Annotated in this window: 51 protein-coding genes and 1 pseudogene (2 of these 52 running past the window's edge); 28 read left to right on the top strand and 24 right to left on the bottom strand. The window is 61.8% G+C overall.

What is annotated here, in order from left to right; genetic code table 11:
• The 8 genes from N2597_RS28435 to N2597_RS28400 all read left to right on the top strand — a co-directional run.
• Positions 1–158, top strand: partial view of an SMP-30/gluconolactonase/LRE family protein gene (locus N2597_RS28435; protein ID WP_183602090.1) — the 3' portion only. Its footprint begins 730 nt before the window's first position; 158 of the gene's 888 nt are visible here — the last part of the coding sequence; its start codon lies beyond the left edge, outside the window; the stop codon is at positions 156–158.
• 23 nt (positions 159–181) lie between these two features.
• Positions 182–1,132 carry a dihydrodipicolinate synthase family protein gene (locus N2597_RS28430; RefSeq protein WP_040141764.1) on the top strand — a complete coding sequence of 317 codons (951 nt, stop codon included), beginning with the start codon at positions 182–184 and terminating at the stop codon, positions 1,130–1,132.
• A gap of 62 nt (positions 1,133–1,194) precedes the next feature.
• Entirely contained in the window at positions 1,195–2,781 is a 1,587-nt protein-coding gene (locus tag N2597_RS28425) for an ABC transporter substrate-binding protein (protein WP_183602092.1), read from the top strand.
• A 5-nt stretch (positions 2,782–2,786) separates the two neighbouring features.
• Positions 2,787–3,881: an ABC transporter permease gene (locus tag N2597_RS28420; protein ID WP_183602094.1), complete on the top strand. Its 1,095-nt coding sequence runs from the start codon at positions 2,787–2,789 to the stop codon at positions 3,879–3,881.
• Positions 3,882–3,885: 4 nt separating this feature from the next.
• Positions 3,886–4,821 (top strand): ABC transporter permease, encoded by a 936-nt coding sequence (locus N2597_RS28415; RefSeq protein ID WP_183602096.1) that lies wholly within the window; start codon positions 3,886–3,888, stop codon positions 4,819–4,821.
• Positions 4,818–5,672, top strand: a complete 855-nt coding sequence (locus N2597_RS28410; protein ID WP_096770542.1) for an ABC transporter ATP-binding protein — start codon at positions 4,818–4,820, stop codon at positions 5,670–5,672. The genes N2597_RS28415 and N2597_RS28410 overlap by 4 nt, the downstream gene beginning before the upstream one ends.
• On the top strand, positions 5,669–6,412 hold the full coding sequence (locus tag N2597_RS28405) for an ABC transporter ATP-binding protein (protein ID WP_183602098.1): 744 nt from the start codon (positions 5,669–5,671) through the stop codon (positions 6,410–6,412). Before N2597_RS28410 ends, N2597_RS28405 begins: the two co-directional genes overlap by 4 nt.
• 202 nt (positions 6,413–6,614) lie before the next feature.
• Complete coding sequence (locus N2597_RS28400; RefSeq protein WP_009991732.1) at positions 6,615–7,532, top strand: DMT family transporter; 918 nt, start codon at positions 6,615–6,617, stop codon at positions 7,530–7,532.
• A 3-nt stretch (positions 7,533–7,535) separates the two neighbouring features.
• On the opposite strand, the gene N2597_RS28395 is transcribed toward N2597_RS28400, so the two are convergent.
• The gene (locus N2597_RS28395) at positions 7,536–8,786 is read right to left on the bottom strand and encodes a DUF763 domain-containing protein (protein WP_077989125.1); all 1,251 of its coding nucleotides are present in this window, start codon (positions 8,784–8,786) and stop codon (positions 7,536–7,538) included.
• Positions 8,787–8,876: 90 nt separating this feature from the next.
• On the opposite strand from N2597_RS28395, the gene N2597_RS28390 reads away from it, so the two are divergent.
• Positions 8,877–10,388, top strand: a complete 1,512-nt coding sequence (locus tag N2597_RS28390; RefSeq protein WP_077989124.1) for a phospholipase D-like domain-containing protein — start codon at positions 8,877–8,879, stop codon at positions 10,386–10,388.
• Here the strand turns inward: N2597_RS28390 and N2597_RS28385 are convergent.
• A complete protein-coding gene (locus N2597_RS28385; RefSeq protein ID WP_086156641.1) occupies positions 10,335–11,297 on the bottom strand; it encodes a lysylphosphatidylglycerol synthase domain-containing protein in 963 nt (320 codons plus the stop codon). The two genes, N2597_RS28390 and N2597_RS28385, sit on opposite strands and share 54 nt — an antisense overlap.
• A 123-nt stretch (positions 11,298–11,420) precedes the next feature.
• Here N2597_RS28385 and N2597_RS28380 point away from each other — a divergent pair, with 123 nt between their 5' ends.
• The gene (locus N2597_RS28380; protein ID WP_183602201.1) at positions 11,421–12,149 is read left to right on the top strand and encodes an endonuclease/exonuclease/phosphatase family protein; all 729 of its coding nucleotides are present in this window, start codon (positions 11,421–11,423) and stop codon (positions 12,147–12,149) included.
• Positions 12,150–12,226: 77 nt separating this feature from the next.
• Here N2597_RS28380 and N2597_RS28375 read toward each other — a convergent pair whose 3' ends face one another.
• The 12 genes from N2597_RS28375 to treZ all read right to left on the bottom strand — a co-directional run bounded on the left by N2597_RS28375 (position 12,227) and on the right by treZ (position 19,497).
• Positions 12,227–12,478, bottom strand: coding sequence for a hypothetical protein (locus N2597_RS28375; RefSeq protein ID WP_040141779.1), 252 nt, complete (start codon positions 12,476–12,478; stop codon positions 12,227–12,229).
• A gap of 130 nt (positions 12,479–12,608) precedes the next feature.
• A complete protein-coding gene (locus N2597_RS28370; RefSeq protein ID WP_040141781.1) occupies positions 12,609–13,112 on the bottom strand; it encodes a hypothetical protein in 504 nt (167 codons plus the stop codon).
• A gap of 128 nt (positions 13,113–13,240) precedes the next feature.
• Complete coding sequence (locus N2597_RS28365; RefSeq protein ID WP_009989019.1) at positions 13,241–13,504, bottom strand: hypothetical protein; 264 nt, start codon at positions 13,502–13,504, stop codon at positions 13,241–13,243.
• Positions 13,505–13,603: 99 nt separating this feature from the next.
• Positions 13,604–13,834, bottom strand: a complete 231-nt coding sequence (locus N2597_RS28360) for a hypothetical protein (protein ID WP_040112537.1) — start codon at positions 13,832–13,834, stop codon at positions 13,604–13,606.
• 255 nt (positions 13,835–14,089) lie between these two features.
• Entirely contained in the window at positions 14,090–14,497 is a 408-nt protein-coding gene (locus N2597_RS28355; protein WP_096763178.1) for a hypothetical protein, read from the bottom strand.
• A gap of 134 nt (positions 14,498–14,631) precedes the next feature.
• Entirely contained in the window at positions 14,632–14,793 is a 162-nt protein-coding gene (locus N2597_RS28350) for a hypothetical protein (RefSeq protein ID WP_167482290.1), read from the bottom strand.
• Between the two features lie 80 nt (positions 14,794–14,873).
• Positions 14,874–15,062, bottom strand: coding sequence for a hypothetical protein (locus tag N2597_RS28345; RefSeq protein ID WP_040112184.1), 189 nt, complete (start codon positions 15,060–15,062; stop codon positions 14,874–14,876).
• Between the two features lie 9 nt (positions 15,063–15,071).
• Positions 15,072–15,254, bottom strand: coding sequence for a hypothetical protein (locus N2597_RS28340; protein WP_040112185.1), 183 nt, complete (start codon positions 15,252–15,254; stop codon positions 15,072–15,074).
• An 11-nt stretch (positions 15,255–15,265) separates the two neighbouring features.
• Positions 15,266–15,481, bottom strand: a complete 216-nt coding sequence (locus tag N2597_RS28335; RefSeq protein ID WP_040141785.1) for a hypothetical protein — start codon at positions 15,479–15,481, stop codon at positions 15,266–15,268.
• Between the two features lie 98 nt (positions 15,482–15,579).
• Positions 15,580–15,780 carry a hypothetical protein gene (locus N2597_RS28330; RefSeq protein ID WP_096763177.1) on the bottom strand — a complete coding sequence of 67 codons (201 nt, stop codon included), beginning with the start codon at positions 15,778–15,780 and terminating at the stop codon, positions 15,580–15,582.
• A 17-nt stretch (positions 15,781–15,797) separates the two neighbouring features.
• Complete coding sequence (gene malQ / locus N2597_RS28325; protein ID WP_183602100.1) at positions 15,798–17,705, bottom strand: 4-alpha-glucanotransferase; 1,908 nt, start codon at positions 17,703–17,705, stop codon at positions 15,798–15,800.
• Positions 17,706–17,718: 13 nt separating this feature from the next.
• The gene (gene treZ, locus N2597_RS28320; protein ID WP_183602103.1) at positions 17,719–19,497 is read right to left on the bottom strand and encodes a malto-oligosyltrehalose trehalohydrolase; all 1,779 of its coding nucleotides are present in this window, start codon (positions 19,495–19,497) and stop codon (positions 17,719–17,721) included.
• 171 nt (positions 19,498–19,668) lie between these two features.
• Here treZ and N2597_RS28315 point away from each other — a divergent pair, with 171 nt between their 5' ends.
• Both N2597_RS28315 and N2597_RS28310 read left to right on the top strand, forming a co-directional pair.
• Entirely contained in the window at positions 19,669–19,950 is a 282-nt protein-coding gene (locus N2597_RS28315; RefSeq protein WP_183602105.1) for a type II toxin-antitoxin system ParD family antitoxin, read from the top strand.
• Positions 19,950–20,252, top strand: a complete 303-nt coding sequence (locus N2597_RS28310; RefSeq protein WP_183602107.1) for a type II toxin-antitoxin system RelE/ParE family toxin — start codon at positions 19,950–19,952, stop codon at positions 20,250–20,252. The genes N2597_RS28315 and N2597_RS28310 overlap by 1 nt, the downstream gene beginning before the upstream one ends.
• Before the next feature lie 76 nt (positions 20,253–20,328).
• Here the strand turns inward: N2597_RS28310 and N2597_RS28305 are convergent, their stop codons facing one another.
• Complete coding sequence (locus tag N2597_RS28305; protein WP_183602109.1) at positions 20,329–22,002, bottom strand: response regulator; 1,674 nt, start codon at positions 22,000–22,002, stop codon at positions 20,329–20,331.
• Between the two features lie 10 nt (positions 22,003–22,012).
• Positions 22,013–28,312 (bottom strand): HAMP domain-containing protein, encoded by a 6,300-nt coding sequence (locus N2597_RS28300; RefSeq protein WP_183602111.1) that lies wholly within the window; start codon positions 28,310–28,312, stop codon positions 22,013–22,015.
• Between the two features lie 203 nt (positions 28,313–28,515).
• On the opposite strand from N2597_RS28300, the gene N2597_RS28295 reads away from it, so the two are divergent.
• The 10 genes from N2597_RS28295 to N2597_RS28250 all read left to right on the top strand — a co-directional run bounded on the left by N2597_RS28295 (position 28,516) and on the right by N2597_RS28250 (position 36,910).
• Positions 28,516–28,980 (top strand): hypothetical protein, encoded by a 465-nt coding sequence (locus tag N2597_RS28295; protein WP_183602113.1) that lies wholly within the window; start codon positions 28,516–28,518, stop codon positions 28,978–28,980.
• 26 nt (positions 28,981–29,006) lie between these two features.
• A complete protein-coding gene (locus N2597_RS28290; protein ID WP_040112194.1) occupies positions 29,007–29,288 on the top strand; it encodes a hypothetical protein in 282 nt (93 codons plus the stop codon).
• Positions 29,289–29,290: 2 nt separating this feature from the next.
• Positions 29,291–30,154, top strand: coding sequence for an alpha/beta fold hydrolase (locus N2597_RS28285; protein WP_183602115.1), 864 nt, complete (start codon positions 29,291–29,293; stop codon positions 30,152–30,154).
• Between the two features lie 262 nt (positions 30,155–30,416).
• On the top strand, positions 30,417–31,334 hold the full coding sequence (locus N2597_RS28280) for a metal ABC transporter substrate-binding protein (protein ID WP_096763195.1): 918 nt from the start codon (positions 30,417–30,419) through the stop codon (positions 31,332–31,334).
• The gene (locus N2597_RS28275; RefSeq protein WP_096763170.1) at positions 31,331–32,230 is read left to right on the top strand and encodes a manganese/iron ABC transporter ATP-binding protein; all 900 of its coding nucleotides are present in this window, start codon (positions 31,331–31,333) and stop codon (positions 32,228–32,230) included. The genes N2597_RS28280 and N2597_RS28275 overlap by 4 nt, the downstream gene beginning before the upstream one ends.
• Entirely contained in the window at positions 32,230–33,087 is an 858-nt protein-coding gene (locus N2597_RS28270; protein ID WP_143539953.1) for a metal ABC transporter permease, read from the top strand. The genes N2597_RS28275 and N2597_RS28270 overlap by 1 nt, the downstream gene beginning before the upstream one ends.
• The gene (locus N2597_RS28265) at positions 33,084–33,929 is read left to right on the top strand and encodes a metal ABC transporter permease (protein WP_077989114.1); all 846 of its coding nucleotides are present in this window, start codon (positions 33,084–33,086) and stop codon (positions 33,927–33,929) included. Before N2597_RS28270 ends, N2597_RS28265 begins: the two co-directional genes overlap by 4 nt.
• Before the next feature lie 160 nt (positions 33,930–34,089).
• Positions 34,090–35,115: an ABC transporter substrate-binding protein gene (locus N2597_RS28260; protein WP_040112540.1), complete on the top strand. Its 1,026-nt coding sequence runs from the start codon at positions 34,090–34,092 to the stop codon at positions 35,113–35,115.
• Positions 35,112–36,152, top strand: a complete 1,041-nt coding sequence (locus N2597_RS28255; protein WP_040141803.1) for a FecCD family ABC transporter permease — start codon at positions 35,112–35,114, stop codon at positions 36,150–36,152. The genes N2597_RS28260 and N2597_RS28255 overlap by 4 nt, the downstream gene beginning before the upstream one ends.
• The gene (locus N2597_RS28250) at positions 36,149–36,910 is read left to right on the top strand and encodes an ABC transporter ATP-binding protein (RefSeq protein WP_183602117.1); all 762 of its coding nucleotides are present in this window, start codon (positions 36,149–36,151) and stop codon (positions 36,908–36,910) included. The genes N2597_RS28255 and N2597_RS28250 overlap by 4 nt, the downstream gene beginning before the upstream one ends.
• A gap of 24 nt (positions 36,911–36,934) precedes the next feature.
• On the opposite strand, the gene N2597_RS28245 is transcribed toward N2597_RS28250, so the two are convergent.
• Complete coding sequence (locus tag N2597_RS28245) at positions 36,935–37,402, bottom strand: Lrp/AsnC family transcriptional regulator (RefSeq protein WP_009995216.1); 468 nt, start codon at positions 37,400–37,402, stop codon at positions 36,935–36,937.
• A 150-nt stretch (positions 37,403–37,552) separates the two neighbouring features.
• Between N2597_RS28245 and N2597_RS28240 the strand changes: the two genes are divergently transcribed.
• Entirely contained in the window at positions 37,553–38,731 is a 1,179-nt protein-coding gene (locus N2597_RS28240; RefSeq protein WP_096770527.1) for an amino acid aminotransferase, read from the top strand.
• Between the two features lie 33 nt (positions 38,732–38,764).
• Positions 38,765–40,393 (top strand): thiamine pyrophosphate-dependent enzyme, encoded by a 1,629-nt coding sequence (locus tag N2597_RS28235; protein WP_183602119.1) that lies wholly within the window; start codon positions 38,765–38,767, stop codon positions 40,391–40,393.
• A 6-nt stretch (positions 40,394–40,399) separates the two neighbouring features.
• Here N2597_RS28235 and glgB read toward each other — a convergent pair whose 3' ends face one another.
• The 3 genes from glgB to N2597_RS28220 are packed head-to-tail and all read right to left on the bottom strand — an operon-like array spanning position 40,400 to position 49,116.
• Positions 40,400–42,610 (bottom strand): 1,4-alpha-glucan branching protein GlgB, encoded by a 2,211-nt coding sequence (gene glgB / locus N2597_RS28230; RefSeq protein ID WP_077989112.1) that lies wholly within the window; start codon positions 42,608–42,610, stop codon positions 40,400–40,402.
• The gene (gene treS / locus N2597_RS28225; protein ID WP_183602121.1) at positions 42,607–45,888 is read right to left on the bottom strand and encodes a maltose alpha-D-glucosyltransferase; all 3,282 of its coding nucleotides are present in this window, start codon (positions 45,886–45,888) and stop codon (positions 42,607–42,609) included. The genes glgB and treS overlap by 4 nt, the downstream gene beginning before the upstream one ends.
• On the bottom strand, positions 45,889–49,116 hold the full coding sequence (locus N2597_RS28220) for an alpha-1,4-glucan--maltose-1-phosphate maltosyltransferase (RefSeq protein WP_183602123.1): 3,228 nt from the start codon (positions 49,114–49,116) through the stop codon (positions 45,889–45,891).
• 77 nt (positions 49,117–49,193) lie between these two features.
• On the opposite strand from N2597_RS28220, the pseudogene N2597_RS28215 reads away from it, so the two are divergent.
• The 3 genes and pseudogenes from N2597_RS28215 to N2597_RS28205 all read left to right on the top strand — a co-directional run bounded on the left by N2597_RS28215 (position 49,194) and on the right by N2597_RS28205 (position 51,232).
• Positions 49,194–49,519 (top strand): annotated as a pseudogene (locus N2597_RS28215) (hypothetical protein).
• A gap of 62 nt (positions 49,520–49,581) precedes the next feature.
• On the top strand, positions 49,582–50,457 hold the full coding sequence (locus tag N2597_RS28210) for an MBL fold metallo-hydrolase (RefSeq protein ID WP_183602203.1): 876 nt from the start codon (positions 49,582–49,584) through the stop codon (positions 50,455–50,457).
• A 1-nt stretch (position 50,458) separates the two neighbouring features.
• On the top strand, positions 50,459–51,232 hold the full coding sequence (locus tag N2597_RS28205) for a phosphotransferase enzyme family protein (RefSeq protein WP_009994434.1): 774 nt from the start codon (positions 50,459–50,461) through the stop codon (positions 51,230–51,232).
• A 104-nt stretch (positions 51,233–51,336) separates the two neighbouring features.
• Here N2597_RS28205 and N2597_RS28200 read toward each other — a convergent pair whose 3' ends face one another.
• Both N2597_RS28200 and N2597_RS28195 read right to left on the bottom strand, forming a co-directional pair.
• On the bottom strand, positions 51,337–52,380 hold the full coding sequence (locus N2597_RS28200) for a magnesium and cobalt transport protein CorA (RefSeq protein WP_077989108.1): 1,044 nt from the start codon (positions 52,378–52,380) through the stop codon (positions 51,337–51,339).
• Between the two features lie 134 nt (positions 52,381–52,514).
• The gene (locus N2597_RS28195; RefSeq protein WP_183602125.1) at positions 52,515–53,225 is read right to left on the bottom strand and encodes a DUF4272 domain-containing protein; all 711 of its coding nucleotides are present in this window, start codon (positions 53,223–53,225) and stop codon (positions 52,515–52,517) included.
• 201 nt (positions 53,226–53,426) lie between these two features.
• Between N2597_RS28195 and N2597_RS28190 the strand changes: the two genes are divergently transcribed.
• Positions 53,427–55,310 (top strand): methyl-accepting chemotaxis protein, encoded by a 1,884-nt coding sequence (locus N2597_RS28190; protein WP_077989106.1) that lies wholly within the window; start codon positions 53,427–53,429, stop codon positions 55,308–55,310.
• Positions 55,311–55,375: 65 nt separating this feature from the next.
• On the opposite strand, the gene N2597_RS28185 is transcribed toward N2597_RS28190, so the two are convergent.
• Both N2597_RS28185 and N2597_RS28180 read right to left on the bottom strand, forming a co-directional pair.
• The gene (locus N2597_RS28185; RefSeq protein WP_040141824.1) at positions 55,376–56,827 is read right to left on the bottom strand and encodes an NCS1 family nucleobase:cation symporter-1; all 1,452 of its coding nucleotides are present in this window, start codon (positions 56,825–56,827) and stop codon (positions 55,376–55,378) included.
• 143 nt (positions 56,828–56,970) lie between these two features.
• Positions 56,971–57,671 carry the 3' portion of an alpha/beta hydrolase gene (locus N2597_RS28180; protein WP_086156608.1) on the bottom strand. The gene runs 499 nt beyond the window's last position, so the window shows 701 of its 1,200 coding nt (coding positions 500–1,200); its start codon lies off the right edge, out of view — the gene reads right to left on this strand; the stop codon is at positions 56,971–56,973.

Raw genomic sequence — 57,671 nt, 5'->3', positions numbered from 1 at the left:
CGACAATGCCGTGTTTCGGAGGGCCTGATTTCAGCACCGTCTACGTCACGAGCCTGTCGACCGACCGGACCGGCCGTTTCGAGACGGGCACGGTCATCGCCTTCGACGTGGATGCGGAGGGGCTGCCGCCTTTCCGCTTCGGCAAACAGTCATTTTGATGGAAAGCGAGCGGGGTAGAAAAATGAGCATCGCGATCATGCGCAAGGCGCTTACGGGCGTGTCGGGCGTGCCAGTCACGGCTTATGACGGTGGGGGCGAAGTTGAACCCCGAATTACGGCGAAGGTTTATGCGCGGGTGGCTGCGGCGGGCATTCACAACATCGTCGCAGCCGGCAATACCGGGGAATTCTATGCTCTGACGCCGCAGGAGATCCGGATCGTCCACGAAGCGGCGGTTGCAGGCGTCGACGGCCGCGCGCCGGTGACGGCGGCGGTTGGCCGCTCGCTGCGTGAAGCGATCGGCATGGCTAAGGATGCGGCGGCGATCGGCGCATCGGCCGTCATGTCGCATCAGCCCGTCGATCCTTTCGCGGCTCCTTCGGCTCAGATCGATTATTTCTGCAACCTCGCCGATGCGTCGGCCCTGCCGCTCGTCGCCTATGTCAGGGCCGAGGGATTCACCGTCGCCGAAATCGTCCGCCTTGCCAATCACGGTAATATTGCCGGCATAAAATTCGCCACGACCGATCTGATGCTGCTGTCGCGCGCGATTCCCGCCGCCGACCCGAACGGTGCGCTGTTCGTCTGCGGCCTGGCGGAAAGCTGGGCGCCGACCTTCACCGCAGCCGGCGCGCGCGGCTTCACGTCAGGCCTCGTCAACGTCGCACCGAAGCTTTCGCTCGCCGTCCACGACGCACTTGAGAGGGGCGATTTCGCCGCAGCAAGAGCAATCGTCGGCAAGCTCGAACCCTTCGAGCGGATGCGAACCAAATTTCGCAACGGCGCAAACGTGACGGTCGTCAAGGAAGCCGTCACCTATTCCGGCCTCGATGTAGGGCCGGTGCGTGTGCCGGGATTGCCGCAACTCGATCAGCATGATCGCCAGGAGCTGCATCGCCTGCTTCGAGGCTGGGAGGCCGAGGGCGACATTCAAACGCAACCGGACCGGCAGGCCGTGAAGGCTGCCGGCTGAGTTCGAAAATCTTCTGCAAGCAACAGGCGCGGGATGGCGCCATGAGATTGGGAGGTCTTGAGATGCTGAAACAGCTATTAACGACGATCGCAGTTACCGGCGCCCTGATGGCGGCGCAGTCGAGCCTGGCGGCATCGCCGCCCAACATGCTGGTCATCGGAACGAATCTGACCGGTATCCGGACGCTCGATCCGGCCCAGAACAACGCCCGCACGGTGTCCGAGCTGATCTCGAATCTTTACGACAACCTCGTGCAACTCTCGCCCGACGACCTCAAGACGCTGAGGCCGATGCTTGCGACGAAATGGGAGGTTTCGGCCGACGGCAAGATCATCACGCTGACCCTGCGCGACGATGCGGTCTTCCAGAGCGGCAACAAGGTGACCGCCGAGGATGCGGCCTGGTCGATCCAGCGCGTCATCAAGATGGGCCAGGTCGGCTCCACCGATATCGCTCCCTGGGGTTTTACTTCAGACAACGTCGAAAAGCTCGTTCGCGCCAAGGATGAGCATACGCTGGAGATCGAGTTGCCGCAGGCCGTCAACACCGACCTCGTGCTCTATTCGCTGGCCGGCTCGTCGATCGGCATCGTCGACAAGAAAACGGTCCTGTCGCATGAGGCGAACGGCGATTTCGGCGGCGCCTGGCTTTCGGCCAATTCCGCCGGCAGCGGCCCGTTCAGCCTGGCGCAATGGCGTCCGAACGATGTGGCGATTTTCAATGCGCAGCCGAAATATTGGGGCGGCAAGCCGGCCATGGCGCGCGTCGTCGCCCGCCACATCCCGGAGTCCGGCAATCTCCGGCTCCAGCTCGAAGCCGGCGACGTCGATGTCGGTCAGTATGTGGCAAGCGGCGACCTCGATGCGCTCGCCACCAACAAGGACGTGGTGATCGAAAACGTCCCGGGGCTCGGGTTCTACTATATCGCCCTCAACCAGAAAGACCCCGATCTGCAGAAGCCGAAGGTTCGCAAGGCATTCCAGCATGCCTTCGACTGGAAGGCGATCTCCGGCAACATCATGCGCTATACCGGCTTTCCCTGGCAGTCGATGGTCCCGCGCGGGATGATCGGCGCGCCCGAGGAGGCGGCCGTTCGTTATGATTACGACCCCGCCAAGGCCAAGGCGCTGCTGGCGGAGGCAGGGTATCCCAACGGCCTGAACAAGGTGCTCAATCCCTCGGGAGCCCCAACCCTGCCCTTCGCTGAAGCGCTGCAGGCGAGTGCGCGCGCCGCCGGTTTCGATCTCGATCTGGTGCCCGGCGAGTTCACGCCCGCCTTCCGCGAGCGCAAGTTCGAGGTGCTGCTCGGCAATTCCGGCGCCCGCCTGCCCGATCCCTTTGCCGTCGCCACGCAATATGCCTTCAACCCCGACAACAGCGACGAGGCGCGCCTCGGCAGCTATTATCTCTGGCGTACGGGCATGAAGGTGGACGAGCTCAACACGCTCATCGACCAGTCGATGCGGGAGCGCGACACCGAAAAGCGCACCGACATCTTCAAGAAGATGGACGGCATCTATGCCGGCATGGCTTCGCCGCTCGTCATCTTCTTCCAGCGAACCGACCCCTATGTCATGCGCGCCAACGTGAAGAATTATCACGGGCATACGACCTGGTCGACGCGCTGGCATGATGTGACCAAGGAGTAGAGCGCGTGGCGAGTGCCGATCTGACATCGAAGCGGGAGGGCCGCCAGCCGGGAGGGAGCGGGTTCGCCGAGGCGGCCCCGCACCCGCTGCTGAGCCTGCTGCGGCGGCTGGCGGGACGCGTGGTCGCCGTCGTCACGACGCTGCTCGGCCTGCTCTTCCTGACCTTCTCGATGGGCCGCCTGCTGCCTGCCGACCCGGTGCTTGCTATCACCGGAGCGGAGGTCAGCAAGGAGGTTTACGACCGCGTCTATAACGAGCTCGGCCTCGGGCAGCCGATCTGGATGCAGTTCCTCTCCTATGTCGGGAAGATCGCCACCGGCGACCTCGGCATGTCGGCGACGACAGGCCAGCCGATCCTGACCGATCTGATGACGATCTTTCCGGCTACCATCGAGCTTGCCATCATCGCCATGATCATCGGAGCGATCGTCGGCATTCCCTTGGGCATCACCGCTGCGGTCCGGCGTGGGACGAGCATCGACCATATCGCCCGCATCGTCGCCCTTGCCGGCCATTCCATTCCGATCTTCTGGACCGGCCTGATGGCGCTCTTCATCTTCTACGCCAAGCTGAAGCTGGTCGGCGCATCGGGCCGGGTCGACGTCTTCTACGAAGGCCTCGTCACGCCGATGACCGGTTTTCTCTTGATCGATGCGGCGATCGAGGGCCAATGGGAGGTGTTTCACAATGCGCTCGGCCATATCATCTTGCCGGCGGCAACCCTCGGCTATTACTCCGTCGCCTATATCAGCCGCATGTCGCGAAGCTTCATGCTGGAACAGCTCAGCCAGGAATATATCATCACCGCCCGGGCAAAGGGGCTCGGCACCCGCAAGGTCGTATGGCGCCATGCCTTCCGCAATATCCGCGTGCAGCTCCTGACGATCCTGGCGCTGACCTTCGGCGGCCTGCTCGAAGGCGCGGTGCTGATCGAGACGGTTTTCGGCTGGCCGGGGCTTGGCCAATACCTCACCCGCGGGCTGCAGATGAACGACATGAACGTCGTGATGGGCTCGGTGCTGACGATCGGCGCCGTCTTCCTGACCATCAACATCCTGTCTGACGTCCTCTATCGCATCCTTGATCCGAGAACACGGTGACGCCATGACGATCTCTACCGAAGACGCAGAGACCACCCATGCCGGCGGCTTTCGCAACTGGCTGCACGCGCCCGAGCCTCAGGGCTGGTTCCAGTCGTCGGCGCAGCAGATCCATCAGGGCTGGCAGAAATTCAGCCTGCATCCGCTCGGGCTCGCTGGCCTCGTCATCATCGTGCTGCTGATCGTCGTGGCGATAGCCGCTCCCCTGCTGACGAGCTACGATCCGATCGTTCAGGACATGGCAGGGCGGCTTGCGCCGCCTTCCGCCGAACATTGGCTCGGCACCGACAATTTCGGCCGCGACGTCTTTGCGCGGGTGATCTACGGCGCCCGCACGACGCTCTACATCATCATGCTGGTCACGATCATCGTCGCGCCGCTCGGCCTGCTGATCGGCACCTTTTCGGGCTATTTCGGCGGAATCGTCGACGAAATCCTGATGCGCATCACCGATATCTTCCTCTCCTTCCCCGGGCTGGTGCTGGCGCTCGGCTTTGCCGCCGCTCTCGGGCCCGGCATCACCAATGCGATCATCGCCATTTCGCTGACGGCCTGGCCGCCAATCGCGCGACTGGCGCGCGCCGAAACGCTCAGCCTGCGCAAGGCCGATTATATCGCCGCCGTGCGCCTGCAGGGCGCAACGTCGATCGCCATCATCACACGCCACATCCTGCCGATGTGCATTCCCTCGGTGATCGTGCGCGTCACGCTCAACATGGCCGGCATCATCATCACCGCTGCCGGTCTCGGCTTTCTCGGCCTCGGCGCACAGCCGCCATGGCCGGAATGGGGTTCGATGGCCGCCAGCGGCCGCGAATTCATGCTCGATAGCCCCTGGGTGATCGCCGCGCCCGGCATCGCCATCGCCCTCGTCAGCCTCGCCTTCAATCTCGTCGGCGATACGCTGCGCGACGTACTCGACCCGAGAGGTTCGGAATGACGCAGCCCCTGATCGACATCCGCAATCTCGAAATCGCCTATGGCGGCGGCCACATGCGCGCGGTGCGCGGCGTGAGCTTTGCGCTCGGCCAGGAAAAGCTCGGCATCGTCGGCGAATCCGGATCGGGCAAATCCACAGTCGGCCGGGCAATCATGAAACTGCTGCCGCCAACAGCACAGGTCAGCGCCGAGCGAATGCTCTTCCGAGATGTGGATCTCCTCAAGGCGAATGAGCGGACGATGATGACGATCCGCGGGCGGCGGATCGGCCTCATCCTGCAGGACCCGAAATATTCGCTCAATCCCGTTATGCGGATCGGCGAACAGATCGCCGAGACCTACCGCTTCCATCATCCCAAGGTGAGCGCGAAAAAGACCTACGCCCAGGCGCTCGACATGCTCGAAGCCGTGCAGATCCGCGATCCCGAGCGCGTTGCCCGCCTCTATCCGCACGAAATATCCGGCGGGATGGGCCAGCGCGTGATGATCGCCATGATGCTGATTGCCGAACCAGAGGTGCTGATCGCCGACGAGCCGACCTCCGCGCTTGACGTAACTGTAAGGCTCGAGATCCTGGCACTGCTCGACGAACTCGTTTCACGCCGCAATCTCGGCCTGATCTTCATCAGCCACGACCTCAACCTCATCCGCAATTTCTGCGACCGCGTCCTCATCATGTATGCCGGCCGCGTCGTGGAAGTGCTGGAGGCGCGCGATCTCGACAAGGCGAGGCACCCGTATACGCAGGGCCTGCTCGCCTCGCTGCCGACGATCGAGGATCCGCCCGCCCGGCTGCCGATCCTGAAGCGCGATCCCGCGTGGCTGAATGACTTCGCGGAGGCGCCACGATGATCCGGATCGACAATCTCACCATCCGCTTCGGGCACGGCCAGCGGCCTGTCGTCAAGGATGTGAACCTCGCCATCGAGAACGGCACGGCCTTCGGTTTGGTCGGCGAATCCGGCTGCGGCAAGTCCACGGTTCTCCGGGCGCTTTCCGGCCTCAACGCCAATTATGACGGTCGCATCGTCCTCAACGGCGAGGCGCTGGAGCGCCAGCGCAGCCGGCCGTTCTATCGGCGGGTGCAGATGGTGTTCCAGGACCCTTATGGCTCGCTTCACCCGCGCAAGACCATCCGCTCGCAACTGCAGGAGCCGCTGCGCAACCAGGGCTTGGACCGAAACTCCGTCGATGCGAACGCCGTGCTGCGATCGGTCGGCCTCGACCCGGCGCTCAGCTACCGGTTTCCGCATCAGCTCTCCGGCGGGCAGCGGCAGCGCGTGGCGATCGCCCGTGCCCTGATGCTGAACCCTGATGTCCTGCTTCTTGACGAGCCGACGTCGGCGCTCGATGTGTCGGTCCAGGCCGAGATCCTCAATCTGCTGCAGGACCTGCGCAGGGAGCGCGGCCTCACCTATCTCCTCGTCAGCCACGATCTTGCCGTCGTCTCCCACATGTGCAGCCGCGTCGCCATCATGGAAGCGGGCGAGATCGTCGAACAGGTCGATATAGGGGCCTTGCGAAGAGGCGCGGTCGAACATCCCTATTCGCAACGCCTGCTGCGGGCGAGCCGGATGTATGGCAGGGGTTAGCTCCCCTCCAGACAAGAGACGGCTTGCAATCCTAGTAACGACCGCTTCGCTCGGCGATGACCGCCAGCGGTTCAGCCTTGGCATGCTCTTTCCACGCCGGCCGACCGCCGTCTGTACACAAGTGAACACTTGACATCGGCCTTGTTAAGGCCGAAGCCGCATTCGGCCGCGCATGCGCGGCCATTTTTGTGAGGATCCGGGAATGAAGACCAAGACGGCCGTCGCCAATACAGGAAACCTGATCATGACGGGCGTCGTACTGATGCTGCTCGGCGATTTGCTGTTTGCGCTGAACGATGCAATGGGCAAGTGGTTGATGTCCAGCTTTGCCGTCGGCCAGGTGCTGGTGATCCGCTCGCTCGGCGCTTTCATCGTGCTCGGACCGATGATCGCACGGCAAGGGCCGAGGGCCTTGTTCCGCGTCGAGCAGAAGGGCCTGCAGTTCATGCGGGTGGCCATGGCGACCGGCGATGTCGCCCTGTTCTATGCCGCCGTCGCCTATTTGCCGCTCGCAGACGTCATGACCTTCTATATGGCGGGGCCGATCTACATAGCGGCACTCTCGCATTTCTTTCTCGGAGAAAAGATCGGCTGGCGCCGGTGGCTCGCCGTTCTGATCGGCTTCGCAGGCGTCGTCATTGCGCTGCGCCCGTCGACGGCGATGCTATCGCTTCCGTCCTTCTTCGGCCTTGCGGGCAGCTTCTGCTTTGCCCTGTCGCTGGTCATGAGCCGCTATCTGCGCTCGACCAGCGACACGACGCTGGTAACCTGGCAGACGGTCGCCGCCCTTGTCACCGGCATCGGCCTAAGCATCGGCCACTGGCAGCCGGCAACACCGGTCGATTGGTCGGGCATGCTGCTGCTTGGGATCGTCGCCACCTGCGCGCATCTGCTCATCACCCGCTCGCTGAAGCTCGCACCGGCATCGCTGCTGGCGCCGTTGCAATATACGCTGCTGCTCTGGGCGATCGTGCTCGGCTACATCTTCTTCAACGATATTCCCGACATGCAGATCGTCATCGGCGCCGCCATCATCGTCTTTGCCGGGCTCTTCATCTTCCACCGGAAGAATTTGAAAGAGACGGTGCCGGCCGAAGCCGTCCCGCCGGATGGGCACTAACCGTCAGTCTTTACCCGCCAGCGGGGCTTCCCAGCCGAAGACGCTGCGCCCGCCGAAATCGGCGGATTGACGGAACTCGCCTGCGATGATTTCCTTGAGGTCGGGGCCGGTCACATAACGTTCCATCTGCCGGGATTGCTCATCCAGGCGCTTCAGCGCCTGCAACTCCTCCTCCCGTCCAAGCTTGCCCTTCAGCACCGCCGATTTCATCACGCCGATCGTCTCGTCGTAAACCTTGAGCGGGACCGGGAACGGGTGGCGGTCCTTGCCGCCATGGGCGATCGAGAAGCGCGCCGGGTCGGAGAAACGACAGGGCGCACCGTGGACGACTTCCGCCACCATCGCCAGCGCCTTCACCGTGCGTGCGCCGACACCGGGAACGAGCAGCAGTTCCTGAAAATCAGCTGGCCCGCGATCGGCCGCCGCGGCGAGATTGCCATGCAGACGACGCATATTGACATCGCTCTCGCGGACATCGTGATGGGCGGGCATGATCAGGTGCGGCAGCATCGGCTGTTCGTCGACCGCGGGCTCAGGTTGCTCGGCGCGTTGCAGCGCGGCCGCCTCGCGGACGATCCTGTCGGGACCGAGGGTCGCCAGCAGATCGAGCTGCCCTTGCCGCGAGCGCTCGGCGCGCCTGTCGGCGAGATTGACGATCTCGCCCTGGCTCCGTCCCTCGATCGCCGCATGCGGTGAGTCGAGGAAACTCTCCAAGCCTTCGGATAGCCAATGATAGCGCCGGGCCTGCCGCCGGTCGCCATTCATGCCCTGCTGTACGACCACCCAATGACCATCGTCGGCGACGATGAAGCCGTGGAGATAAAGGTCGAACCCATCCTGAAGGGCGGCACTGTCGACCTTGGCGATCAGACGGCTGGTCGTCGCCAGCCCCTCCCCGTTAAGGCCGACGCGCTCGCCGATCGACACGAGCTCCTGCGGCGTCTTACGCGAGTGCTGGCCGCGTCCGCCGCAAACATGCAGGCCGAGTTCGCCGGCGCGCGGTTTCAGCCCGCGCTTCAAGGCGCCGAGAACGCTTGTGGTGATGCCGGACGAATGCCAGTCCATGCCCATGACCGCACCGAAGGACTGGAACCAGAAAGGGTGAGCGAGCCGGCGCAGAAACTCATCGCGGCCGTAGTGATGAACGATCGCCTCGGCGATCAGCGTGCCGAGCCGTGTCATCCGTTCGCCGAGCCAATGCGGCACACGTCCCCCGTGGAGGGGAAGATCAGCGCTGCCTGCTCGCTTTGACATTTCTTTTCCTTACATTTTCCATCGCCGGCTACGATCGGGAACTCGGGAAAGTCCCGGGCGTTTGCTTTCAGTCGAAAAGCCGAGGCAACCATGACCGCGTTAGAAACCATGCTCAATCAACCCTACCTGCTTAGAACAAAAGCGCAACAGCCAGGCGGCGGTGAAAAACAGGAACTCGAAGGCTACGCCGAAAAAGCGGCCTTCCTGATCAATGGCAACCAGTATTTCGCCGAGCTGGCGCGCACGCTGCGGCAGGCGCGGCGCAGTGTCTGGATCGTCGGGTGGGATTTCAATCCGGACATCCGGATGGAGCCCGAAAAATCCGACGAAACATTGGCAGACCTACTGCATGCCCTGGCGGCGGCAAATCCGGCACTTGAAATACGCATCCTCATCTGGGCGCTCGGGCCGATCTATTCGGACAAATCTCTGCAGGTGCTTCGCAAGAAAAACTTCCCGAGGAATGCCGGGATCGATCTGCGCTTCGATCTTCAAAACACGGTGCGCGGCTGCCACCATCAGAAACTCGTCTGTATCGACGACGCCGTCGCCTTCATCGGCGGCATGGACCTGACATCGCGGCGGTGGGATACGAGACGCCACCGGGCAAGGGAGGCATTGCGACGCGACCCCGAAGGCGTGTCCTACGATCCGCTGCATGACGTTCAGGCGATGGTCACCGGCGACGCGGCCAGGCTGATCGGCGATATCGCACGGCGGCGCTGGGAAAGGGCCACCGGCGAAAAGCATGGACCGCTTGCCGAGAGCTTCCCTTTCACATGGCCGCGCGATGTTGCCGTTTCGCTGAAGCAGATCCCCGTGAGCTTCGTGCTGACGGAGCCGGCGACCACTTTCCGCGCCGGAATCAGCGATGGCATCGCCTCGACTCTCGATATCATCGCCCGGGCACGGCGGCAGCTTTACATCGAAGCGCAATATCTTGCCTCCTTCCGCGTCGCTGACGCCCTCGCCGCGCGGCTGCAGGAGGAAGATGGCCCCGAGATCGTCGTCATCTGCACACGTCTTTCCCATGGCCTGATCGAAAAGCTCTTCATGGGCGGCAATCGCGACCGCGTCATCCGCCGCCTCAAGCGCGCCGATCGTGCCGACCGGTTCAGGGTCTATTTCCCCGTCGTGCCCGGGCCGCCAGTGCCCGGGGCGTCAGAGCCGAGGAAGGCCGACGGGGTGGAGGTGCTCATCCATTCCAAGCTGATCATTGCCGACGACGAACTGATCCGCATCGGCTCCTCCAATCTCAATAACCGTTCGGAGGGATTGGATTCGGAATGCGACATGCTTCTCGAGGCCGGCAATGACGAGCATCGCGGCGCAATCGCGGAACTGCGCCACCATCTGCTGGCCGAATATCTCGGAACGACCACGGAGACCTTTGCCGCAGCCTATGCGCAGAGCGGCTCGATCATCCAAGCAGTCGACAAGCTCAATGATGGGCCTCGGGGCTTGCGGGAATTTGCCGTCGATCTCTCGGGCAGTATTTCGCCGATCAGGGGCACCGCGCTCTTCGACCCGGCGCGGCCATTGGGGCTCCTAGATCGACTGGGCCTCGGCGCGCTCTTCCGTCTCCTGATCCGCCCCGCGTAACCGGCGCCGGAAGATCACTTCGCTGACGATGAGAAGCGTGGTGCCGAGCGCCAGCGGAATGAAGAAATAGGCGCAGCGGAATGCAATCAGCGCGCCGATCGATGCCTCCTGCGGCACGGCATAGGAGACGGTCGCCTCGAGTACGCCGAGACCGCCCGGGACATGCGTCGCCAGGATCGCGGAATTAGCGAGCACGTAGGCCGTAACCGACCTGAAGAAGGCAACGTCGCCGAAGACCGTGAGCATCTGGTGCAGGCAGGCGGACACCAGCATGAAATTGATCGTCCCGACACCGACCTGGGCGACCGCGATCGAAAATCGCGGCAGCTGCAACGACCAGCGCCAGAGCCGCAGCCGGCGGCGGATAAAAAACGCCAGCCCGGCATAGACGACCGGCACGGCCAGCGCTAGCAGACCGAATAGCCGAGTGCTCGCTGGGTCGATGCGCAGCAGACGCGCGGCATCGCCGGGATTGACGATCAGGGCAAGGCCACCGAGTGTGATCAAGCCAAGGCCGACGGTGACGCCGCAGAACAGGATAATCTTCGCCACGTCCTCGGCCCTCAGGCCCCAGCGGGAATAGAAACGATAGCGGAAGGCGCCGCTGCTCAGCCCCGCAAATCCGATATTGTGGCCGAGCGAAAGGCTGATGAAGGAGGCGAGCACGATCTTCCGGTAAGGCAGGGATTTGCCGAGCGAGCGGATCGCCAGATAGTCGAAACAGCTCAGGCACAGATAGGATGCCGCCGCAAACAGAAGTGCTGTGCAAAAGGTCGCAAAGGGTATGCTGCGGACCGATTGAACGACCTGCTCCAGGCTGTACTGGCGGAAGATCCGATAGAGAAGAAAGCCCGCGATACAAAGGGCGGCAACGAGCAGTCCTTTCCAGATTACCTTTTTCAGACTCATCGATTGTCCGTTTTCGAAGTGCGAGCGCCATGGCTCGATCATCTGGAACGATCAAAAGAGTTTTGTGTTCCCCACCAGAGTACGAGTCCTGTCTCTTGTGGGGAGACCAGCTTGAGCGGGTCTATGCCGGATAAATCGATCAAACTCCTGTCCTATAACGTGCACAGCTGCATCGGCAACGACCGGAAGCTCGACCCCGGCCGCATCGCGTCGGTCATTGCCGAGGCTGGAGCCGATATCATCGCCCTGCAGGAAGTCGATGTCCTGAGACGTCGGACCGGCGGCGTCGATCAGGCCCACCTCATCGCCTCGCTGCTGAAGATGCAGGCTCATTTTCATCCGGCGCTATCGGTTGCCGAAGAACAATATGGCGATGCGATCATCACGGCGCTGCCGACCGCTGCGGTCAAGGCCGGTCCGCTGCCATCGATCGGCGAACAGCGCGGCGCGCTTTCGGTCGAAGTCCTGGTCGGCGACAGGAAGCTGCTGGTCGTCAACACTCATCTCGGCCTTCGCGGGCGCGACCGCATCCGGCAGATGACGACGCTCTTGAATTCGGGCTGGCTGCGCGGCACCAAGGACGAACCTCTTCCCTGCATTCTCTGCGGCGATTTCAATGCCATTCCGTCATCGGCGACGTACCGGCTTGCCACGCGGTCATTGAAGGACGCCCTGCTTGGAGGCAAGGCCGCACCAAGAGCGACCTTTCCCTCCCGCTACCCGCTGATGCGCCTCGACCACATTTTCGTCACCGACGACCTAGTCGTCAAAAGAGCCACTGTCCTGCAAAATCGGCTGACGAGGGTCGCCTCGGACCATCTCCCTCTCTTTGCCGAAATCAGTTTTGCTTGAGGACACTTCTGCAACTGATCGATCAGTTCCAGCTGGAGGAAACGGACAGGCGTAGCGTGGCAGATGCTTGAGGAAGGTCAGTGACGGCTGTAGAGTGGCGGCGTCACATCTTCGTCTGCGAGGTCGGGATAAAGCTGCCTGCGGGTGCGGGCGAGCGCTTCCGCCTCCTGGCGATTCCGCTCCAGCAGAATGGCGGTGACGTCCTTGTAGGGTCCACCGTCCGACAAGGCGACGCGGACGGTTCCACCCTGTGAGAGGAAGTCGCAGAACGACCGCATCGAGCGAAGACGCGTCGTGATCTCGACATAGCGGTCGTCATGTCCAGCCATGTTCATCTCCCTTCCAGACAGTAAGATGGCACAAACACTTCGGCGAGAAGATGGCGCTCTTTCAGCCTAGAGCATGATGTCGTCCGAAAACCGCTCACACTTTTCGGCATCATGCTCTGGCCTTCGGACATCAATTTCTGGCGAGCTTCCGGTTGATCGCGGCGGCGGCCAGGGGCAGCGCCGTAGTCGCCACAGTCCCGAGAGGCAATCGCCGGAGACCCCTGGTAACGACGAAGGCCGCCGCCATCGCGCCGGCCAGCTTGAGCCACGGCCGGTCACCGAGTTGCGCATGGGCGCTGGCATCGGCCCAGCGGGCATTTTCGGTCAAGACGGTCGCGGCCTGTCGCCTGATCACGTGCAGACGGGCCTGGAGGTTTTCGAGCTCTTCCCGCAACTCCCGCAGACGGCCTTCCAGAACATGCCCTTCGGAGATCTCGACGGTTTCCACCACATAGGCGTCGAACGGAATCTCTTGGCCAAGCGTGGCGAGGTAGGCGCGGTATTCGGCCTCGCTCGCAAAACCCTCGCGTCTGAGGAGGTCAGGATTGATGTCCGCCTCTTCTCTGTTTGCCAGCGGGATGCCGGCGTCGTCTAGCCTATCGTCCGCGCCCGTGCCGGATTCGTTCTTGAACATGATGCGTCTCCCGTGTTTCCTCACCGCAGAACGCCCGATGGCTCAAATTGATCCCACTCGCCGACGTGGCCGCTACGGGGCCCATGCCTTCGTTGCCGAAAAAGCTGCAAGCTTCTGCTGGATTTGCTCTAATCAAAAAGCTCGCCATGTCCAATCTGCTCCCGCTTGCCTGGAACGTCGCTGATGATGGGATCGTCGGCAGGATCGGGATCTTTTCTGTTGGCTTCGCTCAAAAACCGTGCGGCCTCGACGAATGCGACCGAGATTTCCTCGGTCCCCCATCCGGCTTCATTGGCGGCTGCAATCAGTTTTTCCAAAGCGTCGCGTGCAGCAGCGCGCGCTTCTTCGAAGCGCTGAGCGGGAGCTTCGGCTTTCGGCCGTGGAAAGGTCATCGTCTTCCCTCCATAGACTGGCTATCGAGGATGAACGCAGTTCCCAGGAAATGGATGCACCATGAGCACGATTTAGCTGCGGATGCGCCGATTTCTTTATCAGATGACCGTTCGCAACAGAAACGGCGAGCGCTCCAGTGGACGCTGGGCGAGGATTCTCAACATCGCCGGGCCCTGTATGCCGGTAGAGGTGCGCGAGCGGCCGTCATGATAGACGACCGTCATGACTTGCCCAAGAATATCATAGCGTATCTGCGCGATCGTCCGGGTGTGAACCGGAAATACGAATTCGTCGGGCTCTGATATCTGCCCGGAGGTCTCCAAAGTCATCGCCATGCCCCAACGATAATAGCGCCCCTGCCCCTCATTTTCCTAGTTCCAGGTCACCCGGCCTGGATATCGGAAGCGCCGAACGCCCCAATCAAGCACATATTGCCTCCACGGTCGCGTGACATCGGCGTGACATGCCGATCCGTGATAGGAAAACTATTTTGGAACAGCCACTTAGACGTCGGGTTGCTGCGCAATTCAGGCAATCAGTGCAGCGTCGGGCAAAATCGCGATGCTGACAATCCTGAAATCTTGTCAGATCCGCTCGCGCATCCTGTCGTAGAAGTCTCTAAAATCTCGCAAGGCGGATGGCTCGCGACGACGCGGCGAGGAGACGTGATATGAGGCAAAGGCGAACACACCCGCGACAGCAGCCACGAGCAAAACCGTTGAAAGCGGATGGTGTTTGACCACTGCTTTGGTCTGATGGATCGCTTTTCCGGCGCGGTCCTTCGCCAATCGCCCGGCGCCCAGGACCTGCTGCTGGAGCATGCCAATCTGTTTCCGCAGCGAGCTCAGTTCTGCTCGCAGGTCCTCTTCGGGCTGGCGGGGGATGCCGACGGATGCGGTGTTGACGTCGATAATGGCTTTCGGCACCGGTTCGCCGATCTTGGCTCCGCTGGTTTCCAGATTTGTCGTCTCACTGCTCTTGCGCCGCGGCATTTTCACATCTCCTCACATCAACGTTCCGACCTCGCGGTCCTCCACGAGAACTGCTTTGATGATCGATTGACAGCGCATGTCGCGACACGCGCAGTCTGCCTAGCGCTTGCGCCGGCAATGATGTTGTCGGACGCCTAAAACTTATCGCTGCGACGCCTTACCGCGTGCTTCAAAGCCAACAAGTGTCTGCGCCGCTCCATCATGTAGTCGGCATAACCGACGCAGATAAACAGCAATGTCGGGCCGGCGTAGATAACGATGAGAGCCAATGCAACAAGGATGAATGCGGTCGTCATGGTCTGTTTTCCATCATGTTGATCATGTGAAACGACGGACCATCTTTCGACTGATCAGGTTCCGCCGCTATGTCTGCCCCTCACTTCCGCTGCGGGTCGTGGCCATGATGGCGATCATGCTCGCCGCCACCGCCGGAGACCTTGCTTTGCGTGCGCTTGTCCGGCTCCGCCGCCGGCTTCGGAATGTCGAGCGGAGCCTTGGCATTTTCATGCGAAGCCCCCGGGCCGCCCTGGCGGATGGTCGCGGCGCTCTTCTTGGATGTGGACATCGATGCCTCCTAGCGATCCTGCTGATGGCCCTGATGGCTGGTATTGATCTTGCTGTTGCCCTGCTGACCCTTCTTATCCGGGTCTTCGCCGCCGCTTGCCATTGCGGCGTCTTCTGCTTTGGTCTTCAGCGGCTTGCCTGCACCCTTGCTGCTGACGTTGCCCGCTGGAATTGGAGGTAGCCTGCTGCTCATCGCGCCTCTCCTCAGTCAGGGTCTCGGTTGGAACTGTGATCCATATATTGCTCGGTCTGAATGGTCTTGCCGTCCAGACCGCGCTCCTTAGAGTGTTGCGTTTTATCGCGGTTCGACAGGACCTTGTTTTCGGGAAGCTGCTCTTCGTTAAGGTCGGTCATGGCGCCGCTGCCATCACCTTTTCCCTTTGCGCCAGCGCCGATATGTTTCCGGTCGGCATGTGCCATGACGTTCTCCTTAATTCATCGTATCAAACAATGCAGATCGGCCGAGGTTCCGGGATCGAGAGCAAATGACGCGACGACCCGCCGCTGGCCAACTGGCTCTAGCGTTCGTCGAGATGCCGTCGCAACTCGTCCTTCTGGATGAAAACGTCGGTGCTGCCCGGATCGTGATCGGGATGCGATACTTCAACATCGAGATCATCGGGAAGCTCGAGCGCCTGCTTGGCGTTCATGATGCCGAGAGGGACACGCCCTTCTTCGGTATCCACCGCGACTTCGACCAGTTGTTTCTTGGAACTCATTTCGGCGATCCCTTTTTCTATCTATTGAGAATCCGCCGGCTTCCTATTCGTTCCCTTGCCATACGATTTTGCGGCCTTTCCTCGCGCATCGCCGCCGTCACACGCTTGACGAGCGGACTCGACATCAGGTCCTCGAGCGAAATCGACAGCTTCGGCTTCCAATTTGGATAGCTGTCGCTGGTGCCCGGAATGTTGGTCGGGCTTTTCTCGTCTGTGAGATCGGCAAGGCGAACCGCGACGAGGAGTGACGGGCTTCTGGCGATGAAGCGATAGGCGCTGACGGTTAGTTCCCTCAGCGCCTCCCGACTTGCCCTTGCGTCAAGACGTTGCGGCAGACCGAGACCGGCGGCCCGGAGTGCCGCCTTCAAGCTTGTCCGCTCGCGCTTGCGGTGTTCGAGATGTTTTTCGGTGAGATCGGTCGGGACAATGCCGTGCTCGCGCCGGTCCTGAATGTCGGAGCCGCGCCACCAGCCGGCCAGGGTCTGGTGATCGTGCGTCGAGATGCATGCCAAGGCAAGAACGGGATAGGCATCCGCCGGCTTAAAACCGCCTTCGTCCTGTTCATAGGAGAGGATCCGATAGGAGAGAATTCTGGCCGCCGCCAGATCGTCGGGCAGGTCTTCAGGGATGATTCCCAAGGCTTCGCCGATGACGAGGCATCGATGCTCGGCGGACGTCTCGGCAAGGATCTGCAGGAGCCGGTCCTGGGGATAGCGCACATAGCCGCCGCCCGCCGCGCTACTGCCGAGCGGCACCAGAAAGAGGCGCCGGAGCGCCGGGGCATGGTCGATGCGGATCGCGCCAGCGTAGCGCATGGCGGCACTCACCATACGACGAAAGGGAGAAGTTTTCCCCGATGCGATCCTGGAAGGCAGATAGCCGGCAAGATGCCAGTCCTGCCCGTCGACGGCGAAGGGATCTGGAGGACTGCCGATGGTGGCTTCGGAAATATAGACCTCTGGTTCGCTCCATGTCGCGGAGCCGTCGACTGCCTCGCCAACGGCAAGATCGAGATAGAGCCCGATCCGCATGCCGGCCTTCAGCGCCCGCTCCGCCGCCTGCATCATCTGCCGGTGGGCGAGCCATTGCAGCCACATATGGAATAGCACATCATCTTCATGATCGCGCTCGAATTCTGCGACGGCTTCGCTGTCGGCACGCTGAAAATCTGCGGGCCATGCCTGCCAGCCGGCGCCCGCGCCGCGCTCGACCATCGAAAGCGACAGGCATTCGAACAGAGCGTGCCGCCGCAGGCCGTCGCCGCCTCGCGCCACGAAGGCGTCGAAATCCGCGGGAGCATAAGCCTTGTCGACTGCGCTCCGTACCCGCCAGCCCGGCCAGAGATCCCGCAGCGCCTGAAGCTTGACCTCAGCCACCTGCGCATAATCGACGAGATCGGCCCGGCGAAGCCTCTCCAGCTTCCGTTCGAGCTTTCGACTCAGGATAAAACCGGGGAGGCGGTCAACGGCGATATAGAGCGGGTTGAGATGCTGGCGGCTCGACGGTTCATAGGGACTGCAGCGGCCGGGATCGGCAAGGAACGGCGCATGAAGCGGATTGAGGCCGACGAAATCGGCGCCGAGCGATCCCGCCAGATCCGCCATAACGACCAGATCTTCGAAGTCTCCTATGCCCCAGTTGCGCGCCGAACGAAGTTCGTAGAGCTGCAGGCTGATGCCCCAGATCCGCGTGCCGGATAAAAAGTCCGGCAGGTATGACATTGCGATTTTTTCCACCGCCGGCTTCGGCTCCCGCCGCGCCTTGCCCCGCCCGTGATCAACGACTGCCGTCAGGTCGACCTTCAGCGCCGACAATATCTTGCGCTTCGTCTCTCTGGAGATCGACACCTCTCGACCGTCGGGGCTCGGCCTCGTCGGGCTGATGCCGTACCACTGGGCAAGCCTGTCGAGCTCCGCGGGCTTCATGGTTCAGTCGCTTTCATATGGCCCCTGATGCTTCACCAAGGCTCCAGATCACTGCCCAGGGCGCCAGCTCGTCGTCGTCGTTGTCTCCGAGCCGGAAGATCATCTCTCCGCCTGCCGCCTGATCGGCAAGCCTTGCCCTCTCGTTGCCGAGATTGGCACGGAGGTGCAGGCGTCGGTTGCCGGCGAGCGTCCAATCCACCGCGACCGCAGTGCCAGCCGAATGATAGAACGCATTTCCAACACCGGCTTTCAGCAAGGGAGTAATCCGCCGGCGCCGCAGATCGAGAAGCGTCCTGTAGAAATCGAGGATCTCGGAGGAGGCGAGCTTCGACCAGTCGAGCTTTGCGGCAGCGAACGTCGACGGCGCCGTCGGGTCGAGAAGCTCGTCGGCATCGAAGCCCGGCAGGCGCGACAGTTCCTCGCGCCTGCCTTTGCGGACTTTGTCGTTCAGATCCTCGTCGAAATCGCAGAAAAACGGAAAAGGCTCTTTGGCACCCCATTCTTCGCCCATGAACAGCATCGGGATCTCGGGCGCCAGCAGGTAGATTGATGTGACGGCCTTGATGGCATCGGCCGGGCTCGCGGCCATGATGCGGTCGCCGAGCGCCCGGTTGCCGATCTGGTCATGGTTCTGGATGAAGGACACGAAGGCGGTCGGCGGCAGGTGGCCGCTCGGCCTGCCCCGGCTCGCGCCGCGATAAGGCATGTGCTCGCCCTGGAACACAAAGCCTTCCGCCAGAGCGCGGCCGAGCTTATCGGCATCACCGGCGTAGTCGGCATAATAGCCGAAGGTCTCGCCGGTCGCAGCGATATGCAGCACATGGTGCAAGTCGTCGTTCCACTGGGCCGTGAACAGTCTCGGCTCGGCGCTCTCATCGCGTTGCAGAAGGTCGCTGTCGTTCTCCTCGTTCTCGACGATCAGATGAACTTGCCTGTCGCCGGCCGCTGCCCTGACACGACGGGCGAGCGCATGAAGAAGATGTTCCTTGCTGTCGTCCTTGATGGCATGGACGGCATCGAAGCGAAAACCGTCGAGCCGGAACTCGGTGATCCAATAGAGGGCGTTCTCGATGATGAATTCGCGGACCATCTCGGAGCCGTCGCCGTCATAATTGATGCCGTTGCCCCAGGGTGTCTTGTGATGATCGGTAAAGAGCGGCGCGTAGGACGGAATATAGTTCCCGTCCGGCCCGAAGTGATTGTAGACCGCGTCGAGGAAGACCGAGATGCCACGCTCGTGTGCGGCGTCCACAAGCGCCATGAGATCCTCCGGCCGGCCGTAGCTGCTGTCGGGTGCATAGGGAAGCACGCCATCATAGCCCCAGCTATAGCGGCCCGGAAAGTCACTGAGCGGCATGATCTGCAGCGCCGTCACCCCCAGTTGACGCAGATGGTCAAGCCGCTCGATCGCAGCCCTGAAAGTACCCTGCCCTGTGAAGCAGCCGATATGCAGTTCGTAGATGACCATCTCTTCCCAAGGCCGGCCGGTCCATGCATTGGTCTTCCAGCGGTAGTCGGAAAGATCGACCACTTCGCTCGGGCCGTACACATCCTGCGGCTGGAAGCGCGAGGCCGGATCGGGAACTTCGAGACCGTCCGGCAGCACGAAACGGTAGCGCGTGCCGGCTCGGGCATCCGCGACCATGCAGCGATGCCAGCCATCGTCATCCGCCTGCATCGGACGGGGGTCCGCGCCTTCGATCCTCAATGACATGCTTTCATGCAGCGGAGCCCAGAGTCGGAACAGAATGCCGTCTTCGCTGAAGGCGGGGCCGAACGTCGTTTTGGTCAAGGGAGCGCCTTTGATGATTGGCCGGGATATGGGTAACTTTTGCAGGAGGAAAAAGTTTCGTCTGCAAGCAGACGTGAGAAGCTGCGATTGTCAGAAGCAAATCGGCTGAGATGGAGTAGGATTGCATCCCATCACGTGTTATTGAGGTGCAGACAGATAGGAGTGCAATCGATGCGATCGACCCAGCAGATGAGCATTACATTACCCGTGGAAATGGCGAAGCTGGTTAAGCTACGAGTGTCCAACGGTGATTACGCCTCAGAAAGCGAAGTTATTCGCGAAGGGCTGAGAGCTTTGCAAGAACGCGAAAATGCTGTCGAGCATTGGCTTCGAACGGAAGTTGCGGCAACCTATGACGCATATAAGGCCGATCCCACTAAAGCCAAACCCCTCGATGAGGCCTGGAAGCGCCTTGAAGCCCGCATGGACGAGATTGATCGGGCAGAAGATTAATGAGGCGCTATCATATCCGCCTCACCGATGAGGCGGAATTGGATGTGGCGCGTATCTATGCTTTCGTTCGTAGGAAATCCGCGTCTGCCGCCGTCGCCCGCGAATATGTGGCCCGCATCAGGACCTTCGTGGGTGGGTTCGAGATGTATCCTGAACGGGGCAGCCTCCGTGATGTTCGCCCAGGCTTGCGCATAGTGGGCTTTGAGCGTCGGGTAAGCGTAGCGTTCGTTGTCGAGCCCACTGAGGTTGTTATCATCCGTATCCTCTATGCCGGCCAGCGGTTTGAAAGCGAGGAAAGCTAGAGCAGCGGTCCTAAACTTATCACAATCGCACGCTGCCCGCCTATCAAGGTGAACCGCCTGCCACTCGCTTCGTCGATCACGCCGCCGCGACCTTGTCCCGGAGCGCTTCGTCCATGGCCGCCTGAAGCTGCTCTTGCGTGAACGGCTTCGTCATCCTGAGCATTCGGCCGAGCCCCTGGTCCTCGGCAAGCTCGACATAGCCGGAAGCGAGGATCACGGGCAGGTTGGGGAAGGCTGCACGAAGGTGACGCGCGAGCTCGGCGCCGGTCATGCCCGGCATGGCGTGATCGGTGATAACAAGATCGCACTCCTCTCCTCCGGCGAAGAATTCCAGGGCCTGGGAAGCGGAAGCAGCCTCGCGCGGGAGATGTCCGAGGTCCTCCAGCATCGCCACGGTTCCGGTCCTGACGAGCGCATCGTCGTCGACGACAAGAATGGCAAGCGATCGCGACACCGGATTCACAGGTTCCGCGGGCGCCGTCACGACCGCCGGCTGCGCCCTGGTGAAGCTCTCGGCGACGGGCAGCCAGAGGGAGACGGTGGTGCCCTTCCCTCTCGTGCTGAAGATCTGGATCGAGCCGCCCGATTGCGCGGCCAGGCCGTGCACCATCGACAGGCCGAGACCGGTGCCCTTGCCGATCCCCTTGGTGGTGAAAAATGGCTCGGCGGCACGCAGGACCGTCGCCTCGTCCATCCCCTCGCCATCGTCCGAAACCGATATCTTGATGTAATTCCCGCCCGCAAGGCCGGTCGGCCGTGCCTCCTCCGCCGTCGCGGTGACTGTCACCGCGCCGCCGCTTTCGAGCGCATCGCGCGCATTGACGAAGAGGTTGAGCAGGGCCAGCTCCAGCTGGTTGCTGTCCACCAGCAGCGGCGCCAGATCCGCCGGGATGCACTTTCGGATCTCGACGCGCGGCCCCACAGCCTTGGCGAGCAGATCCTCGACGTTTTCGAACAGCCTGAGGAAGTCGACCGCCTGCGGCTTCAGCTCCTGACGGCGGGCGAAGGCGAGCAGGCGCTGAGTGAGCGCCGTGCCGCGCTCGGCCGCCTGGATGGCGTTGGTCACCAGGCGTTCGCTGCGCTCATCCGCCGGCAGGCGTTTCTTCAGCAGGTTGAGACTGCCGAGCACCGCCATGAGAAGATTGTTGAAGTCGTGCGCAACGCCGCCTGTGAGGTGACCGATCGTGTCGAGCTTCTGCGCTTCGAAGAGCTGCGCCAGCGCCTCCTCACGCTCGCGCGTCCGCTGGTCGATTCGGTGCTCGAGTTCTTCATTCAGCTGACGCAACTGCGCTGCCGATGTTTCGAGCTCGGCGGTGCGCTGGTGCACCCTCGCCTCCAGCTCGGCATTCAGGCGTTCGAGTTCCCGCGTTTTCCGGTAAAGATCGGCAAAGACCCTGACCTTGGCCCTCAGCACCTCGGGCACGATCGGAACGGAGACGTAGTCGACGGCGCCGACCGCGTAGCCGCGCAGCCGGTCCGGTTCGGCCAGCATGACGGCGGAGACGAAGATGATCGGCGTATTCTGATAGCGTGGATGCTGCCGGATCATGCTGACGAGCTCGAATCCGTCCTGCTCGGGCATGCAGACGTCGACGAGGATGACGGCGATTTCGGTGCGCAACAGGTGCTCGAAGGCTTCGCGCGCCGATTGCGCCTTGATGAGGTTTTCCTCGAGCTCTTCGAGAATGACCTCGTAGCTCAAGAGCTTCGCGGGCTGGTCGTCGACGAGAAGGATGTTGACGCGGTTCATGGCCGGATCCTCAGCGATGCAGCCACATGCGCAGCGCCGACAGCAGCTGCTCGGTATTGACGGGCTTCGCCAGGTAATCCGACGCTCCCGCCTCCAGGCATTTCTCCCTGTCGCCCTTCATTGCCTTGGCCGTCAGCGCCAGGATCGGCAACCGCCGGAAGCGGGGCTCCGAGCGGATGACCTGCATCGTCTCGTAACCGTCCATCCCGGGCATCATGATGTCCATCAGCACGATCGCAACCGAGGGTTCGTTGTTGATGACGTCAATGGCTTCGCTGCCGGTCGTCGCGGTCAGAACTCTCATGCCGCGGCGCTCCAGCACGCTGCTGAGGGCGAAGATATTGCGGGCGTCGTCGTCGACGAGCAGCACGGTTTCGCCGACGAGATCCTCGTCCGAACTATGCAGTTCCCGCAACGTCGCCTGCTTTGCCGCCGGCAGATCGGCGACGACCCGGTGCAGGAACAACGCCGTCTCGTCGAGAAGCCGTTCGGGGGACTCCACACCCTTGACCACGACGCTGCGGGCCATGCTGTGGAGCGTCGCGTCCTCCTCTGCAGAGAGCTCCCTGCCGGTGAAGACGACCACCGGCACCTCGCCGATTTCGACATCGTCGCGTATCTGCTCCAGCACGTCGAAGCCCGACATGTCGGGAAGAGAAAGATCGAGCACCACGCAGTCGGCGGAATTGCGACGCAAAGCGGCAAGCGCCTCGGATCCGGAGCCGACGCTGGTGATGTCGATGTCGTCATGTCCGAGAAGCGCAGTGACGCTCAAGCGCTCCGCCTCGTCGTCTTCCACGAGCAGCAACTGCTTGCGGCGCGGCTCGGCATAGGCCTTCAGGCGCGACAGCGCCTTGCCGAGGCCTTCGGGCGTCGTCGGCTTGCTCATGAAGGCAAAAGCGCCGCGCGTAAGTCCATGCTGCCGATCCTCGTCCAGACTGATGATCTGCACCGGAATATGCCGCGTCTGCGGGTTCTGCTTGAGTTGGCTCAGCACCGTCCAGCCGAGCATATCAGGCAGGAAGATATCGAGCGAGATCGCCGATGGCTTGTAATCCTGCGCGAGCGTCAACGCATCGCTGCCGCGCATCGCCACCAGCACCTTGAACCCGTTGTCGCGGGCGAGATCGACCAGGACGCGGGCGTAATGCGCGTCGTCCTCGACGACGAGCAGCACCGAGTCGCCGGCCTCTATCCGGTGACGGTCGTCTGCGACGTGCTCGGCGGGCTTTTCGGCGCGGCGGCTTGCCGCCGCCTCGGCGAATTCCACGACATTTGCCGGCGGAACCGGCCTGGGTGCAACCGCACCGGCGCCGACATAGGTCAGCGGCAGGTAGAGCACGAAGATACTGCCGACGCCCGGCGTGCTGCGCAGCTGGATCTCGCCGCCGAGCAGGTTTGCCAGTTCGCGGCTGATCGCCAGCCCGAGGCCGGTGCCGCCATATTTGCGGCTTGTCGAGGCGTCCGCCTGCTGAAACGCCTCGAAGATGATACGCTGTTTTTCCGGTGGAATACCGATGCCGGTATCGACGACCTCGAAGGCGATCACCGATGGCGCGTGCCGGAGCGAGGGATGATCCGACGACCAGCCGCTCGTCGCCGATGCAACGCGAAGTGTCACGCCGCCCTGCGCGGTGAACTTGAAGGCGTTCGACAACAGATTCTTGAGGATCTGCTGGAGCCGCTTGGAGTCGGTGATGATGCTCTTCGTAACATCGGCGCCGACCTCGACCTCGAAGGACAGGTTCCGCGTTTCCGCTTCGTGCCGAAACGGTCGCGCCATCACTTCGAGCAGGTTGTTGACGAAGATCTCCTCGGCATCGACCGAGACCGTTCCGGACTCGATCTTGGAAAGATCGAGAATATCGCTGATGAGGTTCAGCAGATCGGTGCCGGCGCCATGGATCGTCTTGGCGAACTCGACCTGCTTGCCCGACAGGTTGCCATCGGGGTTTTCTCCCAGCTGCTGGCCGAGGATCAGGATCGAGTTCAGCGGCGTGCGCAGCTCATGCGACATGTTGGCGAGGAATTCGGATTTGTATTTCGAGGTCAGCGCCAATTCCGCCGCCTTTTCTTCCAGCGCCCGCCGGGCCTGCTCGATCTCCTGGTTCTTCGCCTCGACTTCGACGTTGCGTTCCTCGAGCTGCTGCGCCTTCTGCCCGAGCTGTTCGTTGGTCTGCTGCAGTTCGCGCTGCTGCGTCTGCAGCTCGGCGGCGAGCTGCTGCGATTGCTTGAGCAGGCCTTCGGTCTGCATGGTCGCTTCGATGGAGTTGAGAACGATGCCGATCGATGTCGTCAACTGGTCGAGGAAAGAGAGCTGCAGCTCGGTGAAATCGCCTGCGGAGGCGAGCTCGATCACCGCCTTCACCTGCCCCTCGAAATGCACCGGCAGCACGATTGCGCTTCTCGGCAGGGTGGTGAACACGCCGGAGCTGATCGGTACGACATTATCGGGCAGATCGGTGACGAGGATGCGGCGGGCATCGCTCGCACATTGGCCGACCAGGCCCTGGCCAAGGTCGAGTCGCGGCGGATGCGCCGCCTCGCCCCCTTGCGCATAGACCGAGAGCAGCGACAGGAAGGGTTGGCTCTCGTCGGCATCCACCTGATAGATGACGCCCTGATGGGCGCCGACCAGCGGCGCCAGCTCCGACAGCAGCATCTTGCCGACCAGCGTCAGGTCGCGCTGCCCCTGCAGCATGTTGGTGAAACGCGCCAGGTTCGTCTTCAGCCAGTCCTGCTCGGTGTTGCGCTCGGTGGTGAGCCGCAAATTGTCGATCATCGTGTTGATGTTGTCTTTGAGCTCGGCCACTTCGCCACGCGCATCGACCTTGATCGAGCGTGTCAGGTCGCCCTTGGTGACGGCGGTCGCCACTTCGGCGATGGCGCGCACCTGTGTCGTCAGGTTGGCGGCGAGCAGGTTGACGTTGCCCGTCAGATCCTTCCAGGTGCCGGCCGTGCCCGGCACGTTCGCCTGGCCGCCGAGGCGGCCTTCTACGCCCACCTCGCGCGCCACCGTGGTCACCTGATCGGCAAAAGTGGCAAGCGTGTTGGTCATGTTGTTGATGGTTTCGGCAAGTGCGGCGACTTCGCCCTTGGAGGCGACGGTGAGGTTCTGCTTGAGATCGCCGTTCGCCACCGCCGTCACTACCTTGACGATGCCGCGCACCTGCTCGGTCAGGTTGGCGGCCATGACGTTGACGGTGTCCGTCAGGTCCTTCCAGGTGCCGGCGACGCCCGGCACCTGCGCCTGGCCGCCGAGCTTGCCCTCGGTACCGACCTCGCGGGCGACGCGCGTCACTTCGCCCGCGAAAGCGTTCAACTGATCCACCATGGTGTTGATGGTATTTTTCAGCTCGAGGATTTCGCCCTTCACGTCGACGGTGATCTTGCGCGACAGATCGCCGCGCGCCACGGCGGTCGTGACTTCGGCGATGTTGCGAACCTGGGTCGTCAGATTGGCGGCGAGCAGATTGACGTTGTCGGTCAGGTCCTTCCAGGTGCCGGCAACGCCGGGAACGACGGCCTGACCGCCGAGGCGGCCGTCGGTGCCGACTTCGCGGGCAACACGCGTCACTTCGCCGGCAAAGGAACGAAGCTGATCGACCATGGTATTCAGCGTGTCCTTCAACAGCAGGATTTCGCCGCGCACGTCGACGGTGATCTTGCGCGACAGGTCGCCATTGGCGATCGCGGTCGCCACCTCGGCGATATTGCGCACCTGTGCCGTCAGGTTGCCGGCCATCGAGTTGACGCTGTCGGTCAGATCTTTCCACGTGCCGGCCACACCGGAAACCTGCGCCTGACCGCCAAGCTTGCCTTCGGTGCCGACTTCGCGCGCCACACGCGTCACTTCACCGGCGAAGGCATTGAGCTGATCCACCATGGTATTGATGGTGTTCTTCAGCTCGAGGATTTCCCCTTTAACGTCGACGGTGATCTTGCGCGACAGGTCGCCGCGCGCCACGGCGGTCGTCACTTCGGCAATGTTGCGGACCTGGCCGGTGAGGTTGGAGGCCATGGAATTGACGTTTTCGGTCAGATCCTTCCAGGTGCCTGCGACACCCGGCACCTGCGCCTGGCCGCCGAGCTTGCCTTCGGTGCCGACTTCGCGGGCGACACGCGTCACTTCCGAGGCGAAGCGGTTCAGCTGATCCACCATGGTGTTCAGCGTTTCCTTGAGCTCGAGGATTTCGCCCGAGACCGACACCGTGATCTTCTTCGACAGGTCGCCATTGGCGATGGCGGTCGAGACTTCGGCGATGTTGCGCACCTGCGCCGTCAGATTGCCGGCCATCGAGTTGACGCTGTCGGTCAGGTCCTTCCAGGTGCCGGCGACGCCGAGCACATTGGCCTGACCGCCCAGCCGGCCTTCCGTGCCGACCTCGCGCGCAACGCGCGTGACCTCGCCGGCAAAGCCGTTCAGCTGATCGACCATCGTGTTGATCGTTTCCTTCAGCTCAAGGATTTCGCCCGAAACCGGAACGGTGATCTTCTTCGACAGGTCACCCTGGGCAACCGCTGTCGCGACTTCGGCAATGTTACGCACCTGGCCGGTGAGGTTGGAGGCCATGGAATTGACGCTGTCGGTCAGATCCTTCCAGGTGCCGGCCACACCGCGCACGTTTGCCTGGCCGCCGAGCCGGCCTTCCGTGCCGACCTCGCGCGCCACACGCGTGACTTCGCCGGCAAAACCGTTCAGCTGGTCGACCATCGTGTTGATGGTTTCCTTTAGCTCGAGGATTTCGCCCGAAACCGGGACGGTGATCTTTTTCGACAGGTCGCCATTGGCGATGGCGGTCGAAACCTCGGCGATGTTGCGCACCTGCGCCGTCAGGTTACCGGCCATCGAGTTGACGTTTTCGGTCAGGTCCTTCCAGGTGCCGGCGACGCCGCGCACATTGGCCTGGCCGCCGAGCCGGCCTTCCGTGCCCACTTCGCGGGCGACGCGCGTCACTTCCGAGGCAAAGGCGTTCAGCTGGTCGACCATCGTATTGATGGTTTCCTTCAGCTCGAGGATTTCGCCCGACACCGAAACGGTGATCTTCTTCGACAGGTCGCCATTGGCGATCGCGGTCGAGACCTCGGCGATGTTGCGCACCTGCGCCGTCAGGTTCGAGGCCATGGAATTGACGTTGTCGGTCAGGTCCTTCCAGGTGCCGGCGACTCCCGGCACCTGCGCCTGGCCGCCGAGCCGGCCCTCGGTGCCGACCTCGCGCGCCACGCGCGTCACCTCGCCGGCGAAGCCGTTGAGCTGATCGACCATGGTGTTGATGGTTTCCTTGAGCTCCAGGATTTCGCCCGACACGTCGACGGTGATCTTGCGCGACAGGTCGCCGCGCGCCACGGCCGTTGTCACCTGGGCGATGTTGCGCACCTGTGCCGTCAGATTGCCGCACATGGCATTGACGCTATCGGTCAGATCCTTCCAGGTGCCGGCGACACCCGGCACCAGCGCCTGGCCGCCGAGCTTGCCTTCGGTGCCGACCTCGCGGGCCACGCGCGTCACTTCCGAAGCGAACGAGCGCAGCTGGTCGACCATGGTGTTGATCGCTTCCTTCAGCTGCAGGATTTCGCCGCGCACGTCGACGGTGATCTTCTTGGAAAGGTCGCCGTTGGCAACGGCGATCGTCACTTCGGCGATGTTGCGCACCTGCGCCGTCAGGTTCGACGCCATCGAATTGACGCTTTCGGTCAGGTCCTTCCAGACGCCGGTCACCTCGGGCACCTGCGCTTGGCCGCCGAGTTTTCCGTCCGTGCCGACCTCGCGGGCCACACGCGTCACCTCCGAAGTGAAGACGCTCAGCTGCTTGATCATCGTGTTGACGATATCGGCCGAGCGCAGGAATTCGCCCTTGAGCGGCCGGCCGTCGACGTCGAGCGGCACGGTCTGCAGCAGATCACCCTTGGCAACAGCGGTGATCGTGCGCGTCACCGCCGTCGTCGGCCACAGGAGATCGTCGATCAGGCCGTTGATCGATCCTTCCATCTCGGACCAGGACCCATCGGAAAGGCCGAAGCGCACCCTTGTACTCGTTCGTCCGGCGCGGCCGACGACCTGGCCGACATGTTCGAGCTGCTGGGCCATGCGCTGGTTGGCGGCAATAATGTCGTTGAGGGCGTCGGCGATCTTGCCGGTGACGCCGGTGAGATCAGAGCGCATCCGCACGGAGAAATCGCCGCGCCTGACCGCGACCAGGACCTCCAGAAGCGCGCTGGCGTCATCGAACGCCATGGTTTTGTGGTCGGGCCCAATGAGGCTCTCTGCCGCGGCGTCGTCACGCGCGAATTCGCTGGTTTGGTTGCTCACGAAAGTCCCCCTCTTCGACGACTGGTAATTTAGTGCTCAACTTGAAAAATGGTATGGGCCATCCCCGGTAGAGCTTATCATGATTTATCATTCAAAATGAACTTAATAGCTGCATAAACCCAAAGCCCATGCAGGCAGCCGGCTTTGCAGTTTTTCGCGCAGGCTGGAACCGTTCTCCGCCGACCGTCGTTTCGGTCCTGACAATGGAGAGCGACATGTCGAACGTCTCAAGGACCGGCAAGGAAGAGATCAACAACGCCACCAGCCCGACCACCTTTGGAAAATCGGTCGAAAGCCAGGCGCAGATGCAGGATGCGGCGACGGAAGCCTCCACCGATGCCGGCGATGAACTGCTCAACATCTACCGGCTGGAACCGATTGCCGCCCCCGATGATCCAAGATGGGACAATTCCCCCGGCCATGGCATCGTCGTCGTGGCCGCCAGAACGCCTGGTGATGCCAGGATCGTCGCCGCGGCGCGCGAACTCGATTTCATGGAAGTGGATGCGGCGCCCGCCGAGGATGTGACGACGGCCAATGCCAGTGCCTTCCGCGATGACAAGCTCTATACTGTCATCGAGATCGACCGGAACAGGCGCGATGTCAAACGTGGCATCGTCGAGGGTACGGTCTCGGTCGACACGATCCGGTCGGTTGAACCGGATTAGAGCACGCCTCTTTCATTGGAGTTCTCATGAATACCGCCAACCTGCAGCTCAAGGGCCTGATCATGGCGATGGCGTCGATCTGCGACGCAATCGTGGAAAAAGAACTGCTCACCCACCAGGAACTCAATGCGGCGCTCGCGAAAGCGAGGAAGGCCGTTGAGGACGATGATGACCACGAGTTGTCCGATGCCAACCGCGCCGCCATCCTATTTCCCATCCGTGTGCTGATGCTTGCGGATGAGGCAAACAAGCGAGGCGAACGTTTCACGTTTTCGGACTACGCCAAGGCTGTGGGAAAACTGACCTGACGATGTTTAACGGCTTTGCCCTCGACATGGTCGACATCGGCCCGGGTTCGCTGCGGGTCCGCCACGGAGGCTCGGGGCCTGCCGTTCTTCTCCTCCACGGGCATCCCCGCACGCATATGACCTGGGGCAGGACGGCGGAATTGCTGTCACCGCACTTCACGGTCGTTTGTCCCGATCTTCCCGGCTTCGGCCGCTCCTACCAGCCACCTGACACTCCCGATAGCAGCAATTCCTCCAAGCGCGCCAAGGCTCACGCACTCATTGAGCTGATGAGGCGATTGGGGCACGAAAGCTTCTTCGTCGTCGGCCACGATCGTGGAAGCCTGACGGCGTTCCGGATGGCGATTGATCATCCCGCCTGCGTGCGCAAGCTCATCGTCGTCGACGGCCTCCCTGTTATCGAGCATCTCGAACGCGCCGACTGGAAATTTGCCCGGGACTGGTACCACTGGTTCTTTTTCGCCCAGCCGAAAAAGCCTGAACGAGCGATCTCAACTGATCCCTCGGCATGGTACGACAAGCTCTCGCCCGGGCTGATGGGTGAGGAAGCTTACGACGATCTCATCGACGTCATTCACGATCCGGCTGTCGTCCATGGTATGATCGAAGACTATCGCGCCAGTCTCAGCATCGATCATCACCATGACCGGGAGGACCGCGATGCCGGCAGAAAAGTGACGTGCCCCACGCTATGCCTCTGGTCATTGCGCGACGACCTGCAACAGATCTATGGCGATCCCATCCTCATCTGGCGAAACTGGGCCGAGGACGTGCGGGGTTTCGGGATAGACAGCGGCCACCACGTGGCCGAGGAAAATCCGGATGCACTCTCGCAGGCGATCCGGGCATTTCTTGAAGCTCGTTAATGGTCCCGTCAGTTGGCTTCATATCGTCGCTAACATGACAGTCTGCCGCCTCTTTTCGAAAATCCTTGTTGCAATTCAGTCGCAATTGCAGAATAGATAAAAAGAGGCTCATCGGCAGTAACTGCATATGCGTCGCATTTCCTCGGGAAATTCGTTTCCGGCCGTCGCGCCGAACGTTGTTTCTGCCTTACGAATACACCAAGGCAGTCTTAATTGCCGGGGAGGGCTCGCGAGGATGGATGAAGCAAAGAAGGGAATATTCATGCTTAGTTGCCTAAGACGCAGAGTCATAACCGGGATGGTAGCCGTCGCCGCGCTCGGCCTGTTGGCCGACAGTGCTGCCGCGCAGGAGAAGTTCAAAGCGGTGACCACCTTCACCGTCATTGCCGACATGGCAAAGAACGTTGCCGGGGACGCGGCGATCGTGGAGTCGATCACCAAGCCAGGGGCTGAAATCCACGAATATCAGCCGACGCCCGGTGACATCCGACGGGCGCAGGGCGCCCAGATCCTCTTGTCGAACGGGCTCAATCTCGAACTTTGGTTCCAGAAATTCTACCAGAACCTGAAAGATGTTCCCGACGTCGTGGTCTCCACCGGCGTTGAGCCGATGGGCATCAGCGAAGGTCCCTATAGCGGCAAACCCAATCCGCACGCCTGGATGTCGCCGAAGAACGCAATCATTTATGTCGACAACATCCGCGACGCCTTCGTCAAATACGACCCGAAGAATGCCGAGGTCTATAAGGCGAACGCCGAGGCCTACAAGAAGGAGATCGAGGCGACCATCGCGCCGATCCGCGAGAAGCTCGGCACCATTCCCGAGGACAAGCGCTGGCTGGTGTCCAGCGAAGGGGCCTTCTCTTACCTCGCTCGCGACTTCGGCTTGAAGGAGCTCTATCTGTGGCCGATCAATGCCGATCAGCAGGGCACGCCGCAACAGGTTCGCAAGGTCGTCGATGCCGTCAGGGCCAATAAGATCCCTGCGGTGTTCAGCGAGAGCACCGTATCGGACAAGCCGGCCCGGCAGGTCGCCCGCGAAACCGGCGCCCGTTATGGCGGCGTGCTCTATGTCGACTCCTTAAGCGAAGCCGACGGTCCCACGCCGACCTATATCGACCTGCTGCGCGTCACCTCCGACACTGTCGTCAAGGGTCTTGCCGAAGGCCTGTCGCAATGAACGCGATTGCTTCCTCTGTTCTCCCCGCATCCTTGGATGCGGGGGGAGGCATTTTCGTAAGGGATGCCACGGTCACCTATCGCAATGGCCACACGGCGCTGCGCGACGCCAGCTTCCAAACACCCACCGGCACCGTCACCGCGCTCGTCGGCGTCAACGGTTCCGGCAAGTCGACGCTTTTCAAGGCGATCATGGGCTTCGTGCGTCTCGCCAGGGGCGAGATTTCGGTGCTCGGCATGCCAGTCAAACAGGCGCTGAGGAAAAATCTCGTCGCCTACGTGCCACAATCGGAAGAGGTCGACTGGAACTTTCCGGTGCTGGTCGAAGACGTCGTCATGATGGGGCGCTACGGCCACATGGGGATGATGCGAATACCGAAAGCGGCCGACCACGACGCTGTGTCCAAGGCGCTCGCACGCGTCAACATGAGCGAATTCCGCAAGCGCCAGATCGGCGAGCTTTCCGGTGGCCAGAAGAAGCGTGTCTTCCTGGCTCGTGCGCTGGCGCAGGACGGCCGGGTCATCCTGCTTGACGAGCCCTTCACCGGCGTCGATGTCAAGACCGAAGAGGCCATCGTCAAGTTGCTGCGCTCGCTGCGCGACGAAGGTCGCGTGATGCTGGTCTCGACCCACAATCTCGGCAGCGTGCCGGAATTCTGCGACCGCACGGTGCTGATCAAGGGCACGGTCCTGGCCTATGGACCGACGGACGAGACCTTTACCCAGGAAAACCTCGAGAGAGCCTTCGGCGGCGTACTTCGCCATCTCGTCTTGAATGGCTCCGGCGGCAAGTCATATCCCGTCGGCATCCTCACCGACGACGAGCGGCCGCTGGTTCTGCGGGAGGGCAAGCTGCCGACGCCCGTCCCGGCGGACGAAACCGGAGAGCAGGGCTGATGGCCGCCATTCTCGAACCTTTCACCTATGACTACATGCTGAACGCCATGTGGGTCTCGGCTCTTGTCGGCGGTGTCTGCGCCTTCCTCTCCTGTTACCTCATGCTTAAGGGCTGGTCGCTGATCGGCGACGCACTCTCGCATTCCATCGTGCCGGGGGTCGCCGGCGCCTATATGATCGGACTTCCCTTCTCGATCGGCGCCTTCTTCTCCGGCGGCCTGGCTGCCGCGGCGATGCTCTTCCTCAACCAGCGCACCAAGCTGAAGGAAGACGCCATCATCGGCTTGATCTTCTCCTCCTTCTTCGGGCTTGGCCTGTTCATGGTGTCGCTGAGACCGACCGCAGTGAACATCCAGACGATCGTCCTCGGCAACATCCTTGCAATCACGCCCGAGGACACGCTCCAGCTTGCCGTTATCGGCTTTGTTTCGCTCGCCATCCTGTTGGTGAAGTGGAAGGACCTGATGGTCGTCTTTTTCGACGAGACCCACGCCCGTTCGATCGGGATCAATCCGACGCGGCTGAAGATCATGTTCTTCACGCTGCTGTCGGCTTCGACGGTCGCCGCACTCCAGACCGTCGGCGCCTTTCTGGTCATCTGCATGGTGGTAACGCCGGGCGCGACAGCCTACCTGCTGACCGATCGTTTCCCGCGGCTGCTTGTCATCGCTGTGGCGATCGGAGCAGCGACCAGCTTCGTCGGCGCCTATGTCAGCTATTTCCTCGACGGCGCGACCGGCGGCATCATCATCGTGCTCCAGACGCTGATCTTTCTTGCCGCCTTCTTCCTGGCGCCCAAGCACGGCATGCTGGCAAGCCGGCGCAGAGCCGCGCAAGCTCTGGAGGCATCCCCATGAGCGGTCTCACCGTCCTGCTGGCGCCGTTCCAGTTCGATTTCATGATCAATGCCTTGATCATCTCGGTGCTGATCGCCATCCCGACTGCGTTGCTCTCCTGCTTCCTTGTGCTCAAGGGCTGGGCACTCATGGGGGACGCCATGAGCCATGCCGTATTCCCAGGCGTGGTCATCGCCTATATCGTCGGCTTCCCCCTAGCGGTCGGCGCTTTTTCGGCGGGGATGGTCTGCGCACTTGCCACCGGCTTCCTGAAAGACAACAGCCGTATCAAGCAGGACACGGTGATGGGCATCGTCTTTTCGGGCATGTTCGGGTTCGGCCTGGTCCTTTATGTGAAGATCCAGTCCGAGGTACATCTCGATCACATCCTCTTCGGCGATATGCTCGGCATCGGCTTCCGCGACATCGTCGAGACCGGAGCCATTGCGGCGCTGACGGCCATCATCATCGCCGTCAAATGGCGTGACCTGCTGCTGCACGCCTTCGATCCGGCGCAGGCAAGAGCGGTCGGGCTGAAGGTGAACCTCCTTCATTACGGCCTGCTCTGCCTTATTTCGCTGACGATCGTGGCAGCGCTTCGCTCGGTCGGGATCATTCTCGCCATCTCGCTGCTGATCGCACCGGGCGCCATCGCCTATCTGCTGACGCGCCGCTTCAGCACGATGCTCGCTGTGTCGGTCGCAATCGCGGTGATCACGGCTTTTGCCGGCGTCTATCTGTCCTTCTTTATCGACAGCGCGCCGGCCCCGACCATCGTTCTCCTGTTCGCTGTCGCCTTCATTGGAGCCTTCCTCCATGCCACGCGCAAGGCCGCGCAGATCGAAACCAGAGAGGCGAGCTGAGCAGCAGTCGTCGCTGAACCACCGCCGGTCTCCGGAATGAAGGGTGCCCACCGCATCGGTGCTGTCGATTTTGCGATAAGTTGATTTATTCGGTCTTGTTTCCTTGCTTCTCCTGAGGCTATACCGCGGCCGCATATACTCACGCACCGGGGATTTCTTCGTGACCAACCTCAAATCGCTTCTGGCCGCCTGCGGCCTCTCCGCCCTTATCGGCCTTGCCGCAACCCCATCGCTGGCGGGTTCGACGACCTACCCGCTGACGCTTGAAAACTGCGGCGCTGAGGTGACCTTCAAGAAGGCGCCCGAGCGGGCCATCGGCCTCGGCCAGAACAGCGCGGAAATCCTGCTGCTGCTCGGCCTTCAGGACAAGATGGTGGGCACCGCCTTCTGGCCGAGCAAGGTCCTGCCGCAGCTTGCCGAAGCCAATGCCAAGGTGAAGCTCCTGACCGTCGAGATGCCGACGTTCGAATCGATGCTTGCCGAAAACCCCGATTTCGTCGCGGTGGCGCTGCCGAGCCTGGTCGGGCCAAACAGCAAGATCGCCAAGCGCGATGATTTCGACAAAGTCGGCGTCGCCACCTATCTCTCGCCCAGCACCTGCCTCAGCACCAAGGACGTCAAGGACCAGTACGGCAGCCGCGCCGAACTCTGGAACATGGATCTTCTCTACAAGGAGATCGACGAGCTCTCGCAGATCTTTAACGTCGCCGATCGCGGCCAGGCGCTGATCGCCGATTTCAAGGCGCGTGAGGCGAAGCTCCGCTCCAGCGTTTCCAAGGACGGCAAGAACCTTTCCTACGTCTTCTGGTTTTCGAGCCCCAGCCCGTCTGCCGATGCCTATGTCGGCGGCAAGAACGGCGCCTCCGGCTTCATCGCCGACCTGCTCGGCGGACATAACGCGATAACAGCGGAAGCGGAGTGGCCGACCGTCGGCTGGGAGGGCATCATCTCCGCCAATCCCGACGTGATCGTTGTCGCCAGCCTCGACCGTAACCGCTGGGAGCTCGACAAGCCTGAAGCCAAGATCAAGTTCCTGAACAGCGATCCGGCCGTCAGCCAAATCCCGGCGGTCAAGAACAAGGCGCTCGTCGTCATGGACGGACAGGCGATGAACCCAACTATCCGCACGATCTACGGCGCCGAGCAGGTGGCCGAGCAGCTGAAGGCCCTCGGTCTCCTGAAGTGACCGAAGCGGGCCGCCCCTTCCGGCAGTTGGGAGCAGCCGTCGCGCTGCTCCTGGCCTCCCTCTGCCTTATCGCTGTCGCTATCGGCGTCAGCGTCGGGATCGGCGACCTGCCGATCCCACTCGCCACTACATTTTCGGCCGTCACCAACCGGCTTGGCTGGACCACCGTCGAACTGAACCGCATCCATGAGACGGTGATCTGGGATTATCGTCTGAGCCGCGCGCTCGTCGCCGCTTTCTGCGGTGCGGGGCTGGCGCTGTCGGGCGCCGTCATGCAGTCGTTGTTGCGCAATCCGCTTGCCGAACCCTATGTGCTCGGCATCTCGGCTGGCGCCTCCACCGGGGCCGTCGCAATCGTCATTCTCGGCATCGGCTCCGGCGCGGTGTCGCTGTCACTAGGCGCCTTTGCCGGCGCATTCGCCGCCTTTTTCTTCGTGGCGCTGCTCTCGAACGGCACGCGTGGCGGCGCCGACCGCACCATCCTTGCCGGTGTCGCCGCTTCGCAGCTTTTCAACGCCTCGACCTCCTATATCGTCACGACCTCGGCCAATGCGCAGCAGGCCCGCGACGTCATGTTCTGGCTGCTCGGCAGTTTCGGCGGCGTGCGCTGGCCGGAGTTCGCGCTGGTCTCGATCGTCGTCGGCCTCGGCCTCGCCGCCTGTCTGCTCTACGCCCGCGTGCTCGACGCTTTCGCTTTCGGCGACGAGGCAGCCTCCTCGCTCGGCGTCAATGTCGGCCGTGCGCGCATGGTGCTCTTTGCGCTGACGGCGATGATGACGGCGACGATCGTCAGCATGGTCGGCTCGATCGGTTTCGTCGGCCTTGTCGTGCCGCATGTCGCCCGATTCGTCGTCGGGCCGCTGCATATCCGCCTCCTGCCGGCCTGCGCGATAGCGGGAGCGATCTTCATGGTGTTCGCCGATATTGCCGCGCGCGCCCTCATTCCCGGTCAAATCCTGCCGATCGGCGTGGTCACCGCGCTCGTCGGCGTTCCCTTCTTCTCCATCATCCTCTATCGGTTCCAGCGCGCATCATGAGCATCAAGGCCGACAACCTCACCTGGAAAATTGGTAGGAAGACCATCGTCGACGGCGTATCGCTGGAGGCGCAGCCGGGCAGGATGCTGGGCCTGCTGGGGCCGAACGGTTCCGGCAAAACCTCGTTGCTGCGGCTTCTCGCCGGCCTGCGGCGGCCGCATTCCGGCAGCGTCACGCTTGACCGGAACGATATTGGAAAGATCGGCCGCCGTTCGATCGCCCGGCGCATTGCCTTTGTCGAGCAGCATGCGACGACCAATGCCAATCTGAAGGTCATCGACGTAGTCAAACTCGGAAGGTTTCCGCACCGCTCCATGTTCTCGGGCTGGACGAAGGCCGACGAAGAAGCGGTCGAGGCAGCGCTCACCCGCGCCGGCATGGCGGAGAAGCGCGACGATCGCTGGCAGAGCCTGTCGGGCGGCGAAAAGCAGCGCACCCACATCGCCAGGGCGCTCGCCCAATCACCGCAGGAGCTGATCCTCGACGAACCGACCAACCATCTCGACATCCAGCACCAGATCGGCCTGATGCGGCTCGTCTCCGGCCTGCCGATCACCAGCATCGTCGCCCTGCACGATCTCAACCATGCCGCCATGTTCTGTGACGAGCTGATCATCATGCAGCACGGCAGGATCGTCGCCTCCGGCGCGCCTGAGGACGTGCTGAGCGAAAGCCTGTTGCGCGACGTCTTTTCCATCGAGGCCCGCGTCGAGGCCTCCCCCTATCATTCGCGCCCGCACATCCACTACCTCAGGTGAGGTGGCCGGAGCCGCGCGACGCTGTCACGTCACGATCTGCAGCGGCAGAGCCGTTGTTTTTTTGATCGTTTTCAGGACGATGCTCGATTTGACCGAGGCCAGATTGTCGGTGACCCGGATCATCCTTTCGAGAAATTGGCTGAGATGGTCGAGATCTCGCGTCATGACTTTCATCAGAAAATCGGCGTCCCCCGTCTGCGAATAGCACTCCAATATCTCCGGCGCAGTCTCGATGAAGCGATGGAGCCGCTCGTTTCCACCTTCGGTATGCGCTCTGAGGCTGACGAGCGTATGGGCGACGACGCTGAAACCCAGTTTCGCGGGGTTGAGAATGGCCACGACGCTCTGGATATATTGCTCCTTGCGCAGCCGTTCCAAGCGGCGTGCGCATTGGGTGGCGGACAGGTTGACCTTCTGCGACAGCTCGCCCTGCGTCATCTCGCTGTTTTGCTGAAGCGCCGCGAGCAATTTGATATCGAACTGATCAAGCATGACTCACCCGAGATGAGGGGAATTTCGGCATAGTATAGCCATTTTACGCAGAATGTCTGCACCGACACACTGAAACAGGCAGACAATCGCAGAGTTTCGCCGTGCAACTTCAGTTAATCTCCAACCAAAGGATAAAACGGAGGTGTACCTGTGTTTGAAGAACTGAATAGCCGGCCGGCCGACAGCCTGCTTGCCCTCATCAAAGCCTTTCAGGCCGACGAGCGGAGCGGAAAGATTGACCTCGGCGTCGGCGTCTATCGCGACGCGATGGGCCGCACACCGGTCATGCGGGCCGTGAAGGCGGCGGAGCAATTTCTTCTGGAGACGCAGGACAGCAAGAAATATCTCGGCCCGGAAGGCGATCTGCAATTCGTCCGTCTGCTGCAGCCGATCATTTTCGGGCAATCGCCGGCCTTCGAGCAGCGTCTTGTCGGCATTCAGACGCCGGGCGGCAGCGGCGCGCTGCGTCTCGGCGCGGAACTCATCCAGACGGCAATGCCATCGGCGAAGGTTTTGCTGGGCACGCCGAGCTGGCCCAACCACGCCCCGATTTTCGGTTCTGCGCGGCTGGCCGTAAGGGAATATCCCTTCGTCGACCTCACCTCGCAGCAGGTGAAATTCGAAAGCGTGAGCGAGGCTTTATCTTCCGCCAACCCAGGCGATGTCGTGCTTCTTCACGGCTGCTGCCACAACCCGACCGGCATCGATTTCACCATGGAAGAGTGGCGGCGGATTGCCGAACTCCTCGTCGCGCACAAGCTGGTACCGTTCATCGATCTTGCTTATCAAGGGCTCGGCGACGGTCTTGAACAGGATGCAGCGCCGACACGCATGATCCTCGAAACCGTCGACGAGGCGCTGATCGCCTATTCCTGCGACAAGAATTTCGGTCTCTATCGCGAGCGCGTCGGCGCGCTCTATGTCATGGCCCGCAACAGCAATGAGCTCGGAAAGGCTGAAAGCAATATGGCCGCCCTCGCCCGCGTCAACTGGTCGATGCCGCCCGATCATGGTGCGGCGATCGTCAGGACCATTCTCGAAAATGCCGAGATGTCGGCAATGTGGCGCGCCGAGCTCGATGAAATGTGCGAGCGCGTCAACGGCAATCGGGCTTCACTCGCCGACGCAGCACCCGATCTCGCTTTCATCCGCCGGCAGCGTGGTCTGTTCTCCAATCTCGCCATGTCGAAGGATATCGCGGCGGTCCTCCGAGCCAGGCATGGCATCTACATGGCCGAGTCCGGGCGGATGAATCTTGCCGGTATGCAGCCGGCCGACGCCGGCGCCATCGTTGCCGCACTTCGAGCCGAAGGTTGCTTGAAGCAATAGTGACATAACCGAACCAAGCCATTGGATTTCCAGATGAACAGGAAAGAGACGACCGGCCAGGCGATCGCCCGTTCGCTTGTCGCCCATGGGGTCGACACGGTCTTCGGCATTCCGGGCGCCCACATGTATGACTTCAACGACGCCCTTTACGGCGCCGGCGACAAGCTTCGCTTCATCCATACCCGGCATGAACAGGGCGCCGGCTACATGGCCTACGGCTATGCCAAATCCACGGGCCGGATTGGCGCCTATACCGTTGTCCCCGGCCCGGGCGTCCTCAATTCCGGCGCGGCGCTGTGCACCGCTTACGGCGCCAATGCCCCGGTGCTTTGCATTACCGGCAACATCATGTCCCATCTGATCGGCCAGGGCAGAGGCCAGCTGCACGAGCTGCCGGATCAGCTCGCGACAATGCGCGGAATTGCCAAAGTGGCGGAGCGCATCAATCACCAGTCCGAAGCCGGCCCCGTTTTATCAGGGGTCGTTTGCAAGATGCTCTCCGGCCGGCAGGGTCCGGGGGCGATCGAAGCGCCTTGGGATGTGTTTGGACAATCCGGTCCCGAAGTCAATCTCCCCATTGGCGCCAGCGCGCCTCATCCGGCCGTCAACCCCGATCAGCTCGCTGCCGCAGCTGCACTGATATCAGGCGCCAGGAATCCGATGATCATGGTCGGTGGCGGTGCGGCAGATGCCGGGGCCGAGATTGCCGCTCTTGCGGAACTGCTGCAGGCGCCGGTTACCTCCCATCGCTCCGGCAAGGGCATCGTCGCCGACGACCACCCGCACTATCTGAATTTCGTCGCCGCCTACGAATATTGGAAGAAGGTCGACGTTTTGATCGGCATCGGCAGCCGGCTCGAATTGCAGTTCATGCGATGGAAGTGGCTTCCCAAGGGCCTCAAGATCATCCGCATCGATATCGATCCGACCGAAATGGTTCGTCTCAAGCCCGAGGTGGGCATCGTCGCGGATGCCGAGGCCGGAACGCAGGCGCTGATCGATGCGCTGGCAGGTTGCCGTCACGAGGATCGCACCAGCGAGTTCGCCGAACTTAATAAAAAAGCCAGATCTCGTTTCTCAGGCGTGCAGCCGCAGCTCGCCTATCTCGATGCCATTCGCGAGGTTCTTCCAAGAGACGGCTTCTTCGTCGAGGAAGTCAGCCAGATGGGCTTTACCGCCCGCTTTGCGTTCCCGGTCTACGGTCCTCGCCAATATGTGACATGCGGCTATCAGGACAATCTCGGCTTCGGCTTCAACACTGCGCTGGGCGTGAAGACAGCCAATCCTGACAAAGCCGTCATTTCGATTTCCGGCGACGGCGGCTTCATGTTCGGGGTGCAGGAACTTGCCACCGCCGTCCAGCACAAGATCGCCGTCATCGCCATCATCTTCAACAATTCGGCCTATGGCAACGTCCTGCGCGACCAGAAACAGGCCTATAATGGCCGCTACCTTGGGTCCGATCTCACCAATCCGGATTTTGTCGCCCTTGCGAAGAGCTTCGGTGTCCGGTCATACAGGGTGACGAGCCCCAGCGAATTGAGAATCGTGATCGAAAAAGCCCTATCCCTCGATGAGCCGGTTCTCATAGAAGTTCCCGTCGACAAAGGATCTGAAGCAAGCCCCTGGCCATTCATTCATCCGGCTCCCCACGTCGAGTGAACCCGATCACGGCGACGGTCCCGTGAGGAAGATCGTCGCCAGCGGCGGCAGCGTCAGCGACAGAGAGACCGGTCGTCCGTGGGCGGGGATGGGTTCGGTCGAGAGTGCACCGTTGACAAGGCCGGAGCCGCCATATTCCCGCGCATCCGTCGTGATCCGCTCGATCCACAGGCCGTCCTGCGGAACGCCGATCCTGTAGTCGTAACGCGGCACCGGCGTGAAATTCGATAGGACAAGCACGGATGAGGAGCGGTCCTTGGCATAACGGAGCATGCCCAGAACGGAATTGACGGCGTCATCGGCTGTCGCCCATTCGAAGCCCTCGGGATGAAAATCGCCAAACTGCAATGCCGGTTCATCGCCGTAAAACGCGTTCAGATCCTTCACCAGGCGCTGAATGCCGACATGCGCCGGCCGGTCCAGCACCTCCCAGCTCACCGAAGCGTCGTGGTTCCATTCGCCCGGCTGGGCGACTTCACTTCCCATGAACAACAGCTTCTTGCCGGGATGGCCCCACATGAAGGCGAGATAACTGCGCAGATTGGCGAATTTCTGCCATTCGTCTCCCGGCATCTTCGTCAGCAGCGAGCCTTTCCCGTAGACCACCTCGTCATGGGAAATCGGCAGCATGAAACGCTCGGAATAGGCATAGATCATGCCGAAGGTCATCGTGCCGTGGTGATAGCTCCGGTAGACGGGATCCTTCTCGATATAACTCAGGCTGTCGTGCATCCAGCCCATGTTCCATTTGATATCGAATCCGAGCCCGCCCTCCTCCGGCGGTTTGGTCACACCCGGCCAGGCCGTCGATTCCTCGGCGATGGTCATGGCGTGCGGGCTACGCTCGTGAATGATACTGTTGAGGTGCTTGAAGAACTCCACCGCCTCCAGGTTCTCGCGCCCGCCATACCGGTTGGGAATCCATTCGCCCTCGTTGCGGCTATAGTCGCGATAAAGCATCGAGGCGACGGCATCGACGCGCAATCCGTCGACGTGGTAGCGCTCGAGCCATTCGAGCGCGCTGGCGATCAGGAAGCCTTTCACCTCGTTGCGGCCGAGATTGTAGATCAGCGTGTTCCAGTCGCGGTGAAAGCCTTCGCGAGGATCCTCGTGCTCGTAGAGCGCGCTGCCGTCGAAACGGGCAAGACCCCAGACATCCGTCGGAAAATGGGCCGGCACCCAATCGAGGATGACACCAATGCCGGCGCCGTGACAGCGATCGACGAAATAGGCGAAATCCTCCGGCGTCCCATAGCGGCCGGTCGGCGCGAATAGGCCGAGCGGCTGGTAGCCCCACGAGCCGCCGAACGGATGCTCCATGATCGGCAGCAATTCGATATGGGTAAACCCCATGTCGCGGACATAGGGAACAAGCCGCTGGCTGAGCTCGGCCCAATCGAGATAGCTGTTGCCGTCCTGCCGGTCGCGAAGCCAGGAGCCGGCGTGCACCTCGTATACGGAGATCGCGCCTTCGAGCCTCGCTTGCCGGTCGCGGCCTTTCATCCAACCGTCATCGGTCCATCGGAACGGCGTCGACGATGCAACGATCGAGGCGGTGGATGGGGCGGCCTCGCTTGCCCGCGCCACCGGATCGGCCTTCTGCGGCAGGCAATTGCCATGCGCGTCGACGATCTCGAATTTATATCTTTCGCCGGGGGCCAGCCGGGGAACGAATAGCTCCCATACCCCGGCCGATTGCCTCAGCCGCATCGGGTTTCGCCGGCCGTCCCAGGCATTGAAATCGCCGACGACGGAGACCCGGCGGGCATTCGGCGCCCAGACGGCGAAACGAACGCCCGCGACGCCGTCGACCGACATTGCCACCGCGCCGAGCGTCCGGCTCAGACTATAATGGGTGCCTTCGGATATCAGATGAAGATCGAGTTCTCCCAGCAGAAGACCGAAGCTATAGGGATCTTCGGTGAGCTGCTCACCATCCGGCCATTGGATCCGCAGCCTGTATCCCATTCTCGAAGCCGTGGCAGCCGCAAACAGGCCGGACGGGTGAGCGATGCTGAAAGGCGTCACCACCCTGCCGCTTGATGCTTCGATGAGATCGACCGCCTCTGCTCCGGGCAGATAGACGCGCACGACGGTCATGCCGCCGGCCTCGTGCGGACCAAGGATCGAGAAGGGATCGCCATGGCGCCCCTCGATCAGAGCCCAGAGCGCATCGTGTCCGATGCCTGAAAGAAGTTCCGAGCGTTCAACATTCATGCATTGACCCCCGCTAAGCGCGATACGATTTCGGTAAGGCCGGCGAGCGGGATCGGCAGCCACTTCGGCCTGTTGCGGGCTTCATAGGCGATTTCATAGGCGGCCTTTTCCAGAAGAAAGGCATCCAGCACCCGCCTGCGTTGTTCGGCCGGCATGGCAAGCGCCTTCGAGGCGGAGACGGCCTGCCAATAGGCCGCGAGGAAGGCCGCCTCGGCATTGCGTCCGAAACGGGCAATGGCATCGCGGCGGACCTCGTTCTCATGTTCTGTCACCGCGTCATTATCGAGCTGGGCGGTGGCGACGAGATAGCTGAGCGAGCGCAAAAGCCCGGCGACATCGCGCAGGGGAACCGTCTTGGCCCGGCGCTCGGCGAGATTTTTCGCGGGCTCGCCTTCGAAGTCGATGATGACGGCATCGCCTTCGCTGACCAGGATCTGGCCGAGATGGAAATCGCCATGCGTCCGCGTCATCAGCGTGCCGCGGGCGCTTTCGGCAAGGCTCGCGCCAAGCTCGACGAGTTCGGAGCGGCGCTCGAGAAGCGGAGCGGCGAAGAGATCCACGGCGGGATCGGCATTCTCCTCGCGTTCGGCAAGCTTTGACATGGCAAAAGCGACCTCGCCCGCCACGGCCTTCTTGATCGCCTCCACCTCATCGTCGCCGGCAACAACAGGGCTGAACGCGGCATCCGCGTTCTCGCCGGCGAGCACCACATGCAATTCGCCCAATCTCATGCCGACCATGGCGACGAAGCTGATCAGCGGCCGGAAGACATCGTCGCCGGGCTCTACCGCCGGATCGGCCAGCACGAGTTCGTCGGCTGCGCGCCGCAGATTGTTCAGCATCCAGTTCCAGGCGTCGCCCTGGTTGCGGATCGCACCCTGGACGATGATCAGGGTCGAGCGGCGCCCGCTGGAATCCGTGTGCGCGACTTCGCCGAGCAGCGGCGCGGTGTGGTCGTAGCCGGCGCGGGTCAAAAACCGCGTCATCTCCACCTCGGGATGGATGCCCGGGAAAATGTGCCGGATCAGTTTGATCATCGCAATGTCGCCGACGATGAGCGAACTGTTGGATTGTTCGGCCGAAAGCCAGTGGACCGGCATGTCATCGGTGATCTGAAGGCGGTCGAGCCTTTCCGTGCCGAGGAATTCCAGGGTGCCGGTGCGCCCGGTAGTACGCGAGCGGTCGGCAAGCCCGCGCAGGATGCCGCGCGCCATCCGCTCCACGGCAAATCCATCCGTCAGGAATCCGACCCGCCTGCCCTGCCGGACACGCCCGAGCGCAAGCTGCTGAGTCAGCGCCGATGGCTGCGCATCGTCCCAGGCGACGGTCAGCGGCAACTGGTAGGATTCGGTATGATCCGGCAGCACTGCTTCCAATTCGCCGAGAACGACGCCATCGGCGAAAGGTATCGGCGTTGCGGAGATCAGCCTCGCCGCCTGAAGCGGCTGATCCTTGGCTCCGAACCAGCGCCGTCTTTTGAGATAGACCGGCAGAATTTCGCTGCTCAAGACACGGGCATGCGCAGGTTCGTCAACGAGATCGAGCAGCCCGCGGCGCAGGACCATCGTCATGAAATCAGGTAGCTGCTCGGGCGGCGCGGTACGCCAAGCCGGCGGATCGGCATCAGCCTCCAGCTGAAACCAGAAGAAGCCGTAGGGGGGCAAGGTCAGGAGATAGGTCAACTGCCCGATCGGCGGAAAGGGCGACATGCCGGTCAGCTCGATCGGCACGCGGCCTTCGAAGGCCGAAAGGTCGAGCTCGACCGCCTGGGGCAGCCGCGAGAGGTTTGCGACACACATCAGCGTCTCGCCGTCATATTCCCTGAGGTAAGCGAGGATCTTGCGGTTCTCGGGCGAGAGGAAGCGCAGCGAACCGCGCCCGAACGCGGGATGCCGGCCGCGCAGCGACAGCATCTTGCGCGTCCAGTTGAGCAGCGAATGCGCATCCGTGCTCTGCGCCTCGACGTTGACCGCCTCGAAGCCGTAAAGCGGATCGGCGATCAGCGGCAGGACGAGGCGGGCCGGGTCCGTCCGGGAGAAGCCGCCGTTGCGGTCCGGTGACCATTGCATCGGCGTCCGCACCCCGTCCCGGTCACCGAGATAGATATTGTCGCCCATGCCGATCTCGTCGCCGTAATAGATGACAGGCGTCCCCGGCATCGACAGAAGAAGCGCGTTCATCAGCTCGATGCGGCGGCGGTCGCGCTCCATCAGCGGCGCCAGGCGCCGCCTGATGCCGAGATTGATGCGGGCCCGCTTATCGGAGGCATAGGTTTCCCAGAGATAGTCGCGCTCCGCATCCGTCACCATTTCGAGTGTCAGTTCGTCGTGATTGCGCAGGAAGATCGCCCACTGGCAATTCTCCGGAATCTCAGGCGTCTGGCGCAGGATATCGGTGATCGGGAACCGATCCTCCTTGGCGATCGCCATATACATGCGCGGCATCAGCGGGAAGTGGAAGGCCATGTGGCATTCGTCGCCGTCGCCGAAATATTCGCGTGTGTCCTCCGGCCACTGGTTGGCTTCGGCAAGCAGCATCACGCCGGGATGCGTAGCATCGAGGGCGGCGCGGATGCGCTTGAGGATCCCGTGGGTTTCCGGCAGGTTTTCGTTGATCGTCCCCTCACGCTCGACGAGATAGGGGATGGCGTCAAGACGAAAACCGTCGATGCCGGTCTCCAGCCAGAAGCGCATCACCTTCAGCAGTTCCTCCATGACAAGCGGGCTGTCGAAGTTGAGGTCCGGCTGGTGGGAATAGAAGCGGTGCCAGTAATAGGCGCCGGCAACCGCATCCCATGTCCAATTCGATTTTTCGGTGTCGATGAAGATGATGCGCGTTTCCGGAAATTTCTGATCGGTATCCGACCAGACATAGAAATCCCGCTCGGGTGAACCCGCCGGAGCCTGGCGGGCGCGCTGGAACCAGGGATGCTGGTCGGAGGTGTGGTTGATGACGAGCTCGATGATGACGCGGATATTGCGCTGGTGGGCGGCGTCGACGAAGGCCCGGAAATCCTCCAGTGTCCCATAGTCGGAGCTGACATTGCCGTAATCGGCGATGTCATAGCCGTCGTCGCGGCGCGGCGAGGGAAAGAAGGGCAGCAGCCAGATGGCGTTGACGCCGAGCGCAGCGATATGATCGAGCTTGGCGTGCAGACCGGCAAAATCGCCGACGCCATCACCATTGGCGTCGTAGAACGACTTGATATGCAGCTGGTAGATGATCGCATCCTTGTACCAGAGCAGCGGCTCGGTGTTGCCGGGGTTCATCGTGTCCATTCATGCCTCCGCTGCGCGAACGCGCCAGATCGCAAAGGGCAGAATCTGAGGATTGAGACTGATAGTCTGCCGTTTGCCGTTCCACCTGAAACGATGCCCGCCGACCAGATCCTCGACGTCGAGCGCGCCGCTGTCCCCGAGTGACCATTTCCAGAGCGGCAGCTCGACGTCGCTTTGCTGGAAATTATGGGGGTCGAGGCTGATCGCGATCAGCAAAACATTGTCGCGCGCGCGGCTCGCCTTTTCGAAAAACAGGATATTGTCGTTCCAGGCGTTCAGCAGCGTCAGCCCGAGATGCGAGTGCAGCGCGATGTTTTCGTTGCGGATGCGGTTGAGCATCCTGATTTCGGCAATGATGTTGCCCGGCCGGTCGTAGTCCCAGGCGCGGATTTCGTATTTCTCGCTGTCGGCATATTCCTTGCGCTTGGCGTCGGGGCGCCCCTCGCAAAGTTCGAAACCGTTGTAGACGCCCCACAATCCGGAAAGAGTAGCGGCGAGTGCGGCGCGGATCAGGAAGGCCGGGCGCGGCGCGTTCTGCAGAAAATCCGGGTTGATGTCGTGGGTGTTGACGAAGAAGTGCGGCCGGAAGAATTCCTTCGGCGCCGTCTCGGTCAGCTCGCGCATATATTGCTCAAGCTCCCACTTGGCGTTGCGCCAGGTGAAATAGGTATAGGACTGGGAGAAGCCGATCTTCGCCAGCCGGTACATCACCTTCGGCTTGGTGAAGGCTTCCGACAGGAAGACGACATCGGGATGGCGCGCCCTGATATCGCCGATCAGCCATTCCCAGAACGGAAAGGGCTTGGTGTGCGGATTGTCGACACGAAACAGCTTGACGCCCTGGTCGACCCAGAGCTGGACGATATCCCTCAGCTCCACCCATAGGGAAGGCAAGGCGTCTTTCGTGTAGAAATCGACATTGACGATATCCTCGTATTTCTTCGGTGGGTTCTCGGCATATTTGATCGTGCCGTCGGGGCGCCAGTCGAACCACCCGGGATGCTCCGTCAACCAGGGATGATCCGGCGAGGCCTGGATGGCGAGGTCCAGCGCAATCTCCAGCCCGTGCCGGCTCGCCTCCTCGACCAGCCGGCCGAAATCCTCGAAATCGCCGAGCTCGGGATGGATGGCGTCGTGGCCGCCCTCTTCCGAGCCGATGGCATAGGGGCTTCCGGGATCGCCGGGTGCGGCCTTCAGGCTGTTGTTGCGCCCCTTGCGGTTGGTCGAGCCGATCGGGTGAATGGGCGGGAAGTAGAGCACGTCGAAGCCCATGCCGCGGATGTCAGGCAGTCTCGGAATAACATCGTCGAAGGTGCCGTGCCGGTTGGGATCGCCGCTCTGCGAACGCGGGAAGATCTGGTACCAGCTGGCGAAGGCCGCTTCCTTACGTTCCGCATCGACAGCGCTTGCCGTTGAGCGAAGCCGGAACGGCCGCCTGTCGGCCCTGTTCATCAGCTCGGATGTCTCGGGAGCGAGCAGGATCGTCGTGCGCTCGCGATCGGACGCGTTTTCGAGACTGTCGATCAGAGCCTGCAAGTCGGCGCCGAGCGCTGCCGGCGCTTGCGCCTGCGCGGCGCGAACGAGGTTCAGCCCCTCCTGGAGCTCCAGCTTCAGGTCCAGTCTCGCATCGTTCTTCTTGGTCAGCTCGCAACGGAAGACCGCGAACGGGTTCCTCCAAGCCTCGACCGCGAATTCGTAGCGGCCCATGCGCTCCAGCAGGAATTCGGCCCGCCAGCGGTCGTTCTCGACCAGTTGCATCGGCGTCTCGTTCCACTCCGCCATGGCGTCATGCGGCCGCCAGAGCAGGACAGCTGCGAGCGGATCGTGACCGTCGGCAAATATATCGGCCTCGACGGTGACGCTCTCACCGACGATGCGTTTGACGGGAAACCGCCCGTCATCGACCCGCGGCATGATGTTTTCAATGGCAAGCCGCGGCGACGCCGTCGCCTGCTCGACGTCGAAGGCCGGCCTCGATGTGATCGGCTCCGGCGCCTTGCCTTCTATCACCCGGGTCTCCCCTGCCCGCAGGCGAAGGGTCGCGCCATCGGCAGTGACGGGAAGAAAACCGGAGGCGGCCTCGCGAAGCGCCGTCACCGGCGCAGGCGCGCTTCGCCTGAGGTCCCGGTTGAGCAGGATGAAGCGCACATCTGACGCGCTGCGAAGATCCTGCGCCTCGGATTGAACAAGCACCGAAACCGGCCCATTGGCATTGCGGATCAAGCGAAGCGAGGGAGCCCGCGCCTGGCCGGCCTTGCCGATCCCGCTGTTGGCGAGCCGGATCTCGGATGAGATATCAAAGGCGAGATCATGACGCAGCCTGCGCAGGCCCGAGCCATCGCCATGGGTCGGATCAAGCGGTGTCGCCGCACCATATTCGAAACCCATGGGAATCATGAGGCCGCCGCCGAGCGAGGCGGCAAGCCGCAGCGCTCGGACGGCGCGCCGCTCGAGAATTTCACGGCTCTCGGTTCCATGCGCAATACGCCTGGCGAAGGGCGGCTCGGGAAAGGCAACCTGCCAGCCGAGCGGCTCTTGGATACGATGCTCCTCGACGAACCACCTCTCGTCGAGATCCCACCAGGCCATCGATGAAAAACACCCATCGAAACCCGCACCGGCAATGGCGCTTCTCACCGCAAAGTCGGTGCCGGGCGTCCAGGCGAAGAATTGCGCTTCCGCCCTCTCGCGCACACCCGCGATCAGCGATTTGAAAAAGGCCGGCGCCGCCCGGTCGATCCCGAGAACCCGATAGCCGGAAGGACCGGCGCCGGACAGACGCCGCAGCCGTTCGGTCCATTCCGCCAGAAGCTGCGACTGCCGCTCCGCTCCCATCATGGTCATTGGCTCCGCCGGATCGAGCGGCGAGCGCCGGGGATCAACGGGACGAAAACCTGCTTGCGGGTCACGCGCCTTCCCATCGAGCATCAGATCCATCATCAAGCCGACGCCACTCTTGCCGGCAGCCTCCGCCAGCCGCGATACTCCATCCGCGACTGCGCTTCCGAGCTGCAGCTCAGGATCTAGGCGATCAAAGTCTTGCGAGGAAAAGACGCTGCATTGCTTGCCCCGGTCGAAAAGGGGAGCCGTCAGCACATGGTCGAAACCCGTATCGGCCGCATGGTCGAAAACCTCGCGCCATGCATCGATACCCTGGAGAAGTAGCGGATTGACATAATAGATCCTGGGTGGGGTGCTCACCGCACCCTGCTTCGCAGATAACAACATCGGCCGCCGCCTCGAGTTTGCTTTTCAGGCAAACTTCCTTTGGCGGAGGTTGTTCCACGCGACCCGTCAATTTACGGCTGCATGGGACATCGCAGTCGGCTTGCGTGCTATGTCTCGCTTCCTGGAGCATCGACACCGATCGCTCGACATCAGACAAGCACGGCCTCTTCGAAATCCGCGAGGAGGCCAGACGCTTTATCTCGCAGGAAAACGCCAAAGAGCAGTGGGATTTGTTGGAACCTAATGCGAAAGTGCTGGTCCTCGCTGCGGACGCAATGGACCCCGAAAAGCCTTGGTCGCTCCACCCAGCGAAATCGTGATATGCGCAGCCGCCGTGCCGAATGGCATGATGAGGCGGTGGGATGTGCATGTGGCGGTGGAGCGGAAGCCTGCCCGTCCGTAGAGGAAGCAGGTAACATTTGTGATATCAATCGAATTCTCGCGATTTTACAAAGGCGACCAGACGTGAACCCACAGGTGGAACTAAGCTCCTATCCCGGACTCGACGAGCGGATTGTGATCGTCCGGGCGGGAGACGAAGTGGATGCTGTGTTTGTCAGGACCAAAAGGTTCAATGTCATGATCGATACGCTCGGCACGCCCGAGCTGTGCCGGAGAGCGCTGGATCTGCTTGAGCAAAGACCCGAGGCGCGCCCACTGGTCGTTGTCAATTCGCATATGGATTGGGATCATTTCTGGGGAAATGCCGCCATTGCAGGGCGTGCTCCCATCATCGCGCATGCCGCAGCCCTCGACCGCCTGCGCGACCCAGCGACACGGCAGGTCCTGACTGATAAGGCGAGCGAGGAATCGCGGTTTCGCGATGTGGAGATCATCGGCCCCGACATCACTTTCTCCGGCTCGATGGTTCTGAACGGCGGCAATCTGACGCTCGAACTCATCCATACTCCGGGACACACGCCCGACCATATCGCCGTCTGGATTCCCGAATTGCGCATCTGCCTCGCCGTCGACGCAGTGGAATATCCCATTCCTGAGGTCTGGAGCAGAAGTGCAGATGATCTTCGCCTGATCCGCTCCTCGCTCGAGCGTATCCGTGACCTTGATGCGAGGCTGGTCATCCCTGCACATGGCAGGACGTCCTCCCCTTCGACGGTCGCTGAAAACCTGGCCTATTTCGAAACTTTGGCCGATCGCGTCGGTCGTTTGAGCGGGAGCCGGCTCGCGGACCCGGAACTCGGCAGCGCAAGTGGGTTCAGGCTGGAAGACTTCGTCGCCATTCCCCAGGACATGCCCTCGGCGACTTTGGCGTTCTACCGGAGCTGCCATGAGACAAATCTGGGCGCCACGATTGAGGCTCATGGCGAGGGGAGGCCATGACGTGAAACAGTTGGAGGGCGGACGGACCGGGCAGATCTGGCGCGACGGCGATAGCGTGATCAGACCATCAGGCGCATGGACGCCGACGGTGCATCGGTTTTTGCGCCATCTCAGGAATAGAGGCTTCCGGGCAGCGCCGGAGCCCATCGCGATATCAGCCGAAGGCGACGAAGTCGTCAGCTACGTCACCGGGCGCGTCTGCGAAGACCTCAGCGATCCCTTTGTCGGATCGGAGAGCATGCTGATATCGGCAGCGAGGCTTCTGCGCGGGTTTCATTCGGCCTCTGAAGGTTTTCTGGAAGCGGATGGCGAGATCAAAGCATGGATGCTGCCGCCGCAGGAGCCGCGGGAGATCGTCTGCCACGCTGACTTTGCGCCTTATAACGTCGCCACCGTAGATCACGAGGCTGTCGGGATCATCGACTTCGACACCGCCCACCCCGCTCCGCGCCTGTGGGATCTCGCCTATGCGGTCTATCGCTGGGCGCCTCTCTCCGATCCCGCCAATCCGGCTGTTGCATTCAGTCTCGACGAGCAGTTGCGGCGGGCGGAAATCTTCTGCACCGCCTATGGAGCGACGGCGGAAGAACGGCGCCTGCTTCCGGAGATGATCTGCAGGCGGCTTCAAGCTCTCGTCGACTTCATGCTGGCAAGTGCGGCTGCCGGAGACGAAGCCTTCGCCGAGGATGTCTCGGCGGGAGACGCACGCCTCTATCTGAACGACATCGGTTATGTCGGCATGAACCGGGATCGGCTTTTGAAAGCGCTGTCCTGACTAAAGCGTGTCGTGATTTTTCAGATTCGCTCGTTGTGCTTTAGCTCTTTATCTTCTCGCATGTCGTTGCCGCAAAACCGCTGCACACTTTTGCGCGACATGCTTTAAAGCCACTTCCGCCTGCGGAAGAAGGTGAAAAGGCTGAGGCAAAGGACACCGATGACGCCGAGCACGACGAAATAGCCGTATTGGAACTTCAGTTCCGGCATATCGTCGAAATTCATCCCGTAAATGCCGGCGATCGCCGTGGGGACGGCGAGGATCGCCGCCCAGGCGGCGAGTTTGCGGGCAATCGCCGTCTGCTCCGTCTGGCCGATCATCACGCTCGCCTCGAAGGCGAAGGCGAGGACCTCACGCAACGCGTCGATATCCTCCTGGACCCGACGCACGTGATCCGTCACATCGCGAAACAGCGACTGCAGCGTCGGATCCATGCCGGGAAGGTCGATGTGCTCGTATCGCCGGCAGACATCCACCAGCGGCACCACGGCGTTGCGCAGCCGCAAGAGCTTGCGACGCAAGAGGTACAGCCGTTCGATGTCGGACTTTCCCAGCTGTTCGCGCAGCACCAGATCTTCGAGTTTCTCGACCTCCTCCTGCACGACCTCGATGACGGGCATGTAGTTGTCGACGATGAAATCGAGGATGGAATAAAGGATGTAGTTCTCGCCATGGGCAAGCGCGGCAGGCGTCGCCTCGCATCGCTGCCTGACTGCCAGATAGGAAGAGGACTCTCCATGGCGAACGGAAACGACATAGCCGCGGCCGACGAACAGATGCGTTTCGCCGAAGATGATCTCGCCATCCTTCATATGGGCGGTGCGGGCGACGATGAACATCGCGTCCCCGTAAATCTCCAGCTTCGGGCGCTGATGGGGCTGCGCCGCATCCTCGATCGCCAGCGGATGGAGATTGAACTCGGCCTGCACCTGGTGCAGCAGCACTTCGTCCGGCTCATGCAGGCCGATCCAGACGATGGCGTTCTCCCGGCTGCGCCATTCGCCGGCTTCTTCTATTCTGATGTCGCGAATGCGCTGCCCGTGCTGGTATACGGCGGCAGCCACCACGCCCCGCCGCTCATGCCGCGGCGAGTCAGAGCCGTTGCCGGCCTGCGACGAAACACTGTCTGGATCCTTCAACCGTTCCAAATCCTGCCGTCCTCCATTTCCAGGAATAGCACCGCTATCCCAGCCTCCTCGCCGATCCGCATCGCGGCGATCATAATGCTATTTCACTAAACATGCATCCGCCTTGGTGGAAGCCGCGCAGGCGCAGGACGGCATCATGTGTCCGTCGAGATATCGTCCCAGTCCTGATCCATGTAGCCGATCAGCCAGTTGAAGGCGTAGTGGCGTTCGTAAACGACGCCCTTGTCCAATCCGGCGGGCGGTTCCTCTCCCTTCAGCCGGGCGTTCACGACAGCCCAATCATAGCGGTAGATCAGGTCGGCAGCGTCGAGCAGCTCCTTCTGCGGGCGCAGCCTGGCGCGGCGCATCAGCCCATCCGTCCCCAGCTCCCTGAGCGCGTTTGCGATGAACGGAACATCGCAAATATGGTCGGGACGTTCGAGCTCCGGCGCAATCCCGAGCGCCCATAACATGACGTGGACGCCCTCGTAGCGCCAAGCGAAATTCACCCGGTCCTGCTCCGATGGGTTGGGATCGTCCATGAATGCCCGTTCCTTCGGAGTAAAAAATTGTGCCGCGTCGAACTGCCGGATGAGCGTCTGGCCCATGGCGTGGTCGCCGGTCTCACCTTTGACGGCAACGATTACAAGCGCGATGGCGCGCTGAACGACAACCTTCCTATCGCGCCGGGTGCTGCCGCTCTCCGTTTCGACGGCCGGCAGATGATCGATGGTCGGCACGCCTTCGGACTGAAGCTGGGCGATAGACCGGGCTTTGCGGGCCTGCGCCTCGTCAGGGGTTTGAGAAACGGCTGTCTGCACCGGAAGGATCAATGCAAGAAGGACTGAAAATATGCGCTTCATCATGACTGGCTCCTGTCATCGCTGACGATTATGGATAGGCATTTTCCTGTCTGAGCGGGATCATGAACACGCAAGGCGCGGCAAGTTTCCGGAAAACTGGTAAACGGCCTTGTTACCTCTCGGAACACATCGTTAAATTCTTTTCGTTACAAAGAGATCTCATCAAGCCGGTATGACGCCGGGACCGTTCGATGGGGACTTTTAATGCGTCGTCCAAACATTAAATCGAGTTTGCTGTTGATTTTCAGCGGCATAGCTCTTCTTTTCGGTCTCGTCGCCTATCTTGCGGTCGATGGTCTCCGAAACACGAACGGCTCCACCGAGGAAATTGCAAACCATTGGCTGCCGAGCGTGCAGGCTTCGCAGGCGATCAATCTCGCCATGTCGAATTTGCGCCTCGCCTATCGTGATCACATCATCGCGCAGACGGATGCGGAAAAGAAGACACGCGAAGAGGCCATCAATGTCGCCGAGGATACGGTCGGCAAATCGGTGGACGCTTATCTTCAGCTGGCGTCATCCGACCATGAGCGCGAGCTGATCAAGACGATCAAGGAGAGCGTCGGGGGCTACATCGCCAGCAGTTCGCAGCTGCTCGCCCTTTCCCGCGCCAACAAGACCGAAGAAGCCGGGCAATATCTGGGCGGCGAGATGCGCTCCTATTCGGACAAGCTCAAGGAAGCGACGTCGAGCCTCGTCGAGCTTGATGTCAGCGGCAGCAACAAGGCTGCCGAACTCAGTAAGGAAACCTTCGCCTCGATAGAATTCTACCTTCTTGCCGCGATCGGACTTGCGGGATTGCTCGTTCTCGGCGCCGTCGCCTTCGTGCTGAAGAGCATCGCCAACCCGATCGCCGGCATCACCGTCTCGATGCGGCGCCTAGCCGAGGGGGACACCGGCTCGGAAATTCCCTTTGCCGACCGCGCCGATGAGGTCGGCTCGATGGCTGCGGCAGTAGAGATCTTCCGCCAAGCGGCGATTACGAACAAGCGGCTGGCGCTGGACGCCGAAGAAAACCGTAACAAGGCGGAGGCCGATCGCGTTGCCGCCCAAAAGCAGGCGGAAGAAGACGCTTCGGAGCGGCTGCGCATTGCCACCTCGGGTCTTGCCGCCGGTTTGAAGCGGCTCGCCGCGGGCGACCTCGCCTTCCAGCTCAACGAGGCCTTCGCTCCCGATTTCGAGGCGCTGCGCCACGACTTCAACCAGTCGGTAGCACAGCTCGGCGCTACGCTGAGAGCAATTTCCGAAAGCATCGGCACGATCGACGAAGGCACGCGAGAAATTTCTTCCGGCGCCAGCGATCTTTCCAAGCGCACGGAGCAGCAGGCAGCCTCGCTCGAGGAGACGGCCGCCGCGCTGGAACAGATCACCGCCAACGTGTCGAATTCCAGCAAGCGGACCGAGGAGACGCGCACGGTCGCCACAGAAGCAAATCGCAGCGCCGGGATCTCCGCAGAAGTCGTCTCCCATGCAGAGGAAGCGATGGAACGCATCGAGACCTCGTCGCAGCAGATTTCCAACATTATCAGCGTCATCGACGAAATCGCATTCCAGACCAACCTTCTGGCCCTGAATGCCGGCGTGGAAGCGGCGAGAGCCGGCGAAGCGGGCAAGGGCTTTGCCGTCGTCGCCCAGGAAGTGCGCGAACTCGCGCAGCGCTCCGCGAGTGCTGCCAAGGAAATCAAGGGCCTGATCCAGAATTCCTCGAAAGAGGTGGAGAGCGGCGTGAAGCTGGTGCGCGATACCGGTCAGGCTTTGAAGACCATCGGCGGCTTCATCACTCAGATCAACCAGCACATGGATTCGATTGCCACGTCTGCGAAAGAACAGTCGATCGGCCTCAGCGAAGTCAACGTCGCGGTCAACCAGATGGATCAGACCACCCAACAGAACGCGACGATGGTGCAGCAGTCGACGGCGGCATCGGACTCGCTTGCGCAGGAAGCCCAGAAGCTTCGCGAGCTTGTCGCCCAGTTCAGGCTAGACGATACGGCCTCCGGCCAATCCACCACCCTTCGCGCGACGGCGAGATCCATGGCCCAACCCGCCGGCCGCCCTGCCATCCATGCGGTTGCCGCACGCCGCTGAACGAACGTCTGCAGGAAATCCGAGGTAAAAGGCGCCCGGCCATTTGCCCGGCGCCTTTTATTTGGTCATGCGGCGAAGGCCGGATTGCGCCGCGCGCCCATCCTCAGCACGAAATAGATCGCTCCGCCGATGGCGACGCCGAAGAACCAGCCATAGGTGCCCCACCAATCTGGCAGGATCGAGGTGAAGGTCGGCAAGATCGAGGAGAACAGCGCGCCGACCGCGAATGCGATGAAGGCATTGCCGTGCCAGCCGTTCTGGAAGCGGAACTCGCCATTCTCGCGGTAGAGCGCTTCAACGTTCAGCTGGCTCTTCCGGATGAGATAATAGTCGACCATCATGATGCCGAAGATCGGACCCATCGTCGAACCGATGAAGTTGACGAAATGTGCCGCACCCGTTTCCCAGGGAGCAAACGGATAAAGCACGAGAGCGATCAGGGCGGCGATATATCCCCCGCGTTTGAAGTTGATCTGGCGCGGGAAGACATTGGCGAAATCGAAGGCCGGCGACACGAAGTTCGCCACGACGTTGATGCCGAGCGTGGCGACTGCGAAGGTCAAAGCGGCAAGCAGCGCCAGGAACCAGCTATCAAATTTCGCCGAGATCATTTCCGGATGCAACAGCACCTCGCCGTAGACAGTGAAGGCGGCTGTGGTCGTGACGCCTGCGACGAGGCAGAAGGCCAGAAGATTGATCGGCAGGCCCCAGAGGTTACCCTTGCGCAGCGCCTTTTCGCTCGTTGCGTAACGCGAGAAATCGCAGAAATTCAGGTAGAGCGCAGCGAAATAGGTGATCCAGGTGGCGGCGACAGCGGCAAGCGCCGCAAACGAGCCGGGCTCGCCCGGCACGCCGGCATCCTTGGTCTTTTCGATCAGCACGTCGCGCGGGATCTCCGAACCGAAGGAAAAGGTGCCTGATTTGGCGACCAGATAAACCGCGAGGATCAGCATCATGATCCAGACGGCAGGGCCGGCCCAATCCTGGAACTTGCGGACCGTTTCCATGCCACGTTGGATGATCAGCAGTTGCAGCGCCCAGACGATGACGTAGCAAATGAGCTCCAGCGTCGAATGTCCAAGCATGTGGCTGTTCTGGTGAAAGGCGAGCAGGCTCTCGTTGCGGATCAGCAAGGCAACGATCGCACCGGACGCCGCGGCCGTCTGCGCCCCGTACCAGAAGCAGGCAACCACCGCACGGACGAGTGCCGGAACGTTGGCGCCGAAGGTGCCGAAGGACGCTCGCGCCAGAACCGGAAAGGGTACGCCGGTGCGCACGCCGGCATTGCCGACCAGGCTCATCAGGAAGAAGATGACCAGAGAGCCGATGCCGATGGCGATGACGAAATTGACGAAGCTGCCGCACAGCAGGAACAGGCTCGCCGCCAGGTAATAGCCCCACAGGCTGTGGACATCAGACGTCCAGACGTTGAAGATGCTGAATGCACCCCATTTGCGCTCCGCGGCGGGTGCAAGGTCCTCGTTATACAACGAGGGAGACGGATCTCGAATGCTCATGAATGCCCTCCCATATCCCCTGTGGCGACTCGACCACGGGGGGAAGTCTGCGCTTCATTTAGGCATCTGACAATTTAATAGTCAAATTGTACACAATGCTGATGGCCGCATTGTACAGATCCTCCGGAGCGCGCCCGGGCCAGTCAGTGCGCGCCGACGAAACGTCCGGCCAGGCGAAACGGGCTTGCGACGGCAGCGCCGGCCGCATCGAAGACATAGGCGCCGACATCGCCGGCGGATGCACGCTTGCCGCTTTCGAAGGAGGCAAGCTGCGCGCCGTACTTGGCGAGCGACGCGTAGCGGTCGTGCCCCAGCCCGTCCGACGCCTGGATCGACGTGATGTCGATGACCCGAAGCCTTTCCCGCAAGGCTTCCTCCCCGATGACGGGATCGTCGATATCGAGGCGTCCAACCCGCGGCCTCTCTCCCGCAATGAAGCTCGAAGCAACCAGCGCCCGGTCGTCCTTCGAAACAAGAAGTGAGATCGGGATCGGCATTCGCCCGATATCCGCAAGCTGCGAGCGGAAGACGTCGACGTCGATATCGGGGGCGGCGAGCACCACCGCCAGCTTGCTGATGACATCGTCGCGATGCTGCAGCTTGAGCTGCCGCACGGTTTCCATGACCAGGAACCCGCCCATGCTGTGTCCGAACAGGATGATGCGTTTCACCTTGCCGGAAGCAGAGAGCGAGGTGACGAGCGAACCGAGTTCGCTACGCGAGGAAAGCGCTGCGTCGCGGTCGGCGACATATCCGGCGACGGCTGCGGCCGACGGCCAGGAAAACAGGATCGGGGCACCCGGAATTTTCGCGTCCGCAGCGATCTGCGCGGTGCGAAACAGCG

It is taken from the genome of Rhizobium sophoriradicis (genome assembly GCF_025200795.1).
GTDB classification, from domain to species: domain Bacteria; phylum Pseudomonadota; class Alphaproteobacteria; order Rhizobiales; family Rhizobiaceae; genus Rhizobium; species Rhizobium sophoriradicis.
The sequence above is the reverse complement of the archived record's forward strand: the minus strand, read 5'-3'. Positions and strand labels throughout refer to the sequence as shown.

Bases quoted from the DNA above. Each gene is read 5' to 3' on its own strand.
- malQ (WP_183602100.1), bottom strand. From the start codon at position 17,705: ATGAAGCCCGCGGAGCTCGACAGGCTTGCCCAGTGGTACGGCATCAGC.
- N2597_RS28220 (WP_183602123.1), bottom strand. From the start codon at position 49,116: ATGTTGTTATCTGCGAAGCAGGGTGCGGTGAGCACCCCACCCAGGATC.
- N2597_RS28305 (WP_183602109.1), bottom strand. From the start codon at position 22,002: ATGAACCGCGTCAACATCCTTCTCGTCGACGACCAGCCCGCGAAGCTC.
- N2597_RS28335 (WP_040141785.1), bottom strand. From the start codon at position 15,481: ATGGCACATGCCGACCGGAAACATATCGGCGCTGGCGCAAAGGGAAAA.
- N2597_RS28315 (WP_183602105.1), top strand. From the start codon at position 19,669: ATGCGATCGACCCAGCAGATGAGCATTACATTACCCGTGGAAATGGCG.
- N2597_RS28275 (WP_096763170.1), top strand. From the start codon at position 31,331: ATGAACGCGATTGCTTCCTCTGTTCTCCCCGCATCCTTGGATGCGGGG.
- N2597_RS28370 (WP_040141781.1), bottom strand. From the start codon at position 13,112: ATGTTCAAGAACGAATCCGGCACGGGCGCGGACGATAGGCTAGACGAC.
- N2597_RS28265 (WP_077989114.1), top strand. From the start codon at position 33,084: ATGAGCGGTCTCACCGTCCTGCTGGCGCCGTTCCAGTTCGATTTCATG.
- N2597_RS28310 (WP_183602107.1), top strand. From the start codon at position 19,950: ATGAGGCGCTATCATATCCGCCTCACCGATGAGGCGGAATTGGATGTG.
- treS (WP_183602121.1), bottom strand. From the start codon at position 45,888: ATGGACACGATGAACCCCGGCAACACCGAGCCGCTGCTCTGGTACAAG.
- N2597_RS28430 (WP_040141764.1), top strand. From the start codon at position 182: ATGAGCATCGCGATCATGCGCAAGGCGCTTACGGGCGTGTCGGGCGTG.
- N2597_RS28400 (WP_009991732.1), top strand. From the start codon at position 6,615: ATGAAGACCAAGACGGCCGTCGCCAATACAGGAAACCTGATCATGACG.
- N2597_RS28415 (WP_183602096.1), top strand. From the start codon at position 3,886: ATGACGATCTCTACCGAAGACGCAGAGACCACCCATGCCGGCGGCTTT.
- N2597_RS28235 (WP_183602119.1), top strand. From the start codon at position 38,765: ATGAACAGGAAAGAGACGACCGGCCAGGCGATCGCCCGTTCGCTTGTC.
- N2597_RS28295 (WP_183602113.1), top strand. From the start codon at position 28,516: ATGGAGAGCGACATGTCGAACGTCTCAAGGACCGGCAAGGAAGAGATC.
- glgB (WP_077989112.1), bottom strand. From the start codon at position 42,610: ATGAATGTTGAACGCTCGGAACTTCTTTCAGGCATCGGACACGATGCG.
- N2597_RS28280 (WP_096763195.1), top strand. From the start codon at position 30,417: ATGCTTAGTTGCCTAAGACGCAGAGTCATAACCGGGATGGTAGCCGTC.
- N2597_RS28285 (WP_183602115.1), top strand. From the start codon at position 29,291: ATGTTTAACGGCTTTGCCCTCGACATGGTCGACATCGGCCCGGGTTCG.
- N2597_RS28270 (WP_143539953.1), top strand. From the start codon at position 32,230: ATGGCCGCCATTCTCGAACCTTTCACCTATGACTACATGCTGAACGCC.
- N2597_RS28185 (WP_040141824.1), bottom strand. From the start codon at position 56,827: ATGAGCATTCGAGATCCGTCTCCCTCGTTGTATAACGAGGACCTTGCA.
- N2597_RS28190 (WP_077989106.1), top strand. From the start codon at position 53,427: ATGCGTCGTCCAAACATTAAATCGAGTTTGCTGTTGATTTTCAGCGGC.
- N2597_RS28390 (WP_077989124.1), top strand. From the start codon at position 8,877: ATGACCGCGTTAGAAACCATGCTCAATCAACCCTACCTGCTTAGAACA.
- N2597_RS28395 (WP_077989125.1), bottom strand. From the start codon at position 8,786: ATGTCAAAGCGAGCAGGCAGCGCTGATCTTCCCCTCCACGGGGGACGT.
- N2597_RS28195 (WP_183602125.1), bottom strand. From the start codon at position 53,225: ATGATGAAGCGCATATTTTCAGTCCTTCTTGCATTGATCCTTCCGGTG.
- N2597_RS28350 (WP_167482290.1), bottom strand. From the start codon at position 14,793: ATGACGACCGCATTCATCCTTGTTGCATTGGCTCTCATCGTTATCTAC.
- N2597_RS28250 (WP_183602117.1), top strand. From the start codon at position 36,149: ATGAGCATCAAGGCCGACAACCTCACCTGGAAAATTGGTAGGAAGACC.
- N2597_RS28375 (WP_040141779.1), bottom strand. From the start codon at position 12,478: ATGGCTGGACATGACGACCGCTATGTCGAGATCACGACGCGTCTTCGC.
- N2597_RS28385 (WP_086156641.1), bottom strand. From the start codon at position 11,297: ATGAGTCTGAAAAAGGTAATCTGGAAAGGACTGCTCGTTGCCGCCCTT.
- N2597_RS28340 (WP_040112185.1), bottom strand. From the start codon at position 15,254: ATGAGCAGCAGGCTACCTCCAATTCCAGCGGGCAACGTCAGCAGCAAG.
- N2597_RS28290 (WP_040112194.1), top strand. From the start codon at position 29,007: ATGAATACCGCCAACCTGCAGCTCAAGGGCCTGATCATGGCGATGGCG.
- N2597_RS28365 (WP_009989019.1), bottom strand. From the start codon at position 13,504: ATGACCTTTCCACGGCCGAAAGCCGAAGCTCCCGCTCAGCGCTTCGAA.
- N2597_RS28330 (WP_096763177.1), bottom strand. From the start codon at position 15,780: ATGAGTTCCAAGAAACAACTGGTCGAAGTCGCGGTGGATACCGAAGAA.
- N2597_RS28410 (WP_096770542.1), top strand. From the start codon at position 4,818: ATGACGCAGCCCCTGATCGACATCCGCAATCTCGAAATCGCCTATGGC.
- N2597_RS28360 (WP_040112537.1), bottom strand. From the start codon at position 13,834: ATGACTTTGGAGACCTCCGGGCAGATATCAGAGCCCGACGAATTCGTA.
- N2597_RS28355 (WP_096763178.1), bottom strand. From the start codon at position 14,497: ATGCCGCGGCGCAAGAGCAGTGAGACGACAAATCTGGAAACCAGCGGA.
- N2597_RS28380 (WP_183602201.1), top strand. From the start codon at position 11,421: ATGCCGGATAAATCGATCAAACTCCTGTCCTATAACGTGCACAGCTGC.
- N2597_RS28425 (WP_183602092.1), top strand. From the start codon at position 1,195: ATGCTGAAACAGCTATTAACGACGATCGCAGTTACCGGCGCCCTGATG.
- N2597_RS28405 (WP_183602098.1), top strand. From the start codon at position 5,669: ATGATCCGGATCGACAATCTCACCATCCGCTTCGGGCACGGCCAGCGG.
- N2597_RS28245 (WP_009995216.1), bottom strand. From the start codon at position 37,402: ATGCTTGATCAGTTCGATATCAAATTGCTCGCGGCGCTTCAGCAAAAC.
- N2597_RS28345 (WP_040112184.1), bottom strand. From the start codon at position 15,062: ATGTCCACATCCAAGAAGAGCGCCGCGACCATCCGCCAGGGCGGCCCG.